At 49.8% G+C, this 57671-nt stretch carries 49 protein-coding genes and 4 tRNA genes (1 of these 53 running past the window's edge); 18 read left to right on the forward strand and 35 right to left on the reverse strand.

Going from position 1 to position 57671, the window contains the following annotated elements; translation table 11 throughout:
• Positions 1 to 274 precede the first annotated feature (274 nt).
• Positions 275 to 670 carry a DUF1801 domain-containing protein gene (locus tag ACJJJA_RS15730; RefSeq protein WP_444902713.1) on the forward strand — a complete coding sequence of 132 codons (396 nt, stop codon included), beginning with the start codon at positions 275 to 277 and terminating at the stop codon, positions 668 to 670.
• 719 nt (positions 671 to 1389) lie between these two features.
• Here ACJJJA_RS15730 and ACJJJA_RS15735 read toward each other — a convergent pair.
• Positions 1390 to 2451 (reverse strand): manganese-dependent inorganic pyrophosphatase, encoded by a 1062-nt coding sequence (locus ACJJJA_RS15735; RefSeq protein WP_444902714.1) that lies wholly within the window; start codon positions 2449 to 2451, stop codon positions 1390 to 1392.
• A 1352-nt stretch (positions 2452 to 3803) separates the two neighbouring features.
• Between ACJJJA_RS15735 and ACJJJA_RS15740 the strand changes: the two genes are divergently transcribed.
• Positions 3804 to 4391: a hypothetical protein gene (locus tag ACJJJA_RS15740; protein WP_252082349.1), complete on the forward strand. Its 588-nt coding sequence runs from the start codon at positions 3804 to 3806 to the stop codon at positions 4389 to 4391.
• A 992-nt stretch (positions 4392 to 5383) separates the two neighbouring features.
• On the opposite strand, the gene ACJJJA_RS15745 is transcribed toward ACJJJA_RS15740, so the two are convergent.
• Complete coding sequence (locus ACJJJA_RS15745; protein ID WP_444902715.1) at positions 5384 to 5521, reverse strand: hypothetical protein; 138 nt, start codon at positions 5519 to 5521, stop codon at positions 5384 to 5386.
• Positions 5522 to 5810: 289 nt separating this feature from the next.
• Between ACJJJA_RS15745 and ACJJJA_RS15750 the strand changes: the two genes are divergently transcribed.
• The 3 genes from ACJJJA_RS15750 (at position 5811) to ACJJJA_RS15760 (ending at position 6911) form a co-directional block, all read left to right on the forward strand.
• Complete coding sequence (locus ACJJJA_RS15750) at positions 5811 to 6266, forward strand: nuclear transport factor 2 family protein (RefSeq protein ID WP_444902716.1); 456 nt, start codon at positions 5811 to 5813, stop codon at positions 6264 to 6266.
• A gap of 214 nt (positions 6267 to 6480) precedes the next feature.
• On the forward strand, positions 6481 to 6528 hold the full coding sequence (locus tag ACJJJA_RS15755; RefSeq protein WP_444905254.1) for a hypothetical protein: 48 nt from the start codon (positions 6481 to 6483) through the stop codon (positions 6526 to 6528).
• 200 nt (positions 6529 to 6728) lie between these two features.
• A complete protein-coding gene (locus ACJJJA_RS15760) occupies positions 6729 to 6911 on the forward strand; it encodes a YtoQ family protein (protein ID WP_444902717.1) in 183 nt (60 codons plus the stop codon).
• 568 nt (positions 6912 to 7479) lie between these two features.
• Here the strand turns inward: ACJJJA_RS15760 and csrA are convergent.
• The gene (csrA, locus tag ACJJJA_RS15765; protein WP_444902718.1) at positions 7480 to 7659 is read right to left on the reverse strand and encodes a carbon storage regulator CsrA; all 180 of its coding nucleotides are present in this window, start codon (positions 7657 to 7659) and stop codon (positions 7480 to 7482) included.
• A 1485-nt stretch (positions 7660 to 9144) separates the two neighbouring features.
• Here csrA and ACJJJA_RS15770 point away from each other — a divergent pair.
• The gene (locus ACJJJA_RS15770) at positions 9145 to 10023 is read left to right on the forward strand and encodes a CPBP family intramembrane glutamic endopeptidase (protein ID WP_444902719.1); all 879 of its coding nucleotides are present in this window, start codon (positions 9145 to 9147) and stop codon (positions 10021 to 10023) included.
• Between the two features lie 972 nt (positions 10024 to 10995).
• Here ACJJJA_RS15770 and ACJJJA_RS15775 read toward each other — a convergent pair.
• From ACJJJA_RS15775 to uvrB, 14 genes are all read right to left on the reverse strand, one after another.
• Positions 10996 to 11640, reverse strand: coding sequence for an SLATT domain-containing protein (locus tag ACJJJA_RS15775; protein WP_444902720.1), 645 nt, complete (start codon positions 11638 to 11640; stop codon positions 10996 to 10998).
• Positions 11641 to 11704: 64 nt separating this feature from the next.
• The gene (locus ACJJJA_RS15780) at positions 11705 to 12649 is read right to left on the reverse strand and encodes a retron St85 family RNA-directed DNA polymerase (RefSeq protein WP_444902721.1); all 945 of its coding nucleotides are present in this window, start codon (positions 12647 to 12649) and stop codon (positions 11705 to 11707) included.
• 1 nt (position 12650) lies between these two features.
• Entirely contained in the window at positions 12651 to 13577 is a 927-nt protein-coding gene (locus ACJJJA_RS15785; protein ID WP_444902722.1) for a retron St85 family effector protein, read from the reverse strand.
• A gap of 343 nt (positions 13578 to 13920) precedes the next feature.
• Positions 13921 to 13997 (reverse strand) — tRNA-Pro (locus ACJJJA_RS15790).
• Between the two features lie 114 nt (positions 13998 to 14111).
• Complete coding sequence (locus tag ACJJJA_RS15795) at positions 14112 to 14480, reverse strand: MerR family transcriptional regulator (protein ID WP_152452791.1); 369 nt, start codon at positions 14478 to 14480, stop codon at positions 14112 to 14114.
• Positions 14461 to 14766, reverse strand: a complete 306-nt coding sequence (gene ihfA / locus ACJJJA_RS15800; RefSeq protein ID WP_108733837.1) for an integration host factor subunit alpha — start codon at positions 14764 to 14766, stop codon at positions 14461 to 14463. Before ihfA ends, ACJJJA_RS15795 begins: the two co-directional genes overlap by 20 nt.
• A gap of 130 nt (positions 14767 to 14896) precedes the next feature.
• Positions 14897 to 17272: a phenylalanine--tRNA ligase subunit beta gene (gene pheT / locus ACJJJA_RS15805; protein WP_444902723.1), complete on the reverse strand. Its 2376-nt coding sequence runs from the start codon at positions 17270 to 17272 to the stop codon at positions 14897 to 14899.
• Positions 17273 to 17403: 131 nt separating this feature from the next.
• Positions 17404 to 18417: a phenylalanine--tRNA ligase subunit alpha gene (gene pheS / locus ACJJJA_RS15810; protein WP_252082361.1), complete on the reverse strand. Its 1014-nt coding sequence runs from the start codon at positions 18415 to 18417 to the stop codon at positions 17404 to 17406.
• 204 nt (positions 18418 to 18621) lie between these two features.
• Positions 18622 to 18981, reverse strand: a complete 360-nt coding sequence (gene rplT, locus ACJJJA_RS15815; RefSeq protein WP_252082363.1) for a 50S ribosomal protein L20 — start codon at positions 18979 to 18981, stop codon at positions 18622 to 18624.
• 36 nt (positions 18982 to 19017) lie between these two features.
• Entirely contained in the window at positions 19018 to 19212 is a 195-nt protein-coding gene (gene rpmI, locus ACJJJA_RS15820; protein ID WP_020413351.1) for a 50S ribosomal protein L35, read from the reverse strand.
• Positions 19213 to 19358: 146 nt separating this feature from the next.
• Positions 19359 to 19904 (reverse strand): translation initiation factor IF-3, encoded by a 546-nt coding sequence (gene infC / locus ACJJJA_RS15825; RefSeq protein WP_435583647.1) that lies wholly within the window; start codon positions 19902 to 19904, stop codon positions 19359 to 19361.
• A gap of 21 nt (positions 19905 to 19925) precedes the next feature.
• On the reverse strand, positions 19926 to 21854 hold the full coding sequence (thrS, locus tag ACJJJA_RS15830; protein ID WP_444902724.1) for a threonine--tRNA ligase: 1929 nt from the start codon (positions 21852 to 21854) through the stop codon (positions 19926 to 19928).
• A gap of 107 nt (positions 21855 to 21961) precedes the next feature.
• Positions 21962 to 22038 (reverse strand) — tRNA-Val (locus ACJJJA_RS15835).
• Positions 22039 to 22190: 152 nt separating this feature from the next.
• Complete coding sequence (uvrB, locus tag ACJJJA_RS15840) at positions 22191 to 24197, reverse strand: excinuclease ABC subunit UvrB (RefSeq protein WP_444902725.1); 2007 nt, start codon at positions 24195 to 24197, stop codon at positions 22191 to 22193.
• A gap of 241 nt (positions 24198 to 24438) precedes the next feature.
• Between uvrB and ACJJJA_RS15845 the strand changes: the two genes are divergently transcribed.
• A tRNA-Asn gene (locus tag ACJJJA_RS15845) sits at positions 24439 to 24514 on the forward strand.
• A gap of 46 nt (positions 24515 to 24560) precedes the next feature.
• Positions 24561 to 24636 (forward strand) — tRNA-Asn (locus ACJJJA_RS15850).
• 167 nt (positions 24637 to 24803) lie between these two features.
• Here the strand turns inward: ACJJJA_RS15850 and ACJJJA_RS15855 are convergent.
• The 13 genes from ACJJJA_RS15855 to gyrA all read right to left on the reverse strand — a co-directional run bounded on the left by ACJJJA_RS15855 (position 24804) and on the right by gyrA (position 40961).
• Positions 24804 to 26753, reverse strand: coding sequence for a polysaccharide biosynthesis protein (locus ACJJJA_RS15855; RefSeq protein WP_444900300.1), 1950 nt, complete (start codon positions 26751 to 26753; stop codon positions 24804 to 24806).
• Positions 26754 to 26818: 65 nt separating this feature from the next.
• Positions 26819 to 27697, reverse strand: coding sequence for an MraY family glycosyltransferase (locus tag ACJJJA_RS15860; protein ID WP_444905255.1), 879 nt, complete (start codon positions 27695 to 27697; stop codon positions 26819 to 26821).
• Positions 27698 to 27901: 204 nt separating this feature from the next.
• Complete coding sequence (locus ACJJJA_RS15865; RefSeq protein ID WP_444902726.1) at positions 27902 to 28204, reverse strand: ComEA family DNA-binding protein; 303 nt, start codon at positions 28202 to 28204, stop codon at positions 27902 to 27904.
• A gap of 141 nt (positions 28205 to 28345) precedes the next feature.
• Entirely contained in the window at positions 28346 to 29056 is a 711-nt protein-coding gene (gene pyrF / locus ACJJJA_RS15870) for an orotidine-5'-phosphate decarboxylase (protein WP_252082369.1), read from the reverse strand.
• A gap of 47 nt (positions 29057 to 29103) precedes the next feature.
• On the reverse strand, positions 29104 to 30294 hold the full coding sequence (gene lapB / locus ACJJJA_RS15875) for a lipopolysaccharide assembly protein LapB (RefSeq protein ID WP_444886744.1): 1191 nt from the start codon (positions 30292 to 30294) through the stop codon (positions 29104 to 29106).
• 1 nt (position 30295) lies between these two features.
• Positions 30296 to 30604, reverse strand: coding sequence for a lipopolysaccharide assembly protein LapA domain-containing protein (locus tag ACJJJA_RS15880; RefSeq protein ID WP_252082373.1), 309 nt, complete (start codon positions 30602 to 30604; stop codon positions 30296 to 30298).
• A gap of 115 nt (positions 30605 to 30719) precedes the next feature.
• The gene (gene ihfB / locus ACJJJA_RS15885; protein WP_252082375.1) at positions 30720 to 31028 is read right to left on the reverse strand and encodes an integration host factor subunit beta; all 309 of its coding nucleotides are present in this window, start codon (positions 31026 to 31028) and stop codon (positions 30720 to 30722) included.
• A gap of 140 nt (positions 31029 to 31168) precedes the next feature.
• Positions 31169 to 32848 carry a 30S ribosomal protein S1 gene (gene rpsA / locus ACJJJA_RS15890; RefSeq protein ID WP_444902727.1) on the reverse strand — a complete coding sequence of 560 codons (1680 nt, stop codon included), beginning with the start codon at positions 32846 to 32848 and terminating at the stop codon, positions 31169 to 31171.
• A 173-nt stretch (positions 32849 to 33021) separates the two neighbouring features.
• Positions 33022 to 33711, reverse strand: coding sequence for a (d)CMP kinase (gene cmk, locus ACJJJA_RS15895; protein ID WP_444884295.1), 690 nt, complete (start codon positions 33709 to 33711; stop codon positions 33022 to 33024).
• A gap of 66 nt (positions 33712 to 33777) precedes the next feature.
• On the reverse strand, positions 33778 to 36009 hold the full coding sequence (locus tag ACJJJA_RS15900; RefSeq protein ID WP_444902728.1) for a bifunctional prephenate dehydrogenase/3-phosphoshikimate 1-carboxyvinyltransferase: 2232 nt from the start codon (positions 36007 to 36009) through the stop codon (positions 33778 to 33780).
• On the reverse strand, positions 36009 to 37112 hold the full coding sequence (gene pheA, locus ACJJJA_RS15905; protein WP_252082383.1) for a prephenate dehydratase: 1104 nt from the start codon (positions 37110 to 37112) through the stop codon (positions 36009 to 36011). The genes ACJJJA_RS15900 and pheA overlap by 1 nt, the downstream gene beginning before the upstream one ends.
• Before the next feature lie 41 nt (positions 37113 to 37153).
• A complete protein-coding gene (gene serC, locus ACJJJA_RS15910; protein ID WP_444902729.1) occupies positions 37154 to 38233 on the reverse strand; it encodes a 3-phosphoserine/phosphohydroxythreonine transaminase in 1080 nt (359 codons plus the stop codon).
• A 166-nt stretch (positions 38234 to 38399) separates the two neighbouring features.
• Positions 38400 to 40961: a DNA gyrase subunit A gene (gene gyrA, locus ACJJJA_RS15915; RefSeq protein ID WP_252082387.1), complete on the reverse strand. Its 2562-nt coding sequence runs from the start codon at positions 40959 to 40961 to the stop codon at positions 38400 to 38402.
• Between the two features lie 187 nt (positions 40962 to 41148).
• Between gyrA and ACJJJA_RS15920 the strand changes: the two genes are divergently transcribed.
• The 4 genes from ACJJJA_RS15920 (at position 41149) to ACJJJA_RS15935 (ending at position 44897) form a co-directional block, all read left to right on the forward strand.
• Positions 41149 to 42474, forward strand: coding sequence for a TRZ/ATZ family hydrolase (locus ACJJJA_RS15920; RefSeq protein ID WP_444905256.1), 1326 nt, complete (start codon positions 41149 to 41151; stop codon positions 42472 to 42474).
• Between the two features lie 239 nt (positions 42475 to 42713).
• Complete coding sequence (gene ubiG / locus ACJJJA_RS15925; RefSeq protein ID WP_444900295.1) at positions 42714 to 43415, forward strand: bifunctional 2-polyprenyl-6-hydroxyphenol methylase/3-demethylubiquinol 3-O-methyltransferase UbiG; 702 nt, start codon at positions 42714 to 42716, stop codon at positions 43413 to 43415.
• A 12-nt stretch (positions 43416 to 43427) separates the two neighbouring features.
• Positions 43428 to 44087, forward strand: a complete 660-nt coding sequence (locus tag ACJJJA_RS15930; RefSeq protein ID WP_444902730.1) for an HAD family hydrolase — start codon at positions 43428 to 43430, stop codon at positions 44085 to 44087.
• A gap of 51 nt (positions 44088 to 44138) precedes the next feature.
• A complete protein-coding gene (locus ACJJJA_RS15935; protein ID WP_444902731.1) occupies positions 44139 to 44897 on the forward strand; it encodes a YciK family oxidoreductase in 759 nt (252 codons plus the stop codon).
• 72 nt (positions 44898 to 44969) lie between these two features.
• Here the strand turns inward: ACJJJA_RS15935 and ACJJJA_RS15940 are convergent, their stop codons facing one another.
• Entirely contained in the window at positions 44970 to 45278 is a 309-nt protein-coding gene (locus tag ACJJJA_RS15940; RefSeq protein ID WP_444902732.1) for a hypothetical protein, read from the reverse strand.
• A 795-nt stretch (positions 45279 to 46073) separates the two neighbouring features.
• Here ACJJJA_RS15940 and ACJJJA_RS15945 point away from each other — a divergent pair.
• Positions 46074 to 47222, forward strand: a complete 1149-nt coding sequence (locus tag ACJJJA_RS15945; protein ID WP_252082396.1) for a sigma-70 family RNA polymerase sigma factor — start codon at positions 46074 to 46076, stop codon at positions 47220 to 47222.
• Between the two features lie 147 nt (positions 47223 to 47369).
• A complete protein-coding gene (locus ACJJJA_RS15950) occupies positions 47370 to 47954 on the forward strand; it encodes an acyloxyacyl hydrolase (RefSeq protein ID WP_252082397.1) in 585 nt (194 codons plus the stop codon).
• 6 nt (positions 47955 to 47960) lie between these two features.
• Here the strand turns inward: ACJJJA_RS15950 and ACJJJA_RS15955 are convergent, their stop codons facing one another.
• Entirely contained in the window at positions 47961 to 49088 is a 1128-nt protein-coding gene (locus tag ACJJJA_RS15955) for a glycosyltransferase (RefSeq protein WP_444902733.1), read from the reverse strand.
• A 186-nt stretch (positions 49089 to 49274) separates the two neighbouring features.
• Here ACJJJA_RS15955 and ACJJJA_RS15960 point away from each other — a divergent pair, with 186 nt between their 5' ends.
• Positions 49275 to 50165: a TraB/GumN family protein gene (locus ACJJJA_RS15960; RefSeq protein WP_444902734.1), complete on the forward strand. Its 891-nt coding sequence runs from the start codon at positions 49275 to 49277 to the stop codon at positions 50163 to 50165.
• 250 nt (positions 50166 to 50415) lie between these two features.
• On the forward strand, positions 50416 to 51726 hold the full coding sequence (locus tag ACJJJA_RS15965) for an OprO/OprP family phosphate-selective porin (protein ID WP_444902735.1): 1311 nt from the start codon (positions 50416 to 50418) through the stop codon (positions 51724 to 51726).
• Positions 51727 to 51777: 51 nt separating this feature from the next.
• On the opposite strand, the gene ACJJJA_RS15970 is transcribed toward ACJJJA_RS15965, so the two are convergent.
• Positions 51778 to 55335 carry an indolepyruvate ferredoxin oxidoreductase family protein gene (locus tag ACJJJA_RS15970; protein ID WP_444902736.1) on the reverse strand — a complete coding sequence of 1186 codons (3558 nt, stop codon included), beginning with the start codon at positions 55333 to 55335 and terminating at the stop codon, positions 51778 to 51780.
• Between the two features lie 277 nt (positions 55336 to 55612).
• On the opposite strand from ACJJJA_RS15970, the gene ACJJJA_RS15975 reads away from it, so the two are divergent.
• Positions 55613 to 56083, forward strand: a complete 471-nt coding sequence (locus ACJJJA_RS15975; RefSeq protein WP_152452743.1) for an Lrp/AsnC family transcriptional regulator — start codon at positions 55613 to 55615, stop codon at positions 56081 to 56083.
• A 72-nt stretch (positions 56084 to 56155) separates the two neighbouring features.
• On the opposite strand, the gene ACJJJA_RS15980 is transcribed toward ACJJJA_RS15975, so the two are convergent.
• Both ACJJJA_RS15980 and ACJJJA_RS15985 read right to left on the reverse strand, forming a co-directional pair.
• Complete coding sequence (locus ACJJJA_RS15980; protein WP_444884282.1) at positions 56156 to 56668, reverse strand: shikimate kinase; 513 nt, start codon at positions 56666 to 56668, stop codon at positions 56156 to 56158.
• 44 nt (positions 56669 to 56712) lie between these two features.
• Positions 56713 to 57435, reverse strand: a complete 723-nt coding sequence (locus ACJJJA_RS15985) for an acyltransferase (protein ID WP_444884281.1) — start codon at positions 57433 to 57435, stop codon at positions 56713 to 56715.
• Between the two features lie 107 nt (positions 57436 to 57542).
• Between ACJJJA_RS15985 and ACJJJA_RS15990 the strand changes: the two genes are divergently transcribed.
• A protein-coding gene (locus tag ACJJJA_RS15990; RefSeq protein WP_252082408.1) for a class I SAM-dependent methyltransferase crosses the window boundary here: on the forward strand, positions 57543 to 57671 show its 5' end (the start). 489 nt of this gene lie beyond the right edge of the window; the window shows 129 of its 618 coding nt (coding positions 1-129); the start codon lies at positions 57543 to 57545; the stop codon falls past the right edge of the window.

Genomic DNA, 57671 nt, shown 5'->3' on the forward strand with positions numbered 1-57671 from the left:
TAGCGATCTGTTTTGGGACTTAAGACACCAAGAATCAGGTGATACAGGGACCGAATAATTTTACCCTTGACAGATGATAGATAACGACTGCTCAATCTTGGTTCAGATTTCACCCTCTAAACCAAGCTCTAGATGCTAGAATAGATACTTAAGGATGATACCATCTAACATTTTTTAATATGTTTATTCCACTTAAAAAAATAACTCAACACCGCCACTCTAGACATACCTGAAACTAGCGTTAAAGCTCGACGAGACTGAAAGATTGATAACCATGAAATATGAAACGATCGATGATTTTAATTCAGCACAGGTCGGTGAAGAGCTGCTGATATGCGATACTTTACGACAGCTTATTGATAAAGGCTTGACAAAAGCTGAAAGTAAGATCTGGCACGGCCACCCTGTATGGTTTTTAGAGGGCAATCCAATTGTAGGATACAGTAAACTAAAAGACTGCATTCGCCTGATGTTCTGGAGCGGTATAGACTTTGACGAGCCTAAGCTCGAACCAGGGACAGGAAAATTTAAAGATGCTTCTATTCGTTATACAGAGGCAATGCAGATAAATACAACTGATCTAAAACGCTGGCTAAAAAAATCAAAGGTAATTCAGTGGGATTACAAGAATATTGTCAAACGAAAAGGGAAGTTATTACGCATAATATGAGTAAGGGTACGCATGTTGCTAAACATAGTATAGCTTGAGATTAATACTCGATTTTATGGTTTTGTTGCCAACTTGAAATTCCAACACCTAAAAATACCGAAGTTCAACCCCAGCCTTTTTGGCTTAAACTGAATAATAGCCTACTAAAGAACACCAAAAGTAATTAACAATTTTTTATTTACTCGTGCAGCTTTTGAACAATGGAGATAACGCTCGGATAGTATTCATATAGAATCTCACCTTTACTTTTACGAAAGCTTTATAAAACAAGTTCTTAATGACGTAATGGGGATGATTACCCTGAGGCAAGTAAAAATTTATTGACGCTTTAAATTTTTCATTAATCTTGTCCTCTACCCCTTTATTTAAAGGCGAAACGGTAAAAATTTATTGCAATATTTTATCGACTGCAACAGATGAAGTATCATCTCTCACACAGCTTATTTTATCTAGTTGAGTACGGCTCAAAAGACTCTCGCTGTATTCGCTAGCCTGAAACTATTTCAATCACGATCATCGTTTATGATCAAGTCATCGTTTCGTCAGTGAAATCAAAGGCGTTCCATTATTTGAATCGTAGTAAAGCCTCACATTTGGTATAGGCCAGATTTATTCCGACTTTCTTGGTATCTATTTTTCTTGATAATGATTACACCTAATTTGATTCTCGCCCAAAAGGGGCATCGCAGGAATATAATCTTTTCAGAGAATTCAATAAATCAGTCAATGTTTCGATTCTCTAAAGCTCTTTGAATTGCTGGGCCAATTTGGCGTTTTCGCGAGATCACCCTTTTAGCAACAACCATATCATCTACTACCTGGTCCCCAAAAGCGGAGATAATAAGATCTTTGTCTGAGGTGTCACTCCAAAGTAGATAAGATTTATTTTCACGAGTGTCGACAATTGCGAAGATCAAGTGATCGATACCTTTCTCTTTTTTTATCTCGCCCATGGCAGACTTCAGTTCATACCTTCTGTTGATTAACTGCTGAGCTGTCAGCGTTTCAGCAACACCAATGCCAACTTTTTTTCCTCCGAACTCAAAATCCTTAAAATCAAGTAAAACAATATCCTTGGCGGAAAACCCACCCAGATCTGATTTCTCTAGCAACATCCGCTCTGCAAACTTATCTACATCATCTATACCAGCTCTCTTTGCCAATTTTTTTACATAGACTTTGTCGTACTCGGTTGTGGTAGGTGATGTCAGGTTAACCGTATCCGAAAGAATTGCAGCCAACCCCATACACGCCAGATGAACTGGTAATTCAATAGCAAACTTCTGAGCATGATCAATTAAAATTGTCGCGCTCGATCCCCATGGCCTAGTCTCTATACTGATTACATTTGGAATATTAATTGGCGATCCACCAATCGCATGATGGTCGATTATTGCTACGATTAAGTCCGGATCAATGCCAGTTGGCAATTGAGTGCCTTGGTTAAAATCCACCAATCCAACAGTCTTTCCTGAGAAATTCTCAATTATTTCGGGCTCCTCAGCACCACATTGTTCAATGGCGAAGCGAGTCTCCGGATTGATTTTACTGGGAATTGCTGGCTTACCGCCATAAATGAAGGCTGAGAGCAAGCTCCCGCTAACGGAATCAGTATCGGGTATTTTATGTCCGGTCCAAACCAAATTCTGGGTGCCTTTTAACTCCTTCCTCAGATAATCAGCAGCAACATCTGTAGTAGGCGTATCTTGCCCCAGGTCTGAGGAACTGATTTCCTGCGCACCTAATGAAGCGCCAACAACCCAACTGAGTGAAAAAAACAAGGCTCTCGAAAGCAGACCGGGGAAGTCTATTGGGCGGTGATCACTTAGTATTGACAGGCATGAGATTAGAAATCTCACCGGCATCCTCCACAGTCATTTGCTAACAGATTAATAGAAACCTTAAATTAACTGATGGCATGACTAACATCCGTCCATCACATTCATTCACTCATTATATCTTAAGCGGATCGATAAACTATCGAAGCCCTCTGAGTAAAGAGGTAAGCAGTTCGTACTATAGACAAGGTATAGTCACTTAGCGGACAAACCAACTACAGCTTAACTTTACTGGCTCTATTTGTCGCATGTGGATACAAATAAACGTATTCCCTCGAAACTCTAGCTACTTCATTAACTTTCATTATTGACGCCAAATAACCTAAGGACACTTCTCAACACTCACCAAATATAAAGCCTAAACCGCCAACCCTACTGATGAAATTTAATAAAATACCTGCTATTTATCCATACCAATATGAGAGCAATCAAGGACTCAGCCCAGAATCATCCAAATATTTCTTGGTGTAATACCCTCTTATCAGTGCATTTACCCCTACGCCTAGTACCAGTGAATTGAAAAGCCTATGAATAGGTTGGCATCAGATTTTACACTTAATAACGTAGCCTATACCGTAATGAGTAATCATTACCATATCGTAATTTATATCGGCTAAAAGGCTGGCCTGACCAGATAACGAAGTGATTCTTCGCTATCTGGAGCTATTTAAGGCCTCAAACTTGGCACAACGATAACCCAGGGCAGCGTACTCGATAACTGTGAATCGCTAAAGCTACAAAGCGTTGTCCTTCTATGGCAGGAAAATTTAATCAATGTCAGCTGTTTTATATATCTCTTAAATGAATCCCAGCTAATCCTGAAGACAGCGTTACAGGCCGCTTATTTAAATCCTGGGCTTTATTGGATAATAAACGTTAACGCGGCCAGTATGAGCTATGTAGACCTAAACACAATCAGGGCCAATATCACAAATACGCCTAAACACCCTGATTACACTTTGATTCAACTATGCATTCGTGCAGCAAGCTCAATAAACATAGGGTACATGGTTTGATCCACTACCGGAGTTTCCTCTTTGCCAATTTAACCCTGCTCCAATCTATCAACACTACGATTTCTGACTTATTACCACAAAGTGAAGTTTTCTAAAGCCTAAATACAAGTTCTTAACATTTCACCTACCCTTATTTCCAAATCAGATATGAATAGCCACGAGAACCGATACTTGTCGCAAAACTGAGACTTGTCTCCAATTTTTGGGTGCCCTGAATAATTCACTCTGCAAGGCTTGGTGTTATAATTTTAGTATTGTAATAATAACAAGGTGTAAAAAATGGCAAAGTACATTTACCTCCCGGTAAACAGTGATGAAATGCTAGAGTTCGCGGAGAATATGGCGAGTGCATGGGATATTCCGAAGAATCAAATTCTTGCCAACAAGGTAACATCTGGTATTGGTAAGTCTATGTACCGCTGGATAGATAAGTGTCTTAGTAGCCTCAAATCTGGAGACACTCTTTATATTGTTGCTCATGGTACCGGCGGTGGCGATGGCAAGCAAATTGGTGCACAACGCAATAGTGGCAAGAATAAACAAGCAAAAGTTTTCGATAGAGGAGTAGAGTCGTGGCAGGGTGGAGTATGGAAAACCTATACACCCACGCAGCTAGCGGGCACGCTGGTTAAAGAGGGTTTGCCTGGCAATTTTGTCGATCTGCATCTCTGCGCTTGCGGGTCAGGTTATGATGGTGAGAAGTTAAGGCCCTGGGCCCAGCGTTTACGTGAGGCGATGGCCACTACCCATAAAAGCCTAGAGGTTACCGGGTACCTCGGCTGGTTTGATGCTACCGGTAGCTCTGTAAAGATTAAGGTTAATACTCAGTATTATGATTTGAATGAGCGTGCAGTCACCTTTTCTTAATAGTTATCGACTAAAAGGCGAAGTGGGCATCTGCAAGGATTTTCAAAATTCTGCGTGAGCTAGTCAGCTATAGGCAGATTATTTCTCTCGGCGATCTGGAGAACAGATCGCCAGCTGTAATAGTGCCGCGTTCCGGCTTTGAATTGGGCATGCCTAGCATTAGGCAGTTTTAGTTGTATTAATTCAGGACAAATCTGACACACCTTATTTTAATTGAGAGCTGTAATGCGGACCACAATTATAAATTTCATGAATCAAATTCTCCCTAAAAGAATCATACTTTGAAGAATATTGCTTATCACAAGAATAAACCTCCAGCCCCCATTTTCAATTAAGACTCGCAATTTAAAACACACTACTCACCCAAATTTTACTTTTGAAATTAAGTTCATCACTATTACGCGCCTCTAGAACGGCCTACAATATTTGATAAGATTCAGCTTCAATCAATTAATCAGCCGGCAAAGATATTAGTTCTACGTTATGCTTCCCCAGGACTGGCCCTATGGAGCCCATCCAAATCCATTGTGGTCAGACGGCTTACAGGGGCAAACGAACCAAACATTCCTACTCACGGTAAGCCAGGAGCTATTACTTCTACGTATCAATTCACAATACAGCAGTGCTCTAGATTTAAACCGACAAGCAGAGACCTACCTCCTTGTGAGTTCAAGTAGTGCCGGGCTATACGCTCCTTTAGTTTACAGTGCCCCAGCATATCAATACCAAGTTACCCGCTTTGTGAAGTGCACCTTGGAATGGAAGTGATGCCAATGCTCCGGAACAGGTTGCCAATTTACTTAATGAAATCCACAGCCTCCCCGAAATTGATGCCCACTTGGATATATCCTTTAAAGCTGATCATTATTGGAGCTCGATTAATGAACAAGCAAATTTCTACCCCACACTAGTACAGCTTTACCAAACAATTTCTTCCCATATTGCTGCCGCGGAACAGCTAAGTAGTAGGTTCTTTCTTTGCCATAATGATTTTAAGCACTGGAAATCTCATCACTGAAAAGACCGGGCGGCTTTATGCCATTGATTGGGAATACGCGGCTATGGGCGATCACTTCTATGATCTCGCCGTAATCATTGAGGAACATCAGCTCAACAGAATTCAGTAACAATCCTTGCTCGAGCTGTATCTTAGGTGTAATCCGGCCGGAGAACATTGGCGCAGAGTGTACAAATATCTAAACTTACTCTGGTATGCCGTATAATGGGCTCTGAGATCCCAAAAACAAATTTTTTGCTTAAAAAATAGACAGCATCAGCGAAAACCTGCTCCGATCGGAACTCGCCTAACATTTATAGCTTCCCTCACCTTAAGGAGTTTAGACACTTGATGAAGTAAATGTTGTAAAATCAACACTTCCTTTACTAATAATTAACCTCTAAAAACCAGGAAAATAACTTATGCGAAATATTGTTTTTACATTGATGTTGTTTGTTTTGACAATCGGTAACGCACAGGCGCAAGAGAAGCCTGAAGCATTCAAAACTATCGAGAACCTTCTAAATTACATATCCGATGTAGACCATGAGCGTATGAGAGGCACCGTAACTGAATCTTTTCTCTTGCTCGAACATGGTGAAGTATGGACGATTGAAGATCTAATTAAGGTAGCAAAGCCATCAGATACTGTTAGAACCAATTACTTTAGCATTATTGACTTTGATGAGAGGCCAGACCTAGTCACAATCAACTATTGGAATAAGGCCAATTTTGCTAAAAAGAATGAGAGCCAGGATGTTTATTGGCTCGAAAGCGCTATTCTACAGAAAGTGAAAGGAAAGTGGCTCATCTCACAATTGCACTCTACAAGACTGCCATCTGGAAAAGTGCCAGAAAATGTGGTGTTTAAGCCATAAGGCTACCTTAACCACCAATAAGTAAGAGCCAAAAGGGATTTTGCTCTTATACTTCAGCGCTAATGACGCATTGATATATCCTAACTGACTCAATCAATAGCCCCCTCCTCTCAAGTCAAAATCGTACTGTAAGTCATTTCCTAAGTATCAAACTCTATTGTTTACCACTATTAAGTAACTAAACTAAAAACTGAAAGTATATCTCTCAGGAAAAATACACTCTGACTGGAGAGCCCAGATAATTGAAGGCTGCAATAAGTAGTGACTGGAAATCTCTTTCTTCTTTGCGGTGACCAATCACGATGCGAGTGATACAGCTGGCGATGGTCATGGCGTGGAAGCTAACTCCTTCTGTCGAGATCATAAGTCTGCCTAGGTCAACGCGATGCAGATTAAACACCACATTGAAAATTGTGGCCTGGCTATTATTCTCTTTGGTGAAAATATAATAAATGGAATGCAGTGTTCGATGCTGGATGCTGCGTAGCGCTTGGTAAATCCTATATCACTCTACATGATCAATCCCTGGTACCTGCGTTAAAAGAGGTTGATGGTGCCGCTCAAACCTGGGCACAAACACCTGACCAGGTTGACTCACAACAGGGTATCAACTTCAGCTTTATGCCATTAGAGAATCCAATATAACCAGATTTCCCGTAATGACTGTGGGGAACTTGATATTCATGGGAACAAAGTCAGGGTAATAGTCACCGAAGTTTGTTCAGATAGCTTGCGGTACCAGTAGAGGAACTGGCCGTAGTTTAGATTGTGATTACGAACATTAGCGCACTTGGATTGAGAGCTTTTCTCCGAAGTTGATCGAGGGGGCATCGTGCCAGCCTACCAGGACAAATTAAACAATGTGGCTCATGTACCGCTTACAATAGTGACAACTCGTTGCAAATCAAGCTCACCAAATTTGATGAGGAAATATAGACTTCCTACAATGCGTTCAGGGTCACCCATAACCAGCTTAATCTTTCATTGTGGAAATTTAATATCTCAAACAAGCGTACGCAGTAGCATGCTGGATCGATTCGGCTTTTTACTACTGGGTTCATCGGTTATTTTTCTCTAGTAATCTGGACCCAATTTGGCTACTAGTTCCCTCCGCTAAATAACAAGGGACGATTGCCGGTATAACTCCTCTAGTCTTTTCAATGCGGATACACCAGAGAGGCAAGATCCCTCCTGAATGCCGCTTTAAGCGCTTTCAGGCCTTCGCTTTCAGCTGCTGTTTGATCCGCACATAGATTTCTTCACGATGGATAGGCAGTGACCTGGGTGCACTTATGCCTATCTTCACTTGATTACCTTTAACCTCCAGCACTGTGACGGAGACATTTGCTCCAATCCTTAAGTTTTCACCTATCCGTCGCTTTAAAATCAACATACACATTTCCTTCAATGGTCAAAGTCTGGGTACTTCTGGGGTAGGGAAGCCTGGGCTTAGCGTTTGGAGGAAATATGGGGTGGTGCGCGGGGGCGGTAGGTAGAGAAGAGGAAAAGGCGGGCGCTAGGCTTCCAGAGCTTGGGAACAGGCCCCAAGCTGCTGAATGTACTCCACTTTATTGAAGGCGAGCGGGTTTCTAGCGTATTATCCATATAGCCATTTTGATACTTAGGTTATCAATTTGGTTAGCTGGCCCCGGGTGTTCCTAGCACCTTGGGTCAGCGCCTTTTACTTACTCTTACGTCACGCTACCGTTCTCCTTTGAGGGGATGGGTCTTTTAGAAAACTCTCGGCTCTCTCGAAGCTTTCAAAATCTTTTAAACTTCTGAAGCCTTTTTAAGCGGCTCACTCAATTACTGCAAAAATACCAAAAGTATCAATCGATTTTACGCAGCTTTGGGGTTGAAACAAACTTAATAAATTCCAATAAGATTATTTCTGCGCCTATATTTCTCATACTTTCGCCTAAGGAAATCTCAGCCAACTATTGGTAAATTTAATTTACATTGGAATTTTTCTTATGCTCTTCTGAAAATATTAAAGAGCTATTTCCGTTTGTCGTCAGTGACTATTTGAATATGTCGAAAGACCTATCCTTCTATTTCGATCGCTATTTGGAGCTAATGAGCTGGTGAAGCCGACATTTAGCGACCCAGGAAATGAGTCCGTATCGAAGAAAAACGCCTCCTACCCTCAAGTGACTTGGTATCTCACCCAAGCAGGGGCTATATATCAACCGGACACTTTAGAGACTTGCTAGCGCCAGTAGACTTCAGGCGAGCTTAATATACCTTGGGCACACCGCATAGGTAACTACCTGCGCTGCATTTCAGCTATTCCCTGCTAATCTAGCCTTCCCCCAATTACTCATCGACATGATCGCCGACTTTCAGTCTATAAACAAATTTTCCGGGACTTGATTGCAAATTCTCTGCATTTCACGTCCTTTACTACTAAATGAGAGTTAGAGAGCCTGAAAAATAGATATTTGTCATATCTCTCTCCAATCTTTAGATGCTCAGTATTGCCTACTAAACATCTCACGCAGAATTCCATTGACCGAATTTACATAAAAACACAATGTTCTTCCTGATAAGCTCAGTTGCTCATTGCAACTCAGGTTAAAGCAAAGAGTGATTAATCAAATTAAGGAGATCCCCATAACTCAGCATACAAGCAAAGCCAATGAAAGACTCAGTAAACATTGAGCGTAAGGACAGTTGAGAGATTTTGCTCTCTGCATTTGTAATATTGATTTAGGGAATATGAATTTCACCTAACCCTATAGCAAGGTTTTACAAGCCAACACCTTGAGTTGAGTCTTTCGTGATTTTGAATCAATGGCAGCATAAAATGTGCTCTATTTTACATAAAGGCGTACTACAGATTAGTGTTTTTTAAAATAACATGGAGTTAACTATCCAGATGAAACAATCTCTGAGTTCACTCAAGATTATCGCGGTTTTTTTAACCCTCACAGCATGCCTTTATCCCATCGGATACTGGCTTATTTTCCATATGGAGAGTGCAGTACCATTAATGCTTTCAGTTGGACTTGCTACGATCATAACCTGCCTGAGCTTCAAGAAAAGCCTGGGCTCCCTGGGCTGGCCTTGGGGAAGCTGGAAGCATCAATGGTTCAGCTATTTAGCACCATTAGCTTATGTAGCAGTTGCCTACCTCATTATATGGGGCTTAGGTTTTGGAGAGTGGTACAACTCAGAATACGTTACAGCACTTAGAGATGGGTATAAGGTAGACAACTGGAGTGACTCCAGTGTGATTATTTTCCGATTCTTAATTACTGCAAGTATCAGCTTTATATTATTACTACCTGGAGTTCTAGGAGAAGAGATTGGATGGCGAGGATTACTTGTACCTGAACTTTCGAAACTTATGTCCTTTTCTGGGGTTGCACTAATTTCTGGATTTATATGGGCAGCTTGGCATTGGCTCATGATGATAGCAGGCGTTTATGGGAATGAAACGGTACCTCTCGGCTACCAATTATTTTTCTTTACACTAGGCTTAATGTCTATGTCAGTCATCATGACCTACATAAGATTAAGAAGTAATAGTGTTTGGCCGGCCGTAATCTTTCACATGAGCCACAATGTATTTATTCAAAAATTTTTCAATCCCTTGACCATGCAAAACACAGATTCAGGTTGGTATATCAATGAGTTTGGAGTGGTTCTGCCTGTAGTAATTTTTTGTACAAGCATCTATTTCTGGAGAAAAGGTCAACAAGAGTTCGGCTCTATTCAGCCTAAGAGTACCTTATTGTCTCCACAAAGCTCTTGACATGATAGCGGAGATATATGTAGTGGTCTGATCCTTCTGGACACTACGCTAAGATGGTAAAACTACCAAGCGAACAACAAAAGATACATGTAGGTATTTTAAGCCGTAATTCAAGAAAAACGCTCTGACCCTAGTCTCTGAGTAAGAATATTCAATTTCTAGGGTAGCAGAGGGTGTTAGCTTGATGCGGACCGGAACTCTATATCTTCGCCAAAATGCTTGAAGACTCTACTTGAGCTTCTATTCAACAGCGCGTTTACGTAGCAGTCTCAGGTGAGCAGCCCAAAGATCTACTTCTGTTTGTCAGCGGTGAGTATTTGAATGTGCCGAAAGGGCTACCCTTTCAGCTGGATCACTATCTCAAACTAGTTGACTGGAGTGGCCGACAACTCAACCTACAGAAACGGAGAGCTATTGATGAAAATATCCCCCCAATTCTTCAACGCTTGGGGATACCTGCAAAGCACTAGCTCTATCTAAACCACAACTTTGAGAGCCGCTTTAAGTGCTTGGTGGGCTCGGCGGAATTGGTACAAAAGGTCTGTACCCAGCAGAATAAGCGCTGGATACATGGACTGTGAGACTGCCAACTCTTCCTTAGCTCCGCCCCAAGTTAAATAGCCGAAAATCCTCTCGACTATCACTAAAGCAGTTGCGCGACTGGCTGCACTCCACATCTATTTCTCAATTATTCACAAACCAAACTTATCGGCGCCGAATCTCCATCTGTATTGGAGTTGATATGCCACCTACCGAATGGTGACGTACAAATTTTGCCTATTTCTTAGCGCTTCTACTCTATAGGCTAATCTGCGAGTACTTAATGGGCTGCCTGTCACGCACCTGACCCCATTCTCTAATCTTTGGGGGTCTAGGATTGCTCCAAACACTAAAACTTCATCCCACCAAAGAACAAAATTTAAGACACCTCATCTATTGACAAAATTTCCTATCTAGCTGATCTTTGGGCCCTCAGACCCCTACTTTTAAAAAAGCAGAAAAACTGATGCCAAACCAAAGCCATATCATGACAAAAAATAAAACCATTAAGACTAAAGGATAAGACAGAAAATTCAAAAAATGCATACGATAAATATCAAGCTTTACAACAAACCAATCCATCCCTTTAATGCTGTAATCTTCTGGCATATCTAATCTAGCCTTAAGATTATCAGCCTTGAAATCATTATTGGAATGGGTTTCATACAACTCTAATATATTCCAATATTCTTGTTGAAACTCTGCATATTTCTCTCCTGGTGGCTGATCCATCAACTTAAAGGGATACAGTCGTAATTTTAAATCACCCAACTTTGATGCACATGCATACATTTTCTCAGAAAGGTTTGGATATTCATTCTTGTCAATTAATAGAGAATATACCAATACAGCTGTAGCAGCAAAAACTTGTATCAGGCCAGTATACTTGCTGGATATATTTTCACCTAAACCAAACGACTGCAATAAAGAAACTAATATCAGCGATAATGAAAGTATAACTACAGTATACGTCGAAAACTTTGCATGCAGCCTTAACCTTCGAGATGCATAAAAACGTGTTTTAGATGTTGCATCGATTTTTTTATATAAGCCCTTGAAGCTGTCAGTGTAATTCAAGCTTCCCCCCTAGAGTACTTTATCTTTTAAAAAGTTTGCCACTGTCTTTTAATCGAGAATACAACTAGAGTCTTGGCTTTCTATATTTAAATATATTTTTAATACACTCTTCGCCATATTTTTCAGATAGCCTATCAATAAAATCACTTTCTATATCTTTTGCAAAACCCAACAACCCCTGCAACCTGCCAACATCCTCCCTATCCAGATGCCCCAAGGTCCAACGATGAACTAATGCTCGAATCTCCCTTTTCCTTGCGCGCCCTAGTGAAAGTTCACCATTATTAGATAAGACAATTCCCGTAACTCTACGCTGACTCTTTTTGGAAAGAGATATTGTTTTCTGGTTATTAAACCTTAAATTAACTAATGAAAACTTCCGAACACTATCCCGAAGAGAAGACTCCACAATGCTAGACATCCCCCTTTCATTTGTAGAGAAAGTCAAATCATCAGCATACCGTGTGTAAACTATATCATTAGCTAAACACCACTTTTTAATTTCTTCATCCAGCGGATAAAGAATCGCATTTGAAAGCAAAGGCGAACTAGGTGCTCCTATACTCAAACACTTTTCATCTAAATGTTTATAATTAATGCAGCTAACTCGCGCGATCCTATCGATATCCTCCTCACCAAATTCATTCCATAAAAAACTTGCAGATAGATATTGCTTCAAATCTTTTTCTTTGATTGATGTAAAAAAATTCTGAAAATCAAACTTCATTAAGTAAGTATTTTTTACATGAGCAAGGGCATTCGATTTTATTTTTGAACCCTTTTTATAAGCAGTTGCAGAGTCATGCACGGGAAACCTAGAAAATTTATTCTCAATCAACCACTGCTGGATGAGCTTGGTTTCTCTAGCAGGCTGTGCTATCAGCCGCTCACCTCCAGACCGCTTAGGAATAGTATATTTCTTGTATGAGTGCGGCGCTCGAATAAAAATGCGATTCAATTGTTGCTCAGACATAAAGAGTTCATTAGCGAGCAATTTTAATAAATTCATATCACTCTTTCCCCGCACTTTTAGCTCGAAGCTTGAGAAAACCTTTCCTATGCCTCTCTTCTTCACTTAAAGCATAGTAAGTACTGCAACTTGCAGTAACGCGCAGCATGTCAACTTTCTTTCCTTTTTTATGCTCATACCGCATTGAATGAAATTTTTCTAATTTTGAACAACAATAGAATGCTGTATCACTGTAGGTATCTTTAATAATCAATTTGAATTTTTGGAGAAGGAATAGCTTCCTCTTTAATTCATCGTCTGCCAGTTGAACCTCAAAATACCTAAGGTAGCGTTTTATCTCACTAAATTTTAGAGCAATGAAAGCCTCTATAAGAGAGCGAATTAATGCCATAATATGTGCGGTATTATCTGCACGAAAACGCTTAGTTTTCTGCATACGACCCAGCTGCTCTTTAGCATCTTGAAGCATATCATTTATTATGTCTCTCCCAACAGAGATGCTCTCCCCTTCCGCTGGAAGAGCCCAAGGATAAGACCGAACACTACCTTCGCTCCTATCTCTTATATGTCTTAGTATCCCCAATTCAATAAAGGAATTCGTACTAAACTCAGCAGATACAAACACCAATAGCCGTTCTTTTAATTCATCTAGTTGGGAAAAGGCTCCCAGCTCTGCAATAGAGCCTGGACTTTCTAAAGCAATTACGACCAAAGAGCAGACCCCTACAAGATCTCGCTCAAAGTCAATTAAGTTTTTATAAATGCCGTCTGACTGCCAGTCAGTTATTTCTTCTGGACGAAATAATTCAAAATCAGGGGTTTCACTAGATAAGGCGTGACGTACAGAAGCGTACAGGGAAGAATTTTCACCGCTAGAAAAGCTTTCAGGAACATAACCACCGCATAATAAAACAATGGGATTATCTGAAAGCTCGAATCTCATACCCTCGAGCGTCAGGCTGCTCAAGAACTCATCCCGAGGGTCCTTCATTTGAACTAAATAAAATCCATTTTATACGGTCATAAGAAAGCTTTTACCTAAGTCGACCGCAGAAAGCATCTGTGGATCGTAATGAGCTTGCGATTGGAGAGCCACAGATGATTTCTGCGGAATAAATCCAAACAATCTCGTTGAGTCCGGCTAAACACCAGACTAAGCCAAAGGCTCTACTCGCGTAAAAGCGAACTCAGTATTTCTCAGAGCAAAGAAGTAGTCAACCCACTCAAAATAAATTCTTCTGAGCTGTTTAGAAAAATAAAAAACCCGCTAAAAAGCGGGTTTCTTGGCCGTTGCTATGCAACGAAATATATGGTCGGAGCGGCCGGATTTGAACCGACGACCACCACACCCCCAGTGTGGTGCGCTACCAGGCTGCGCTACGCTCCGATTTTGAAAAATCGCTCACTTCGCTAAGTGATTGATTTTTAAAGACATCGTGTCTCGATGTGGCGTGAATCATACCTGAGTGCGGCTGGATTGCAAGCCCAGGTTTACAGTTTTTTAGAAATTCTTTCTCCCATCCAGCAGGGCTACCACATCTTTGAGTTCCGCAATTACTTCCGGCAGTACCTGTTGCAGCTGCACCACTTCTGCCCGCTCACTACCGGTCTCTATCTGCTGGCGGGCTCCTCCAATGGTATAGCCCTCTTCATAGAGTAGCGCACGAATCTGGCGCACCATAATAACGTCCTGGTGCTGGTAGTAGCGGCGATTGCCGCGGCGTTTAACGGGCTTCAGCTGTGGGAATTCCTGCTCCCAGTAGCGCAGTACATGGGGCTTCACGGCACACAGCTCGCTCACTTCACCAATAGTGAAATAGCGCTTACCGGGGATTGCAGGTAGCTGAGCATTATTGCTCGGTTCCAGCATGTTCCTCTACTCGTGTCTTGAGTTTTTGCCCTGGTTTGAAGGTGACTACCCTGCGGGCTGAGATGGGGATTTCCTCGCCGGTCTTGGGGTTACGACCGGGGCGCTGGCTTTTGTCTCGCAAGTCGAAATTGCCAAAGCCCGAGAGCTTGACCTGCTCGTTGCTTTCCAGCGCATTGCGGATTTCCTCGAAGAAATACTCGACGATCTCTTTTGCTTCGCGCTTATTAAAGCCCAGCTCCTCGTACAACTTCTCGGCGAGCCCGGCCTTGGTCAGTGCCTCTGTCATTGGATCCTACCAATTGATTCAGAGGCGTCGACTCCAGATCGGAAGCGGCCCAAACCGCGGCGGCTTTCAACCCGGAAGCAGACGCTCTCGGGGTGCAATTCAGTCTGCACACCGAGAGCATCATGCCCTGTTAGCGCAGACTAGCGTTATATTTTTCTTCTAATTTACCGACCACCGCATCTACAGCGGCATTGATTTCTTCGTCATTAAGGGTGCGCGACGAATGCTGAAACGTCAACCCCAAAGCGACACTTTTTCTATTTAAATCAATACCTTTGCCCTGGTAGACGTCAAATATCTTGAGGTCCGTCAAGGTTTCACCGGCGGCCTCGGTGGCAGCTTCCACCAAACTGGCGGCGGGAACATCCGCGTCGATCAGCAGGGCCAGATCGCGGCGCACTTCCGGGAACTTGGACAGCGGGCGGAATGCCGGGGCTTTACCCTGACCGATCGCTTCCAGGCTGAGCTCGAATACGAAGGCCGGCTTGGCCAGATCCAGCTTCTTCTGCAGCTGCGGGTGCAGGGCACCGATAACCCCTACTTCGCGGTCGCCGCGCATAATCTTGGCGGTTTGGCCGGGGTGCAGTGCGGAGTGTTGACCGGCAACAAAGCGGAATTCATCGGCGACACCGGTGCGAGCCAGCAGGGCTTCCACGTCGGCTTTCACGTCGTAGAAATCTACGCTGTCTTTGCTGCCAGTCCAGTTTTCCGCAAAGCGGTTACCGTAGGCGAGACCAGCGATCATCTGCTCCTGGTGCAGCTCCGCGCCAGGTACAAAGCGCAGGCCGGTTTCAAAAAGGCGCACGCGGTTTTGCTGGCGATTGAGATTGTACTGCAAGGCTTTGCACAGGCCCGGTAATAAGGTGGTACGCATCACCGCCAGCTCTGCGCTGATCGGGTTTTGCAGGGCCACTGGGTCAGCTTCCGGGTCAAACAGGGCAGCGCTGTCGCTATCGATAAAGCTGAAAGTGATCGCTTCGTAGTAGCCGCGGCTCAGTAGGGTCTGCTCCAGATTGTCCTGGGCAATGGTGCTCTCCGGGCGCGGGGCGATTTCTAGTTCGGCAGTAAAGCTTTCGCTAGGGATACGGTTGTAGCCGTAAACACGGGCCAGCTCTTCCAGCAGGTCTGCTTCGATGGCGATATCGAAACGGAAGCTGGGGGCAAGGAAGGTCCAGCCTTCGTCATTCTGGTCGATTTTTTCCAGACCCAGGCGGGTAAGAATATCGACGATTTCGTCATCGGCCAGCTTGATACCCAGGCCCAACTCTACCTTGGCACGGCGCAGAGTAATATGGCGCTCGGCGGGCATGGTTTCAGTCAGCTCACGCACGTGTACCGGGCCTGGCTCACCGCCAACGATATCCAGCAACAGCTGGGTGGCACGCTCAACCGCTTTCTCTTGCAGGTGGTAATCCACGCCGCGCTCAAAGCGATGAGAGGAATCGGTGTGCAGGCCGTAGGAGCGGGCTTTACCGGCTATCGCCAGCGGGCTGAAGAAGGCGCTCTCTAGGAAGATATGTTGGGTGCCTTCGGTAACGGAAGAATCCAGGCCGCCCATAATACCGGCCATGGCCAGAGGCTTCTCTTCGTCGGCGATCACCAGGGTGCCTTCCTGTAGCTTCACTTCCTGGCCGTCCAGCAGGGTCAGCTCTTCACCGGCTTCGGCCATACGCACCTTGATACCGCCGGAGAGTTTCTCCAGGTCGAAGGCATGCATGGGTTGGCCCAGTTCCAGCAGAACGTAGTTGGTCACGTCTACTACCGGATCGATACTGCGCAGGCCGCTGCGACGCAGGCGCTCTTGCATCCACAGAGGTGTTACGGCTTTGATATCGATATTGCGAATGACACGACCTACGTAGCGCGGGCAGGCCGCTTCCGCCAGCAGGGATACGGGCAGGCTCTCCTCGATTTGCTGGGGTACCGAGGCAACTTCCGGGCCCTGAACGGCGCAACGATTCAGTACGCCCACTTCGCGAGCGATACCGGCAACACCGAGGCAGTCGGAACGGTTCGGGGTGAGATCTACTTCGATGGTTTCGTCATCGAGCTGCAGGTATTCGCGCAGATCGGTGCCGGTGGGTGCGTCTTCCGGCAGTTCCCAGATACCGTCGTTGTCTTCGCCCAGTTCCAGTTCGGTCTGTGCGCAGAGCATACCGAAGCTCTCTACACCACGGAGCTTGGCTTTTTTGATTTTGAAATCGCCCGGCAATTTGGCGCCTACCAGGGCAAAAGGAATTTTGATTCCGATGCGCGCATTGGGAGCACCGCACACCACTTGCATTTCACCGTCAGGGTGGCCGGCCACTTTACACACGCGTAGTTTGTCCGCATCCGGGTGCTGTTCACAGGCGACAATCTCACCCACAACCACTCCGGAAAAATCACCCGCTACTTTTTCTATGCCATCCACTTCCAGACCGGCCATGGTGATTTGATCGGCCAGTTCCTGCGTGGTGAGTTTCGGGTTTACCCATTCCCGCAACCAGGAGTTGCTGATTTTCATAGTTGATCTCTTTCTGTATTCCGTCAGCGCAACTCTGTGCGCGTTTCGCCCGGGATATTTATTTCGCCACCCGGGCCTCCACAATTCGATTGCTACTGCGAACCGCCTCGGCCATTCGCGCTCTCACTGGGCTAGAACTGTTTCAAGAAGCGCAGATCGTTATCGAAGAACAAGCGCAGATCGTTAACGCCGTAACGCAGCATGGCGAGGCGCTCGATACCAATACCGAAGGCAAAGCCGGAGTATTTTTCACTGTCGATATCACAGGCGGCAAACACGTTCGGGTGCACCATGCCGCAGCCGAGAATTTCCAGCCAGCCGGTGCCGGAACATACGCGGCAACCTTCACCACCACAGGCGGTGCACTGGATATCCGCTTCTGCAGACGGCTCGGTGAATGGGAAATAAGACGGACGGAAACGCACCGGCACTTCCGCTTCGAAGAAGGCGCGCAGGAATTGGTCGATGGTGCCTTTCAGATGCGCAAAGCTGATGTTCTCGCCGATTACCAGGCCTTCTACCTGGTGGAACATGGGCGAGTGGGTCACATCGGAGTCGCAACGGTATACGCGGCCCGGGCAGATAATGCGCAGCGGCGGAGACTTTTTCTCCATGGTGCGGATCTGCACGGAAGAGGTGTGTGTTCTCAGTACGGTGGTGGGGTCCACGTAGAAAGTGTCGTGCATCGCGCGCGCTGGGTGGTGCGCGGGAATATTCAGGGCTTCGAAGTTGTAGTAGTCCTGTTCGACTTCCGGGCCGTTCTCAACTGTAAATCCGATGCCCGCAAAGAAATCTTCTACACGCTTTAAGGTGCGGGTGATGGGGTGAGCATTGCCCTGCTCTTCCCCACGCCCTGGCAGGGTGACATCAATGGTCTCTTCAGCCAGCTTGGCATTGATGGCTGCCTGCTCCAGCATAGTGCGGCGCGCATTAATTTTTTCCTGCACCTGCTGCTTGGCTTCATTGATCTTGGCACCCGCAGCCGGGCGCTCCTCAGCAGACAGCTTGCCCAGGCCTTTCAGCAGTGCCGTCAGCTGGCCCTTTTTGCCCAGGTAATCAACACGCACCTGATCCAGTGCGGCGAGGCCATCGGCCTTCTCCACCAGCTCCATTGCCTGCTCGGTGAGGGACTGCAAATCTTGCATCGAACTGTTCCCGTTTGAATCCAACTTCGATTGAGGCCGATTGGCCCTAGTTTTGTGCTTGTTTTAACCGGTGCATTTGCACCGCGGGGGTTCCCCTGGCACCGCCACCGGTAAAAAATAGCGGAAACCCCATAAAAAAATAGGGAAGGGCCGCTACAGCCCTTCCCTATTTTAAGTATTCAGTTTTACAACTGAAGTGACAACTTACGCTGCCAGGGCTGCCTTAGCTTTTTCAACTACGGCAGCAAAAGCGGCTTTATCGTAAACAGCCAGATCAGCCAGTACACGGCGATCCAGTGCGATTTCCGCTTTCTTAAGACCTGCGATCAGGCGGCTGTAGCTCAGGCCTTCTGCACGGGACTGGGCGTTAATACGGGTAATCCACAGAGCGCGGAAGTTACGCTTCTTAACGCGACGGTCACGGTATGCGTACTGACCAGCTTTAATAACTGCCTGCTTGGCAACGCGGAATACGCGCGAACGCGCACCGTAGTAACCTTTAGCCTGCTTCAGAATCTTCTTGTGACGACGACGCGCCTCTACACCACGTTTTACACGGGCCATAACTCTATCCTCTTAAACCTTTGCGATTTGGGCCAATTACTTGGCGCGCAGCATACGATCGACCAGACCGGCATCAGACTTGTTCATAGTCTGGGTGCCACGCAGCTGACGCTTACGCTTGGTGGTCATCTTGGTGAGGATGTGGCTCTTGTTAGCGTGCTTGTGCTTATAGCCCGCAGCCGTCTTCTTGAAGCGCTTGGCAGCGCCACTGTGAGTCTTTGCTTTCGGCATTTTGTACTCCAAAGTGAATATTCGCCTGCATAACAGGCACCTTTAGTATCTGCCGACAACCTGAGCCATCGGCACTGTGAGAGTGAGGAGGCAGCCGTCGCCCAATCACTTCTCAAAGGAGGTTCCGGGAATCGCTTCCCCAAACCTCACTTTTTCTTTTTGCTGGGAGCGAGAACCATCAGCATCTGGCGACCTTCCATTTTGGGTCGCTGCTCTACAATGGCCAGCTCTTCCAGGTCTTTTTCGATGCGCTGCATCATTTCCATACCCAGCTCCTGGTGAGCCATTTCACGACCACGGAAGCGCAGGGATACTTTGGCCTTGTCACCCGCCTCCAGGAAGCGGATGAGGTTGCGCAGCTTGATCTGGTAGTCACCGATATCGGTGCCCGGGCGGAATTTCATTTCCTTGATCTGCTGCTGCTTCTGCTTCTTCTTGGCGGCATTCTTAGCTTTCTTAGCTTCGAATACGTGCTTGCCGTAGTCCATGATCTTACAGACTATCGGCGTGGAGTCCGGGGCAATTTCAACGAGATCCAAGCTAGCCTGCTGTGCAGCTTCCAGCGCTTCATTCAGGGAGACAATGCCTACCTGTTCGCCATCAGCGCCAATCAGGCGGATTTCTGACGCTTCAATCTGATCGTTTATGCGGGCCTTTTTGGACCGTCCCTTAGTGTCTCGTTTAATAGCTATGGTCTCCCAGTTGCCAAGTTGTTATGCATTATCTTCGGACAAACGGCCGCGGCGACTGACGTCCTGCTCGAGAATCTCAAGGAAAGACTCATAAGTCATGCTTCCCAGATCCTCACCGCTACGGGTGCGCACGGCAACCGTCTGGCTCTCTACTTCCTTATCGCCAATGACCAGCAGATAAGGGACACGCTGGAGCGTGTGCTCGCGGATTTTAAAGCCGATCTTCTCGTTTCTCAAGTCAGCACTGGCGCGGTATTGCAGCGAACCAAGGCGGGCCTCCAAGTCACGACAGTAATCGGCCTGACGATCGGTAATATTCATGATCGCCACCTGCTGTGGTGCCAGCCAGGTGGGGAACGCGCCTTCGTAATGCTCGATCAGGATTCCGATAAAGCGCTCGAAGGAACCCAGGGCTGCACGGTGCAACATCACCGGGGACTGACGCGAACCATCTTCGGCAACATATTGCGCATCCAGACGGCCCGGCATAGAGAAGTCCACCTGAATGGTACCGCACTGCCATACCCGGCCGAGACAGTCTTTCAGGGAGAATTCGATCTTCGGTCCGTAGAAGGCACCTTCACCTGGCAGCTCTTCCCACGGCAGGCCCGCGGCATCCAGCGCATCGGCCAGGGCTTTCTCTGCTTTGTCCCAGCTCTCATCGGAACCTACACGCTTCTCCGGGCGAGTGGAGAGACGGTAAATAACATCATTAAAGCCGAAGTCTTTGTACACGGAGTGCAGCAGATCCATAAAGTCAGAAACCTCTGACTGAATCTGATCTTCGCTACAGAAGATATGGCCATCATCCTGTACGAAGCCGCGCACGCGCATCAGACCGTGCAGGGAACCAGAAGGTTCACTGCGGTGGCAGGAGCCAAACTCCGCCAAACGCAGCGGCAGGTCGCGATAACTGCGCAGACCTTGATTGAACACCTGCACGTGACAGGGGCAGTTCATCGGCTTGATGGCAAACTGGCGCTCTTCACTGGTGAGCGTAAACATGTCATCGGCAAACTTATCCGCATGACCAGACTTCTGCCATAGACTGAAATCCACCAGCTGTGGGGTTTTGATTTCTTTGTAACCAAACTCGCGCTGACGGCGGCGCATGTACTGCTCGACAGCACTGTAAATAGTCCAGCCATTTGGGTGCCAGAACACCATACCGGGTGCCTCTTCCTGGATATGGAAGAGATCGTATTTCTTGGCCAGCTTGCGGTGGTCGCGCTTCTCTGCCTCCTCAATACGACGCAGGTAAGCTTTTAATTCTTTCTTGTTGGCCCAGGCGGTGCCGTAAACACGGGTCAACATCTCGTTGCTGGAATCACCGCGCCAGTAAGCACCAGCCACCTTGGTCAGCTTGAACGCCTTCAGTCTGCCAGTGGAGGGCACGTGGGGGCCGCGACACAGATCTTCGAAATCGCCCTGGCGGTACAAAGAAATATCTTCGTCACTGGGGATGCTGTCGATAATCTCAGCTTTGTACTCTTCACCCATATCGCGGAAGTACTGCACCGCTTCTTTACGGGGCATCAGTCGGCGGCTGACTGTAATATCTTCCTTGGCCAGCACTTCCATACGCTCTTCGATCTTTTCCAGGTCTTCCGGCGTAAATTGGCGCTCGTAAGCAAAGTCATAATAGAAGCCATCTTCGATAACCGGGCCAATAGTGACCTGGGCCGTCGGGTACAGCTGCTTAACGGCTTGTGCCAGTAAGTGTGCAGCGGAGTGGCGAATGACTTCCAGGCCTTCGGGCTGGCGGTCGGTGATAATGGCCAGGTTGACATCGCGATCGATGACATAGCTGGTATCAACCTCTTTGCCGTCGACTACGCCAGCAAGTGCAGCCTTGGCCAAGCCAGGACCGATATCTGCGGCAACGTCATGCACGGAAACCGGAGCGGAAAATTCTCGACGAGAACCATCGGGGAGAGTAACAACGAGCATTGTTTGTCCTTTCTCTCAGTGGCGATCCCTACCAAAGACCGCATGAAACTATCCATGAAGTGGTTCATGGAGCTATTGATTCAGATGGGTAACCATCCTTTTGAAGATGGTAGACCCGAGCGGATTTGAACCGCTGACCTCTGCCATGTCAAGGCAGCGCTCTAACCAACTGAGCTACGGGTCTAGAACTCTGCAGCGGGGGAACCCAGTGCTGCGAAGAGCGCGAACTTTAGCACCGCTTTTCAGTGTTTTCAACAACTTACTGAACTTTTTGCAGAGTTTTTTTTAAGTTGCTCTGGTGGTGAGGGCAGCCGAAAAAGCCGCCCCCAACTAATACTATTCCACCTCCTTCAGGTGAGCGATCTCATCCCGCAGCTTCGCTGCAGATTCAAACTCCAGATTTTTGGCATGCTCATACATCTGGTTCTCCAGCTCAGCAACTCGCGCCCAGCGCTGCTTATCGGACATCGGTTTGTCATCAACCTTATAGGCACCCTTCCCTTCTGCCACCTTACGCTTACTTTTGGGCACACCGGGCGCCACAGCGCCCTCAAGAATATCCGCAACGCTTTTGCGAATCCCCTTCGGTGTAATGCCATGCTCTTTATTGAAAGCAATCTGTTTTTCCCGGCGGCGACGGGTCTCTTCCAGCGCACGCTCCATGGAGCCGGTTACTTTGTCCGCATATAAAATAGCCCGCCCCTCAAGGTTGCGCGCCGCACGCCCAATAGTCTGGATCAGGGAGCGATCAGAGCGCAGGAAACCCTCCTTGTCAGCATCGAAGATAGCCACCAGGGCAACCTCAGGCATATCCAGACCTTCACGCAGCAAGTTAATACCCACCAACACATCAAACTCACCAATACGAAGATCACGGATAATCTCCACCCGCTCAACGGTATCAATATCGGAATGCAGGTAGCGTACCCGCACCCCATTCTCCGCTAAGTATTCAGTCAGATCCTCTGCCATCCGCTTTGTCAGCACGGTAATCAGCACTCGCTGATCCGCTTCAGCGCAGCGGTGAATTTCAGAGAGCGCATCGTCAACCTGGGTCTGAGCCGGACGTATTTCCACTTCCGGATCAACAAGCCCTGTGGGCCGCACCACCTGCTCGACCACCTGCCCCGCGTGATCAGCTTCATAGGGTCCAGGCGTTGCCGAAACAAATACCGTTTGCGGGGCCAGGTGCTCCCACTCCTCAAACTTAAGGGGGCGATTGTCCAGGGCGGAAGGCAGGCGAAAACCATACTCCACCAAAGTTTCTTTGCGCGATCTATCCCCGCGATACATGCCGCCGATTTGTGGCACGGTTACGTGGCTTTCATCGATAAATAGCAGTGCATCGTTTGGCAGGTAGTCGAATAGTGTGGGGGGCGGCTGACCAGCATTGCGGCCGGAGAGGTAGCGGGAATAGTTCTCCACGCCATTGCAGTACCCTAACTCCTGCATCATCTCCAGGTCGTAGCGGGTGCGCTGCTCCAACCTTTGCGCCTCCAATAACTTGTTATTACCGCGCAACTGCTCCAGACGTACTCGCAGCTCATCTTTGATTTCATCAATAGCGCTGACAATGGTCTCACGTGGGGTAACGTAGTGGCTCTTGGGGAAGATGGTAACCCGGGGAACTTTCTTAAACTGCTCACCAGTAAGCGGGTCAAACAGGGTGATCTCTTCAATCTCTTTATCAAACAGAGACAGGCGTACCGCCTCCAAATCGGAGTCGGCCGGGTAGATATCAATAATATCGCCGCGCACACGATAGGTTGCACGGCGGAAGTCAGCGTCATTGCGTGTATACTGCAACTCCGCCAACCTGCGTAAAATTGTGCGCTGATCCACCAGGTCACCGCGATCCAGGTGCAATACCATTTTTAAGTATTTATCGGGATCACCCAGACCGTAAATAGCCGATACCGTGGCAACGACCACAACATCACGCCGCTCTATCAGTGCCTTAGTCGCGGAAAGGCGCATCTGCTCAATGTGCTCATTTACCGATGCATCTTTCTCAATAAAAGTATCCGAAGAGGGAACATAGGCCTCGGGCTGATAGTAGTCATAATAAGAAACAAAGTATTCGACGGCATTCTTGGGGAAAAACTCTTTGAACTCTCCATAGAGCTGAGCTGCCAACGTTTTGTTGTGAGCCATCACTATCGCCGGGCGCTGCAAGCGCTCGATAATATTCGCCATCGTGAAGGTCTTACCTGAGCCGGTAACCCCTAGCAGTGTTTGATGACTCAAGCCGTCATCTATGCCCTCGGATAACTGCTTGATCGCCAGCGGCTGATCCCCGGCCGGCTGATACTTAGATTCCACCTTAAAAGGTCGCGACTCCATACACTTCCCTCAACCACTCATTCGTTCATGCAACAGCGGATTGTAGGCTGTCGTCATGCCACCCTCAAATACAAGAGAATAGCGTCCTACCCCACCCTACCCAGGCCTGAGGCGTTTTGCGCACAGGCCAAATAAATAATTTCCTGACAAATCAATTAGTTAAAGATCAAAAAAGGGGTTGACCTCGCCAGGAGTGCTCTATAATATACGCGCCATCTCAACGGCACAGCCGAAAAGATATTCCGCCTTAGCTCAGTTGGTAGAGCAAATGACTGTTAATCATTGGGTCGCTGGTTCGAGCCCAGCAGGCGGAGCCAAATTTCAAAGCGCAGCTTAATTTGCGCTCTATAAATTAGATTAAATTCCGCCTTAGCTCAGTTGGTAGAGCAAATGACTGTTAATCATTGGGTCGCTGGTTCGAGCCCAGCAGGCGGAGCCAAACAAAAACCCCGCATAGCATGCTATGCGGGGTTTTTTCTTATTCACTTTCTTCATACTTCACCGCACTTCCCTCACCCCATGGGCAGAATGACCCTTGCCTATATTCCACCCTAGGAATTACAAGCCCCCAAAATCAGGAGCTCATGTAACAGCTTACCTGGCAAGCTAGTGCAAGCCACCCTCACTGGTAACAGGAAGACGCTCCACCGTGGCCATTTTTATCTGGGGCTTCACAGTGCGAGACCGGGACCAAACAGCATCGACCAAACCTTGCTTTGAGGTGTAACCACTTACCGCCTCAGACAAAATCTGATGAACCCTTTCACAATGATGCTCTACGCAAGCCTGCCTCAACCCTGCAATCAATCGCTGCAAGACCCCAGACTCCAAAAACTCTTCTTCCGCACGCATTATCATTGAGTGATCAGTGCCCAATACATTGTCACCGAGTAGCAGCTCTTCATAGAGCTTTTCCCCAGGACGCAAACCTGTCACTTGAATCTCAATATCCCCATCAGGATTTTTATCATCCTTCACAGAGTGCCCCATAACCCTAATTAGCCGCTCAGCAAGGTCATATATAAGGACTGGTTCCCCCATATCCAGAACGAATACATCGCCATTGCGCCCCATATTGCCTGCCTGCAATACAAGCTGAGCCGCCTCAGGAATGGTCATAAAGTAACGTGTCACTTTTGGATGGGTTACAGTGACAGGACCGCCCGCATTAATCTGATCCGTAAACAGGGGTATCACCGAACCCGAAGACCCCAACACATTACCAAAGCGCACCATGCAAACCCGCATTTGAGTAGAGCGACGCCCATAATCCTGGCACACCAACTCCGCGAAACGCTTGGTAGCCCCCATTACGTTCGTAGGGCGTACAGCCTTATCGGTGGAGATCAGCACAAACTGCTCCACCTTAGAGCCCTCCGTAGCCTCCAGAACCGACAACGTGCCCAGCACATTATTGTCCGCCCCCAGAACAACATTTTGCTCAACCAGGGGAACATGCTTATAAGCAGCGGCATGATAAATGGTATTAACCGAGAAACCCTTGATGATATCCGCCATCCGGACTCTATCCCGAACATCGCCAAGCAGCGCGGTCACCCGAAGTTGATACCCCTCATCCTGCTGCTGCTGACGAAGCTCGCGCTCCATTTGATAAAGCGCATACTCTGAAGATTCCACCAGCACCAAATGAGCCGGGCCCCACTGGGCAATCTGCCTGCAAAGCTCCGATCCAATAGAGCCGCCAGCGCCCGTCACCAGCACTACTTTGCCGCTAATGGAACCAGCTATCAAAGCCTTCTCAGGCTCCACCGGGGCCCTGCCCAATACATTCTCATAGGTTTGGGACATATCTTCGGTACGGCCTGCTGCATCAACCAGCTCCTCTACGCCAGGAATAGCTTTGACTACCAACCCCTGATCACGGAGCCCTCTCGCTATTTCTCGGCGCCGGCGCTTTGGAACACCAGGCATCGCCAGCAATACTTCAGCAATATCATGCTCAGCGACCACATCAAGTATGCTTGAAGGGGAGTAGACCATAACACCATCTATCAGGGTCTTTTGCTTTGAGGTGTTATCATCAAAAAAGGCAACCGGCTTGTAGACCTCACCGTGAAGCAGGGCCTTGTAAACTTGCAGGCCAGCAGTACCAGCCCCATAAATTGCCACTCGCGTTTTATGAATTTCCAACGCCATTTGATAGTAAATTCGGACGAGCCACCGAGACCCCCCTACTGCTATCAACGCGAAACACCAGTAAATTACGGGAACCGAGCGAGGGACACCTGCGGTCGTCAAATAAGAGGCAACCGCAAGCAGAATTGAGGATGCGGTAACTCCCTGGAGCACAGCAATAACCGCTTTCTGCCCCATATAGCGGATAACTGTGCGGTAAAGGCCAAGCTTTAAAAATATTAAACTGCTAGAGCAGATCGTAATAATTAAGCAACCCAGCATTGGGAGTGTTACGGCTTCAGCTAATCCATTCAATCGAATTGCCATCGCCATAAAAAAGGCAGCACTCAGCATTGCCAAGTCAAACAGCAACATCAAAACCGGCTTCCTAGCCCTCTCCAGCTTTCGCCAAATTCCCATCACAGGATTACCCCATACATAAAAATCAACCAATCCGTGGCGCCAATTAAAAGCGACCGTTGAAATCAAGTTGCCGCGAAAGCAGAAAAAGTGAACGCCAGGACAGAGGCTGCGATCATCAGAATCAGCTGCAGGTAAAGCGCTTTTGCCACCCCGATACGAATAGCCAAGCGCTGATAAAAATGTTCTCGATGCGCCTCCCACCAACGCTGCCCGCTAGCCATTCGCCGCAACAATGTAATGCTGGCATCCACCCAAAAAGGGCTAAAAACAATGATTGGAAACCATAACTCAAAGGCCCCTTTCTGCCATCCAAATAAGCTTAAGGTAAACGCCGCCAAGCCAATGCACGTCGACCCTGCATCTCCCAAGAAAATTTGCGCAGGAGGCCAGTTAAAGCGCAAGAAAATTAATGCGCACACAACGAATAAGACACACACCCCTGCCAACTCCCAGTCTTCCACCAAGAGGAATGCCAGACAAAGAGATGAGAAGCCAATCACGGTCATACTGCCAGCAAATCCATCTATACCATCCATAAAGTTGTATAGATTGATCATCCAGGCCCCGCCCAACACAAAAAGGGGAAGCCACCACCACTCCAGCCCTACAGGGAGCGCAAGGACAACCATCAAAGCAGCAATCAACTGGAAAGCCAAACGTACCTTCGCCGCCACATGCCTAATATCATCCATGGCAGATACGGCAAGGAGCAACACAAAAGACATATAAACAGGTAACGGGAGGGAAGCAGGCCCTACAGCTATGCCCAGTCCGCAGCCCGCCAACAGTGCCCATCCGCCTGTGCGCGGAATTGGAGCGCTGTGCATTGAACGGTGATTAGGAACATCTAAAGCCAAATTTCGCATGCGCAACAGCAAGACAAGCGTCACGCCATAACTCAGAGCCCCTCCAACTAGCAAGGGAAGCCACCAAGCTGACATCGGATCCACTAAACCTCTCTCCTCAATACTCTACGATTGGCGTGAGATAGCGCCAACACTAAAAATTCAAATAAGTGCTGACGCCAAATTCACAGCAGAGGGGGTGATAGAACCCTCTCTCTAACCCGATTAAGAAAATAGGTAGACATAGACCCCTTACCCACTCAGCAAAGAAGACCTTAATCCACCGCTAGTCAGAAGCAGCTACAACCGAATGCGCTTACGATTCTTATCCAGGGTGGCCGCCCCAATCCCTTTGACATTTAGAAGCTGATCCAAGGATGTAAAGGGTCCATATTGTTCCCGATACTCGATAATCAACTGCGCCTTAGCCTCACCAACTCCAAGAAGCTTGCCAGCAAGCTCCTCAGCAGATGCACTGTTTACATTGACCTCAAAGGCAACTTGCTGCTCACTCTCAGCCCCATCGGCAAATACTACTGATGAGGAAAGAAATGAAAGTGCAATAGCTAACAGCAAAGAAAGTAATGAATGAGTTTTAATCATGTTCGACTCCCAGTGAAAGTGTTCTAGTTTCACATTGGGACAGCTCTACCTCCCCAAGCCGGGACATGATACCAACAGGTCAAACAACACTTTGCCCAAGGGCTATTACACTACATCACACCCGGTCTAGGCAAACAAACCTTAATTTCCTGCAATTTCAGTCAATATATCTTGAAGGGCGACCATGGGGTTCTTTGCTGCAGTAATAGGTCGACCTATCACCAAGAGGTCAGCACCTTGATCCAGCGCCTCAGAAGGGGTGAGAGTCCGTCGCTGATCGCCGGCATCACTGCCCGCAGGACGAATTCCCGGAGTCACCAGCTCAAAGTCGGGGCCGCAAGCCGCTTTTAACGCTTCAGCCTCACGGGCAGAGCAGACCACGCCATCGAGACCACAAGACTGTGCTTGTGTTGCCAGATTTAGCACCTGCTCCTGAAGCGGTTTAGCAACCCCAGTGGCAGCCAGCTCTTCCGGGGTGGTACTGGTCAATACAGTAACTCCAATCAACAATGGCTTGCGAGCACCAAATTCACTCAGAGCATCTACAGCCGCCCTCATCATGCGCTCTCCACCACTAGCATGCACATTCACCATCCAGACCCCCATGCGCGCAGCCGCCTTAACCGCCGCAGCGACAGTGTTGGGAATATCATGAAATTTCAGGTCTAGAAACACCTCAAACCCACGGTCCACAAGGGCACGAACCAGATCGGGCCCAGCAATAGTGAAAAGCTCCTTGCCAACTTTTACCCGACAAAGCAACGGGTCTAACTGGTCAGCCATGGAGAGCGCGGCATCAGCGCTGTCATAGTCAAGAGCAACAATAACTGGGGAGGAGACTTGAGACTGCAAAGAAATACCTCTTAAGGATTAGGTTATACGGTGGCCGAGGGAGCTGATCACTCACCCTCGATCCCTTTGACTGACCGGACAGAATCCCAGTGCTTACAACTGGGGCACAACCAATGCAACTGGTTACCAGAAAAACCACAGTTGCTACACCGGTAGTGTGGGCGACTAGCGATCAACTGATCGATAAGCGCTTTTAGTAGGGAGAGATTTTCCCTCGATCTACCCTGCGCAGTACCTATATATAAGTCCAGAAAGCGGCCAAGCCCTCGCAAAGAAGGACGCAGAGCAAGCTGCTTTCCCATAAAAGCTGCAGCGGCAGCTTCGCTATCCTGCTCCTGAATCCTGCTAGTCAGGGCAATCAGCACACTATTTGAAGGATGCTCCTTGAGAAGCGACTCAAGATAGCGGTCCAACCCCTTCCCATCATTAAGTTCCACGTAGCAGGTGACTAACAGCTCTAGAATCTCTGGGATATAGTCTGGACTTTGCTTGGGGATCCGCTGCAATACTTTAATGGCATCTCGCTGCTTGCCGAGCAAATATTCGAGTCGTGCCCACAACAGGCAAGCCCTGACCGAACTTCGATCATACCCTAAAGCCGCGTCAAGATGCTTTCGCGCACTCAAGTAGTCTTTGCCGGTAATAGCCTCCTCAGCCAACTCACAGCAAAAGTGTGCCTGCACAGGAGCCCAGTCCGCTGACAGCCGCTTAAAGCGGCGGCCATGCAGTAGATTTACTGCATGAATAGCCTTAGCCCACTCTCTCTCATCCCTATAAACTTCTATCAAGTGCTCGAGGCTGGTTGCACGCAGCTCCTGTGAAGTCTCAACCAGCTCTTGTAATAGTCGCTCGGCTCTATCCAACCAACCAGCAGCAATATAGTCGCAAGCCAGCTCAAATTGGGCCTTGTGCTGGCTCTGCCTTGATAGACTAGGGCGCGCCAGCAGGTTCTGATGCACTCTAATAGCCTGGTCGTACTCCCCTCGCCTACGCAAGAGGTTCCCCAAGGCCAGGTGTGTGTCGAAAGTGACCGGGCTTACCTCAAGAGAATCAATGAACTTCTCAATAGTGTCATCGGGATGCTCGCTGAGCAAATAGTTGAGTCCCTGAGCATAGGAGCGGGCGAGGGATTGCTCCTGCTCACTAAAGTCAGGTTTTTTCCTGGTACTGCCTCGACCCAGCACCCAACCGATTGCAACGGCAGCCAGTAAAAAGAAGAAATAGGCTAAGTCCAGCAAGTCAGTCTCCGGTAGCCTTATGATGAACAGCCTGGAGTTCGCGCTCCATCTTTTTCAGCTGCTTGTTAAGACCTCGCACGCGGCGACGCTGGGAAAAAATTGGCAAAAGGCTGGCGAGAAATCCGAGCAGGACACCCAGCAGCAACATGCAGATAAGCCAAACACCAACGCTGCCTGACTGCAATGAGTAGCCTGCAATAACCGGGGAGATTACCTGGGAGTTTTCCACCGCGAAATAGATTCCGAGAGCAACGCATACCAGGGCCAGAAGGCCGAAAATAAAGTGCATCAGCCAGCGCAGAAATGACAAGGGAACCTCCACGTTCCACTAAAGGGTGACTCTAATAGCCAATAGAATTTTCTGGCGAACGGTACTGCCACTCGAGGAGCCCTGCCCCTCTGATCCCGCAAGCCCTAAGATGCAATCATACTTCGATCCCAACCACATCATGCATACTGCGATTGACTCTGTCGCGCAACTCTTTCCCCGGTTTGAAATGGGGCACATACTTACCCGCTAACGCCACAGCATCCCCCGTCTTGGGGTTACGCCCAGTGCGCGGCGCTCGGTAGTGTAGGGAAAAACTACCAAAACCACGTATCTCAATACGCTCACCCTGCGACAGGGAGTCAGACATAGTATCCAACATCACCTTCACCGCCAGCTCTACATCCTTAACTGGCAGCTGATCCAACCTCAACGCAATCCTTTCGATCAGTTCGGACTTGGTCATGCGCTCCGCAACCTTTGTAAGTCATTGATTTTCTGGAGTAGAGCGCCAATCATCTAATAGAAAGCCGGACTGGGCAACCCCAGTCCGGCTTTCGGGTCACTCCAAGCACTGAACTTGGAGCAATGAACACTTAAAGACTATTAATCTTTGCTGCTCATCTGCGCCTTAATCAGGTCACCAATAGTAGCGGGCTGAACCTGCTCAGACTGCTTCTTGCTGTGATCCTTGATGGCTTGCTTTTCGTCGTCCTGATCTTTGGCTTTGATAGACAGGCTGATCACGCGGTTCTTGCGATCCACACTGGTGATCTTAGCCTCTACCTCTTCACCTTCTTTCAGAACGTTGCGAGCGTCTTCAACCTTGTCGCGGCTGATTTCAGAAGCGCGCAGCACGCCTTCTACTTCGTCCGCCAGGGTGATTACCGCTTGCTTAGCGTCCACTTCCTTCACAACACCATTGACGATGCTGCCGCGATCGCTAGTGGATACGTAGTCGGAGAACGGATCGGACTCCAGCTGCTTGATACCCAGGGAGATACGCTCGCGCTCGGAATCGATGCCCAGGATAACAGTCTCGATTTCGTCGCCTTTCTTGAACTTGCGAACAGCTTCTTCGCCAGCTTCGTTCCAGGAAATATCGGACAGGTGAACCAGACCGTCGATGCTGCCGTCGAGACCGATGAAGATACCGAAGTCAGTGATGGACTTGATCTTACCGGAGATCTTATCGCCCTTAGCGAATTTACGCGCGAAGGCATCCCACGGATTTTCCTGGCACTGCTTGATACCCAGGGAGATACGACGACGCTCTTCGTCGATATCCAGGATCATCACCTCTACCTCGTCGCCAACCTGGACAACTTTGGACGGGTGGATGTTCTTGTTGGTCCAATCCATTTCGGAAACGTGTACCAGACCCTCGACACCTTCTTCCAGCTCGGCGAAGCAGCCGTAGTCGGTCAGGTTGGTTACAACCGCCTTCACGCGGCTGTTCTCTGGGTAACGCTGCTTGATGGATACCCAAGGATCTTCGCCCAGTTGCTTCAGGCCCAGGGATACACGGCTGCGCTCGCGGTCGAACTTCAGTACTTTTACTTCGATCTCGTCGCCAACGTTCACGATCTCGCTTGGATGCTTGATGCGCTTCCAAGCCATATCGGTGATGTGCAGCAGGCCGTCGATACCGCCCAGATCTACGAAAGCACCGTAGTCGGTCAGATTCTTAACGATACCCTTAATGCTCATGCCTTCTTGCAGGCTTTCCAGCAGCGCTTCACGCTCTTCAGAGGTTGCAGCTTCCATCACAGCGCGACGGGAAACCACTACGTTGTTACGCTTGGCATCCAGCTTGATAACCTTGAACTCGAGTTCTTTACCTTCCAGGTGCGCGGTGTCGCGAACCGGGCGAACATCAACCAGAGAGCCGGGCAGGAATGCGCGGATATTGGCAACGTCGACAGTAAAGCCACCCTTAACCTTGCCGCTGATAACGCCTTTAACCACTTCGTCAGCTGCGTGAGCTGCGTCGAGGATTTTCCAGGCTTCAGCGCGCTTGGCTTTTTCACGGGACAGACGGGTTTCACCGAAACCGTCTTCTACAGCTTCCAGGGCAACCTGTACTTCGTCGCCCACCTGCAGCTCAACTTCGCCTTTATCGTTGGCGAACTGGGCAGCAGGGATAACGCCTTCAGACTTCAGGCCCGCGTGAACGGTTACCCAGTCTTTATCTACGTCAATTACAACACCAGTAACAATAGCGCCCGGTGCCATTTCAACGCTTTTCAGGCTCTCTTCAAATAGATCAGCAAAGCTCTCGCTCATTACATTACCTATAGTGCTGGGTCCAGCCGTTGGTAACTGTTGAGTTTAGTCAACCGCCAGCCAAGACCCCAACCGCGATGCCAGAACGCGGGTCGGATTACAACAACGGCCGGGCAATTCTGGCAAAACCCGGCCGTTATCGTTAAAAACTATCTGCTGCTGACTTCTGTGGTTCAGGGCGCAATTCGCTTCTGCACCAGTGCCAGCACTTCGTTGAGAACCTCTTCAATCGTCACCCCAGTACTATCGAGCTCTACCGCATCTTTCGCAGGAGCCAGGGGTGAGGCTTTTCGGTTCATATCCTGTGCATCACGGGCACGGATGTCCTCCAGCAGGTCGCGGAGGCTAACAGAAACCCCCTTCTCCCGCAACTGAGCCTCGCGCCTTCTGGCGCGCTCTTCTGCACTGGCGGTCAAATAGACTTTGACTGGAGCATCGGGAAATACGGTCGTGCCCATATCGCGGCCATCAGCAACCAATCCAGGCTGTAGTCGAAAATCACGCTGGCGCTGCAACAATGCGGCGCGTACCCCAGGAATGGCAGCGACAGTAGAGGCCGCCATACTCACCCGCTCCATACGAATTTCATGGCTGACTTCGCGCCCCTCCAGCAGGACCTGCAGACAACCATCACTGATCAGAAAGCGAACATCCAGATCTCTGGCAACCTGGGTCAGCGAATCCTCATCGGCCAGATCCACCTCTTTTTCCAGGGCCGCCAAAGCTGCAGCCCGATAGAGAGCACCAGAATCCAAAAGAACAAAGCCCAGCCTATCCGCCAGCAACTTTGCGATAGTCCCCTTACCAGAACCACTGGGGCCATCAATTGTGACGACCGGTGGCAGCTTGTTCGTTTCATTCATATTTTTGTACAACTCAACTTCATTGTAAGCCGCGCAAACCGGCCCCTCCTTAACTCATGCCTTAGGTCATGCCAACTGCAGATTTAGACCTGCACCGACGGCCAGCTCGGCAAAATTTGGAAAGGAGGTCGCCACATTAGCGCAGTGGAGGATGCGAATTGTATCCTTTGCGCGCAACGATGCCACCGCAAAAGCCATCGCAATACGATGATCCCCCAAACTATCCACAGTGCCGCCTGAAAATACAGCATCTTCAATAGAACCATCGATTACAATTCCATCCGCGGTAGGCTCCGCGCTCACCCCCAAGGCAGAAAGGCCGTTAGCCATCGCCTGAATACGATCACTCTCCTTCACACGCAACTCTTCGGCGCCGGTCAATACCGTCTGCCCCTGGGCACAAGCGGCAGCAATAAAAAGTGCGGGAAATTCATCGATAGCCAGTGGCACCTGATCCTCTGGAATGGCAATCCCCTTTAAAGGTGCATAGCGAACCCAAATATCCGCAACCGGCTCCCCCCCTACAGTACGCTTATTTAAAAGCTCAATATCGCCACCCATGGCTCGCAGGATATTAATAATCCCGTCGCGGGTGGGATTGATGCCCACATGCTCCAGCATCACATCGGCTCCCGGGGAAATAGCCGCAGCCACCATAAAGAAAGCCGCAGAGGAAATATCCGCCGGCACATCAATACGGCAAGCCTTAAGCCCCCCGCTACCACGCAAGGTCGCACAGGCGCCATTTCGCTCTACCGCATAACCAAAGCCCTGCAGCATACGCTCGGTATGATCTCGAGTGGGGGCCGGCTCTTCGGTACTGGTCTTACCTTCTGCATAAAGGCCTGCAAGTAGTACCGCAGACTTCACCTGGGCACTTGCCATTGGCAACCGGTAATTGATCCCTGACAGAGGCTTGCCGCCTTTGATCAATAACGGCGGACGCCCCTCAGGGCCAGTCTCAATAGCCGCGCCCATCTCTCGCAATGGGTTGGCAACTCGATTCATAGGGCGCTTAGAGAGGGACTCATCGCCGGTCAGGGTAACGTCGAAGCCTTGCCCCGCCAGCAAACCAGCAAGCAGGCGCATGGAGGTTCCGGAATTGCCCAGATATAGGGGGCCGGGCGGTGCCTGCAAGCCATGAAGTCCCACCCCGTGTATTGTCACTCGGCCCTTGTCCGGCCCCTCAATCACCACCCCCATATCACGGAAAGCCTGCAGAGTAGCGAGGGCATCTTCCCCCTCGAGGAATCCCTCCACCTCTGTCACACCTTCAGCCAGGGAGCCCAGCATAATTGAACGGTGAGACATGGATTTATCTCCAGGAACACGGAGTTTGCCACTCACTGTGCCACCCGGCTGGGCAATAAAAGTTACTTCCTTAGCTTGCATAGGTTCTGAATACGCTTGTTTTGCCAACATTTTTGTAAAGTGATCCCGCGCCGCTTTAGCGCGGGTAAAAACCCCCATCAGCGCCGAGCTATCACCGGAGGCAATGGCACTGCGCAGGGAGGAGAGGTTGAGACTGTAGAGGTCGATCGCCTGTAAAATGGCATCCCGGTTGGCCAACATAATGTCCCGCCACATCACCGGATCGCTGGAGGCAATACGGGTAAAATCGCGAAAACCTCCAGCAGCATAGCGAAAGATATTTTCATTCTCGGCGTCGTGGGCCAAAGTATCCACTAGGCTGAAGGCGATTACATGGGGTAGATGACTGGTTGCAGCCAGCACCTCATCATGCTCTTCTACCGACATTGTCAGCACCTCAGATCCTGCAGCCCGCCAAGCCTGAACCACCAAGCGCAGGCGATCGACATCGGTATCAGGAGCTGGAGTGAGGATGACACGGTGATCGCGATAAAGGTCATCTCGTGCGGCACTAACCCCGCTCTTCTCAGAGCCAGCAATCGGGTGCCCCAGCACCAGGAAGTTCGGCAACCTGCCCCAGACCTTTTCCGCCGAGCGTTGCACACTTCCCTTAACACTGGCAGCATCGGTAACCGTTACACCTTCGGGCAGATTGTCCTTCAACTGCGCAAACACCGACTCCACCGCCAAGGTTGGCACAGCGATAAAAACCAGGTCTCCCTCCTCCAACAAGTCGAGCGCTTCCGGCAGACTGGTATAGGCACGATCGACCACGCCCAGCTTCTTTGCCTCTTCACAGACTTCCTCTTGGAGTGCGACACCGATCACCTCACGGCAGGCACCCGCCGCCTTTAGGGACAATGCGAAGCTACCACCAATAAGGCCGACACCAACCACCAATAAGCGACCTATATGAGACTTCTCCATCACAGAACACCGCGCGGGTAGGACCCGAGCACTTTCAGGTCCGAGGCACAGGCGCCAACCTCTTTGAGTGCCTCTGCAATATCATCTGTATTCCGGTGCCCCTTGAAATCTACGAAAAATACATAGGTCCAATTTCCAGACTGGGATGGGCGGGTTTCCACCCTGGTGAGATCGATTCCATAACGGCGAAATGGCTCTAGCAAATCGTGCAGCGCACCCGGCTCATTGCGCATAGAAACCATCAGGGAGGTTTTGTCATCGCCGCTGGCGGGCACCCGCTGGGTACCAATGATCAAGAAGCGCGTAGAGTTATCCGGACGGTCCTCGATTTTCTCTGAGAGCACTTTGAGACCATATAATTCGGCAGCCATATCGCCAGCGATTGCTGCAGCGTTCCACTCCCCTTTAACACGCCTGGCCGCATCCGCATTACTGGAAACTGCCACCCGCTCCACGTTGGGGTAATGTGCATCCAGCCATTTTCGGCACTGGGCCAGACTCTGGGCATGGGAGTAAATCCGCGTGATCGATTCAGGGCGGGTCACGTCAGAAATCATTAGATGATGGTGAATTCGCAGCTCCACCTCACCACAGATACTGAGATTGGAGTTCATAAAGTTGTCCAGGGTATGATTAATCACACCCTCGGTGGAATTTTCCACGGGCACTACACCGTAATTTACAGCGCCGGCTTCCACCTCGCGAAAGACCTCATCAATGGCCGCCAGCGGACGACTCTGCGCAGAATTGCCAAAATGCTTCAGGGCCGCCTGCTGGGTAAAGGTACCTTCTGGCCCGAGATAAGCCACTTTGACCGGCTCCTCCAAAGCAAGGCAGGCAGACATAATCTCACGAAACAGCCTTGCCATTTCTTCATCCGTCAGGGGGCCGTCATTGCGCTCCATGGCGCGACGCAGTACCTGCGCCTCACGCTCAGGACGATAGTAGAGCGCATCCTCACCTGTCGCTTTCTTTACTTCAGCCACTTCCAGTGCACAACTGGCTCGCTCGCTGATTAATCGCGCGATCTCTGAATCAATACTATCAATACGATTGCGCAGCTCCAGCAGGCGCTGGTCGCCTCCCACGGTTTCCTCTGTCATCCGCTTTCTACTTTCTCCTGAAGTTAATAATTGTCTGCTCTCTAGCCTTTGCGGGCCTCAAAGTCTGCCATAAAGGCCACTAATGCCATCACCGCCTCAAAAGGCACCGCGTTGTAAAGGGATGCGCGCATGCCACCCACAGAGCGATGCCCCTTCAAACTCAGCAGCCCAGCTGCTTCAGCCTCTTGTAAAAACGGTTTATCGAGGCGCTCATCGGCCAGCACAAATGGGACATTCATCCGCGAGCGACTGGACTTTTCTACCGGACTGGAAAAGAAATCGCTGCCATCGAGAAACTCATAGAGTAACGAGGATTTTTTAGCGGCCTGTTGGGCCATAGCTTCAACCCCGCCCTGCGCCTTAAGCCACTGGAAAACCAGACCGGAAAGGTACCAGGCAAATGTGGGCGGGGTGTTATCCATTGAACCGGCATCGGCTGCCACTTTCCAGCTCAAACTGCGCGGAATATCTTTCATCGCCCGATCCAGGAGATCATCGCGCACTAAGGCGACCGCAATTCCCGAGGGCCCGATATTTTTTTGCGCGCCGGCATAAATTACACCGAACTTCTCCACGTCGATCGGGCAGGAAAGGATATTTGATGACATATCCGCAACCAGAGGGCAGTCCACTTCTGGAACATAATCAAACTCGATACCGCCAATAGTCTCGTTGGGCGTGTAATGAAGATAGGCCGCACCCTCGCTCTGCTGCCAGCTATTCTGCGCTGGCACATAACTGAAATTGCGGTCCTCGCTAGAGGCAACCACATTCACATCACCATAGCGCCGGGCCTCTTTAATCGCTTTTGCGGCCCATTGTCCCGAGTGGATAAAATCTGCCTGCTTAGAGCCGGCGCCAAACAAGTTCCAGGGTATCGCGCTAAATTGCCCGGTAGCGCCCCCCTGCAGAAACAGCACCTTATAGTTATCTGGCACCTGGAGCAGATCGCGCAAGTCCTGCTCCGCGCGCTCAGCCACCTCAACAAATTCCGGCGAGCGGTGGCTAACTTCCATTACTGAACAACCCAGACCCCGCCAGTCCATCAGCTCCAGCTGTGCCTGCTGTAAGACCGGTTCCGGCAGAGCCGCTGGACCAGCGCAGAAATTGTATTTCCTCATGACCTGATTTCCACAAACTAAAAATGGTTTCAAATTCAACTAGATATGCCGACGCACAAAACACCATCTTGGGAGATGGATATCACGCTTTTAAGCATTTCTTAGGGTGCCAGAGGCAAGAAAGGCCGCGATAATCGCAGCCTTTCTGTTGGTAGTTTGGGGTGGGTCACTCGGCCCCACCGTTATCTTCACCCTCTTCTTCCGTCTCCTCGATGCGCCCGAGGCCCACGAGTTTTTCACCGCTCTTGAGTCGAATGACACGCACACCCTGGGTATTGCGCCCCAGCACCGAAACCTCATCGACTCGGGTGCGCACCAGAGTACCCTGATCAGAAATTAACATCATTTCCTCACCCGGGTGGACCTGACAGGCTCCGACCAGAGCGCCGTTACGCTCGCTTTCGGCGATTGCGATAACCCCCTGGGTACCTCGACCCTTGGTGGGGAACTCGCTGATCGCAGTGCGCTTACCGTAGCCGTTTTCAGTCGCCATCATCACGGAGCCTCCCTCTTCAGGGATTACCATGGCGATCACTTCCTGCCCCTCCTGCATGCGGATACCACGCACACCGCGAGACACGCGTCCCATAGAGCGCACATTGGCTTCGGAGAAGCGGGCTGCTTTACCAGCACTGGTGAGCAGCAACACATCGCGCTCACCATCGGTTACCGCTGTAGCGACGAGACGATCGCCCTCCTCCAGCTCAATTGCGCGCAAACCAACGCTGCGCGGACGGGCAAAGGCCGTCAGTGGAGTCTTCTTCACGGTGCCATTGGCGGTGGTGAAGAAAATAAAGTGATCCTCATCGTATTCAGACACTGGCATCAGACTACTAATGCGCTCACCCTCTTCGAGGGGCAGCATATTGACCACCGGGCGGCCACGGGAGGCGCGGCCAGCAGTCGGCACTTCATAGACTTTGAGCCAATACACCTTACCCTTGTTAGAGAAGCACAAAATAGTGTCATGGGAGTTGGCGATCAGCAGGTGCTCGACGAAGTCTTCATCTTTCACCTGGGTGGCCGACTTACCCATACCACCACGACGCTGAGCTTGGTAATCGGTCAGAGGCTGGCTCTTGGCATAGCCACCGTGGGAAATGGTCACCACCTTGTCTTCCGGGGTGATCAGATCTTCTACGGTCAAATCCTGACGGGAGGCAACAATATCGGTGCGACGCTCATCACCAAAGTCTTTTGACAGCTGCTCCAGCTCCTCGCGAATCACTTCCATCAAGCGCTCAAAACTGCCGAGGATATGCAGATACTCGGCGATCTGCTCCAATCGGTCCTGGTATTCCGCCAGCAGTTTGTCGTGCTCCATACCAGTGAGGCGGTGCAGGCGCAGTTCGAGAATGGCCTGAGCCTGAGCTGGGGACAGATAGTAAGCATTATCGCGCAGGCCAAATTCTTTAGGCAGGTCATCTGGGCGGCAGGCATCGGCGCCAGCGCGCTCCAGGAACTGCTGTACGTTACCCACCGGCCAACCCTTGGCTAGCAGCGCCTCACGGGCTTCCGCCGGCGTTGCGGAGGATTTAATCAGTTCAATGACCGGATCAATATTGGCAATAGCAATAGCCAAGCCTTCTAGAATGTGGCCGCGCTCGCGTGCTTTACGCAGCAGGTAAACGGTACGGCGGGTAACCACTTCCTGGCGGTGACGTACAAAGTGCTCAAGCAACTCTTTCAGGTTCAGCACCTTGGGCTGGCCATCAACCAGAGCTACCATATTGATGCCGAACACGCTCTCCAGCTGGGTCTGGGAATAGAGGTTATTCAAGACCACATCACCCAGCTCACCGCGCTTAAGCTCAATCACTACACGCAAGCCGTCTTTATCGGATTCATCGCGCAGCTCAGAGATACCCTCAATCTTCTTCTCTTTCACCAGCTCGGCAATTCGCTCGATCAGGCGCGCTTTGTTCAGCTGGAAGGGAATCTCAGTAATGATGATCGTTTCGCGATTGCTCTTGTCATCGCGAACAACGTCTGCCTTGGCGCGCACATAGATGCGTCCGCGACCAGTGCGGTAGGCTAGCAAGATACCGGCACGGCCATTAATGGTTGCGCCAGTGGGGAAGTCCGGCCCGGGAATATGCTCCATCAAGTCGTCAACAGACAGCTCAGGGTTAGCAATCAGCGCCAGGCAGGCATTAACAACTTCCCCCAAATTGTGAGGAGGAATATTGGTGGCCATGCCCACAGCAATACCGGAGGAACCGTTTACCAGCAGGTTCGGTACTCGGGAAGGCAGTACCTCCGGCATCTGCTCGGAGCCATCGTAGTTGTCGACAAAATTGACCGTTTCTTTATCGAGGTCGGATAGCAGCTCGTGGGCAAGCTTATCCATGCGAATTTCGGTATAACGCATGGCGGCCGGGCTATCACCGTCGATAGAACCGAAGTTACCCTGGCCATCCACCAGTGTGTAGCGCATAGAGAACGGCTGAGCCATACGCACAATGGTGTCGTAGACCGCGGTATCTCCGTGCGGGTGATATTTACCAATCACATCGCCAACGACACGCGCTGACTTTTTATAAGGTTTGTTCCAGTCGTTTTTAAGCTCGCTCATAGCGAAGAGCACACGACGGTGTACCGGCTTGAGGCCATCGCGTACATCCGGCAGTGCGCGCCCGACGATCACGCTCATGGCGTAGTCGAGATAAGACTGCTTTAGTTCTTCTTCGATATTAATCGGAGAGATTTCTTTGGCTAATTCGCCCATGGCTTACGGCGTTCCTTTTATAGCGCGGGCATGGATACTGAGCCCGGATAAGCGGGCGATTCTAGCACAGTTTGACGCCTTTGGATGGCAGTCCCCACGCACTTCCGAGCCTCACCTACAGCTGTTGCTGTGGGCAGACTCTGCCGCTAAAGTAAATCCCTATCTTAACCGTCGCCACTTACCTCCCATGCCCCAAGCAATAGATACCCTGATTCATGCGCGCTGGATTATTCCGGTAGTCCCCGAACAAAAAGTGTACGAGAACTGCTCACTCGCTGTTGAAGGCGGACAAATTACCGCTCTGCTGCCATCGGCAGAAGCCAAGATACGCTTTAAAGCAAAGCGGGAAGTAGAACTTGGACATCACGCCCTGATTCCCGGACTGATCAATACTCACAATCACGCGCCCATGACACTATTGCGGGGTTATGCTGATGACCGCCCCCTCAAGGAGTGGCTGGAGAAACATATTTGGCCAGCGGAACAACGCTGGGTGGGGCCGGAGTTTGTCGCAGATGGCAGCCGCCACGCTATTGCTGAAATGTTGCGCTCGGGCACTACCACCTTCTCAGATCAGTACTTCTACCCAGAAGCCGTAGCAATCGCCGCTCGGGAAACCGGCATCCGCGCTCATATCGCCTTCCCGATATTAGACGCACCCACCCCCTGGAGCCGCCACGCCGAAGAGGCCTTGCACAAAGGCTTGGCACTGCGCGACGACTACCGCGCCCATGAACGCATTGAAGTGATGTTTGCACCACACGCCCCTTATACAGTTGGCGATCAGACCCTGGAAAAAATCGCCGTGTGTTCCGCCGAGGCGCAAATTCCCGTACAGATCCATCTGCATGAGACTTACCAAGAAGTGGAAACTGCGTTGAAACAAAATGGTGAACGCCCCACCGAACGACTACAGCGGCTAGGCCTAATGAGCCCACAAACGCTCTGTGTGCACATGGTAGCAACCAATGAACGGGACATAGAGTTGTTAAAAACCAGTGGTGCGCATGTAGCCCATTGCCCATCCTCCAACCTCAAACTGGCCTCCGGCTTCTGCCCCACGGTCGAGATGCTCGACGCCGGTATCAATGTATCACTGGGCACCGATGGAGCCGCGAGTAACAATAGTCAGGACCTTTTTGCCGAGGCCAGTACCGCCGCCCTGCTCGCCAAAGCCGTAAGCGGCAAGGCCACTGCGCTTCCCGCTCACCAGGCACTGGCGATGGCCACCATCAATGGTGCCCGCGCCCTGGGAATTGAAGAGAAGACTGGCAGCCTGGAAATCGGCAAGAGCGCCGATATTGCCGCGATCGATCTATCCGGCCTCGAACAGCAACCAGTGCATGACCCTGTATCACAGTTAATTTATGCCAGCGGTGGGCACAATGTCAGCGATGTCTGGGTTGCCGGCAAACAACTGCTGGAGGAACGCCAGCTGTTGACCTTGAATGAAGCAGAGGTAATCCAGCGGGCGCAATTATGGCGTGATAGAATCGCCGGCCATTCACGCTAGGCGTAATTGGTTACGGTAATTCAACTGCTATAAGCAGCCAGCAATTAACGATTAACCGGGCAATTAAATTGACTCTCTTCGTCATTTATTGCCGCCCGTGAAGTACGGAAGTAGTCATTCGACCTCCTCGTATTCGCGGACTAGGACCGGCTAATAGCCGGCGACAGCACCTCAGTGCTGAACTAACCCGGCACAAATTTATTTGCGGGTTGATAGCGACGGAGTATGCAGAGAATTTCATGAGTAATGTAGATCCCGCGGAAATCGCCAAATTCGAACAACTCGCCAGCCGCTGGTGGGACAAAGAAGGTGAATTTAAACCCCTTCACGAAATTAACCCATTGCGTGCTAATTATATCGATAGATACGCCTCGGTGGCTGGTAAAAAACTGTTGGATGTCGGTTGTGGCGGTGGCATTCTAGCCGAGGCAATGGCTCAGCGAGGCGCGACGGTAACCGGTATTGATATGGGCGAAGCCCCTCTCAATGTCGCCAAGCTACACGCCCTGGAAAGTGGCGTATCGGTAGATTATCGACGTATTACAGTGGAAGCACTTGCCGAGGAAGCCCCTGGAAGTTACGACGTTGTCACCTGCCTGGAAATGCTCGAGCATGTACCCGATCCTGCCTCGGTAATCCGCGCCTGTGCCAACTTGGTCAAACCCGGCGGGCACCTGTTTTTTTCGACGATCAACCGCACCCCTAAAGGCTGGCTTTTCGGGGTGGTGGGAGCGGAATATATCCTACGCTTACTACCCAAAGGCACCCACGAATACAGCAAATTTATCCGACCTTCGGAAATGGGTGCCTGGCTGCGCGAGGCGGATCTGGAGTTACGCGATATCACCGGCATGACCTACAACCCGGTATCTCGCACCTATAAACTGAACCCCCGCGACGTCGACGTCAATTACCTGATGTATGCCAGCAAACCCGAATAAGCGAACCATAGAATGAAAGCAGTTTTATTTGATCTGGATGGCACACTCCTCGACACCGCACCAGACTTTATTGTCGTGCTCAATCAGTTGCGCCACCAGGAGCAACTCCCTCCCCTGCCCGATCAGGTTATCCGTGGCACCGTCTCTAGCGGCTCGCGAGCACTGGTCACCCTGGGGTTTGGCAAGCAGGAAGGCGATCCTGAATTTTCCAGCCTTTTGCAGCGCCTACTGGATCTTTACCTGGCACACCTCGCAGAGCAGACCGTACCTTTTCCCGGCATAGAGCCACTGCTTGATACGCTGGCACAAAATGAAATCCCCTGGGGTATCGTTACCAACAAGCCCGAAGCGTTTACTGTGCCCCTTATGCGAGCATTCGAACACCTGCCGCCAGCCTCCACTGTGATTTGCCCGGATCATGTGAGCAAGTCCAAGCCGGACCCTGAAGCCATACTGCTCGCCTGCAGCAAAATAGGCTGCACTCCAGCGGATGCCGTTTATATAGGGGATCATCAGCGAGATATCATTGCTGGCCAGCGTGCGGGCATGCCCACCATTGCTTGCGCATACGGATATATTGATGCCTCCGACGATCCCGCTAACTGGGGTGCCGATCACCTGGTCAGCTCAGTGGATGAAATCTGGCCCCTACTCCAGCAACATTATATTTAACCTTCGAAACCATGCCCGGCCCGATGCTGGGCGCCAGCATCAGGATGCTTCATGTCTGAATATGCCGGCGACTATGTCGCTCCATCAAACCTACTAAAAGATAAAATCATACTTGTTACCGGCGCTGGTGACGGTATTGGCAAAGTTGCAGCAAAGACTTTCGCCGCACACGGAGCCACTGTAATCTTACTGGGACGCACCACTCCAAAACTCGAAATGGTCTATGACGAGATTGAGGCCGCAGGAGGACCGCAGCCGGCCATTTTCCCAATGGACCTCAATGAAGCCAAAATAGAGCACTTTGAAAGTTTTGCCGAGGCCATTGAACAGGAGTTTGGCCGTCTCGATGGGCTACTTCACAATGCCAGCCTCCTCGGGCAGCGCACCCCTCTGGCAAATTACAATTTCTCCGCCTGGCAACAGGTTATGCAGGTCAATGTTAATGCCGTATTTGGACTCACTAAAACACTACTGCCATTACTAGAAAAATCCGAAGCCGGATCAGTGGTATTCACCAGTTCCAGCGTAGGCCTAAAGGGAAGGGCTTATTGGGGTGCCTACTCTGTATCAAAGTTCGCAACGGAAGGCCTTATGCAGGTGTTGGCCGATGAGTTGGATGGCGTATCCAATGTACGGGTGAATAGCCTCAACCCAGGCGCAACTCGCACCCCAATGCGCGCAACAGCCTATCCGGCAGAAAACCCCAAGTCTGTGGCGGCACCAGAAGAAATTATGCCCACCTACCTCTTCTTAATGGGCGATGACAGCCGTAGTCAAAGCGGCAAACACTTTAGCGCTCAAAAACGCTGAGCCCATGTAAACAGTAAAAAACCGGGTAAAACCCGGTTTTTTACTAAGGCATCAACAAAGAATGCCCTTGTGTCATTTACTTGGGGATTTCTCTCCCAATGAATCTCTCTGCCCGACACCCTTATCGGTTGCCGCATGCTCAGGTACATCCGCAAAGATGTCCCCTTCAAATTCCAACATCTCACTATCATCGAGCATTTCACCCTTCCGAGCACCATTTCCAGAAAAGTTTTGCTCTATGTTTTTACCCTGCTGTTCCTGAGACAGAGTAACCACGCTCGTCGCGGCAAAGGCCTCCCCTGCAAAAGAGAATCGCACCCCTTCCAAGCTGAGACAAGCTAGTGTCGCCAATATAACTGCGGGAGTGATAAGACTTTTCATTTTTCCGCCCCTGGATAGTTTTTGCCTATATTTTTAACCCAACGAATAGCTAAGCACTCGAAAAATCCCCTAAGACAAGGCTGCTATTACAGACGAGCCCACCTAAACACTGAAGAACGTCAGGATGACCCATCTTAATCGAGGGTATTTTTCCATGTAGGTTCCACTAAAAGCGTGCTGAGACGCACAAATCCAATTGTCCATTGCCAGGTGCTCAGGCAAATTAAAGCCAACAACCGGCAAAAACGTAATAAATAGTCTTGACTCAAATTTTTCTAACCTCCCTTTTAACGATTCTTACCCCGGTGTTTATACAGATTCACTAGGAAAGCAGCTCCATTGAGAAGCAAGCCGAACAAGATTTTGGCCAGGAGTTAAAGCAAATCAAAGAAGCTCCAGAGCCTGTAGAGGCGAGAATCGCTGAGATTCAAGAGGGCACCCATAATAGAAGGATTCTCATTCTGGAGAACAGCCAGATCTGGAAGCAAAATGATACAGGACGCATTTTCTGGAAGGCCGGCGATCTAATTATTGTAGAGCGTGCAATGTTTGGTTCCTTCTTTATGAAACCCGCCAATGGCGGAAAGAAAATGCGAGTTAAGCGCCTAAAATAATTTATCTTTTATTAACTGGGCGTTTGCTGCGCCCAGCCCCTCCCACAAAAACTCATCAGTCAACCTTTAATGGACGCAAAATTCAACTTTCATCTATCGTTAAGGTGAAAAGGGCGCCAAGAGCGCCTGGAGAGACTGAACAAAGCATATCGTTCACGCAGTCAACAGAAGGTTTAAGCACTTGTCCCGAGAAAACTTTTACTCAAGGGATGAAGACTGGCTGAAGGATACAGACAACGCCCTCTCCGATTCCTGCTCCAATGCGGAAAATCGCGGTCAGGCAGAAGATGCCGAACCCGATATCGAAGAGATCCATTCAGTTGGGGAATCGCTCAGCGAAAGTGGCAGCACCCCAATGCAAAGCTATCTCAAGCACCTATACAGACTTGAGCTGCTTACCCCAGAGGAGGAACACAGTACCACCTGCCTACTGCGGGATCTCGAAGATACCCTGATTGAGAAATTACAGCAGTGCGGAACCGAGCTTGTGCAATTGCGTAGTGAAGGCGTGGAGCAGCGGGGCAGTACCGGTGCCTATGACCACGGCCTGATAATTGCTCGCACAGAGATGTTACTGTCACTCGAAGAACTCACCCGACGAGAAAGAAGCAAACTCGGTGGGCTTCTGAGACGCTTTCAGGAGCAAAGAAAAAAGCTGATTCAGTGCAATTTACGCCTGGTAATCGCTATTGCCAAGCGCTTTCGCAATCCCTCGGTCCCTTTTATTGATCTGATTCAGGAGGGGAACGTCGGCTTGATGAAAGCAATAGAGCGCTTCAAGCCGCAAATGGGCTACCGATTTTCAACCTACGCCTACTGGTGGATTCAGCAGGAAATACAACTGGCCATGCGGCGCAATGAAGATTTGGTTCGCCAGCCAGCCAATGTGCAGGATGACTTACGCACAATTTACCGTGCCATCGGCGAGGTACGCGCATTAGGCCAGCCCGCGTCCGATGAAAATCTGGCCAGGCACACGGGGCTTGACCTGGAACGAATTCAAAGCTTGCTCAAGCTACCCGGCCCAACAGGCTCACTGGACGACCCTGTCGCAGACGACCAGAGCAGTACCCGCTTGGATTACGCTCCCGCCGACGAACTTTACAATACCGATGAATTGGTCACCAACCAAGAGCTGGCAGAGCGACTACGCGAAGCTGTCGACCGCCTGCCAGCTAGGCAAAGGACGGTATTGAACCTGCGCTATGGACTTATTTCAGACAAGGATTGCTCTTTCAGAGTTATCGGCGAACAGCTTGGGCTCAGTCAGGAACGCGCCCGCCAACTGCACTCCGATGCCATTCGTCAACTGAAACGTCAGTGGCGATAACCGTCCAAAAACTCCGCGGCCTGGGGCTGATCTCAGCCCTAGCCAAACTTGAGGAAGCCGGTGGCGGTCGATAGGTAGCGTGCTTGCCTTCAATCACTTTCCCACTAGTCTTAGTTACAGCTCTTGCAACTATGATCCTCACAACCCATGCGTAAATATTCCAAAAATGGTGTAAGCGGCAACACAGCATTGGGCTGTACACTTTTGCTCGCCTGGATTCTCCCCGGAGCCCCTGCCACTATCGCCGAGCAGGAAATTATTATCAGCGCAGGAAAGGGGCTAGGAAATGTCCTGATGCAGAGAGACTCGATTTCAGCCGCCAAAGTAGGCGGTATCAACTATTCCTACCTGTTCACCTCTTTCAACAATGCCAATAATTCCTGGCAGTGGTGGGGACAAGGCAGTTATTCCTATATCCGCCTGGAACACCTCAATAAAACCCAACAGCAAAATATTCTTGAAATCAAACCGGTGCTGCGTTGGTATCCGCGCAGTGAACCCCTCGGTAGCTTTGGCGAGGCGGGTGTCGGCGCTTCTTATTTAAGCCAGCAGGAGTTTGGTGATATTCGACTCAGCACCAAGGTAAATTTTGCCTTACATTTTGCTCTGGGCTATCGCTTCAGTAGCGGCCATACACTATCGCTGCGCTATAGCCACTTTTCCAATGCCTATACGAATATCCCCAATCCCGGTTTTGATTTTGCCTCATTTAATGGGCACTTTAATTTTTAATCAACCTCAAACATAATCAGCCTCTGCCCGGATGGAAGAGCCAACTAAATCCCGATAGATATTTATGGTCTTTTTAACGATTTCTTCATGAAAAAAACCATTTAACTCCACTTTATCCTGCTGCTCCATTAAAGCCAGACCCACATCACATAAAGCTTGCGAATCTCCCCGCTCAACGACTCCCTTTGGGAAGCAGCCTTCCAGCACCTCTCCAGCACAAGTGTCTTTATAGGCAACCACAGAGCACCCCATCGCCAAAGCCTGCATAGCACTTTGGCCGCTAGGCTCACCAGGGCTGGCCAAACTGAAAGTCAATTGAGAGGAGGCATAGAGCTCCCGTAAATCCTTTCTCTCTCCCAGAAAAAGTACTTTCCCTTCCAGCCCCAACTCTTGAGCCAGTTGCTCCAATTTGCGGATATGGTGTAAATCACCACCCTTTGATGCCCCTACCACCAACCCCAATAAATCCTCCCGGCTAGTTACGGCCCGCGCCAGAGCGTGCAAAAACACCTTCAGCTCACCCTTTTCAGACAAGGGGCCCAAATACAGCCACCAATTTTTTCCCTCCAGTTGCGGATAGCTATTCAGGAAACGCAGATGCCATTGGCCTGATACAGGTTTACTGCGATCGAACTCCCGAGAGCTAATGCCCCAGTGCACGATATGGGTAGGATTAACCAATTTTTCCCCAAGATGCGCTTTCAGGTGGCTGGCAATTCCATCGGATGATGCGATCACACATGGCCCGGAAACCAACCCTACATCCCTTCGACTGGGCGAATAATAACCATCGACATGAGTGACCAAACTGGGGCGTGTATTGACATCCATACCATCCCAAGCTCGCCAGACCACCTGGGCGGTTAAACGCCCATGGACATGGACCACATCGGCATTTAAATTCTGTAGGACACTGCGTAAGCGGCGCACAAGGGCCATAGCCCAAAAAGGCTTCTTGTTCAAAGGCAATGGGATATGTTGGACATCATGCAGTTCGAGTCGCGCCACCAAGGCCCCCCCGGCTGAGATCACAATTGGTTTTACGTCCTGCCGAGCCAACTCCTGAATGAAATCCAGCGCAGCCTTACCTCTATCTCCAGGCTCCAATTCAGGCCAGATTTGTACAATTCTCAAAACATCTACCGCAAAAGTGGAACAAAGAGAGTATTTTGACCCTCACAGAAGTAATTTCCCAGTAGATTCCACACAGATTTGCAACAAACCCCTCTGGCAAGGCCAATTTACCTGCACAGTCACTTGGTATCAGACGGGCTTATCGAGTGCTAACATGATTCGCCTCAACACATTCAGGGAAAAGTAATGTTCCAACGCTACTTCACACGGTCAATCGCTCTTGTTCTTATATTATTTGTTGGCACAGCCTCTGCAGCCGAAACAGATCAAGGTATTTTCTGGAAAGCCACCAAGGAGGATAAAACTGTCTACTTGCTGGGATCTATCCACCTGGCCACAGAAGACTATTACCCAATGCGCTCCCAGATAGAGCGTGCCTATGCCCAAAGTGATGCCGTTGCTGTTGAAGCTGATATCCTCGCCGCCGAAAGCGATATGTTGATACAGCAGAAAATTATGATGGAGTCTGTTTATCAGGGAGAACGCAGCCTGCGTGATGACCTCCCCGCAGATTTGTACAAGAAATTACAAGCCTGGATGCACAAACGCAACATGCCGGAGGCTATGTTTATTCGCCAGCGCCCAGCCATCGCCATGATTTCCATGAGTATGATCGAAATGCAGGCCCAGGGGCTCAACCCGGAACTGGGTATCGATCGCCACTTCCTAAGTAAGGCTAAAAAGGACGGCAAACCGGTATTGGAGCTGGAGGGAGTTCTACAGCAATTTCAGCTATTAAATGGCCTGGATAATCCCGCCCTTTTACTCCAGCAGACGCTTGAGCAGCTGGAAGATATCTCTACCTTTTTGCCAAAGCTCACCAGTGCATGGAAAGCCGGAGACGACAAAGCTCTCAATCACCTGATTATTCTCGATGGCCTTGAAGAAAGTCCCGAGTATCAGCCGCTTTATGAAAAATTGTTTTTTCAGCGCAATGAGAAAATGGCGAACAAAATAATCTTAAAAGCGCCGAAGTATCAGAAACTCTTTGTGGTTGTCGGCGCCGGCCATTTAGTCGGCCAAGGCAGCATTGCTGAGCTGATGAAGCAAAAAGGCTATAAGCTGGAGCGCATCTAAACTTTCACTTATCAGGAAAACAATTGAGCTGTAACCTGCTTCATTTCCACCCAAGAAACACTTGCACAAGTATACACAGCTGCAGGTGTTTCACGGACTTACTTAAGTACACCCATCCCTTACTCGGCCATACCCCAAGACCTTCTATTTATAAGTAAGCCCTACCCCAGAAAACCGAAAAATCATCAAACCTACTTGCTAAACTGCAACAATACGCAGCTAAAGATACAGCCGCCTCTAAGGACACTGCATGAAATACTACGCCCTGTATTTCGCCCTAACCTGTGTACTTTCATCTCCCTTCGCCACTGCTGATAAGGCCAAAACTGAAGGGGGACTAAAAATTACGTCCAAGGATGAAAATTTTTCTGCAGAACTCGGCGGCCGCATTCACTTTGACACATATTTTTTTGACAAAGATAAAAACTATTATGACACCAGCTTGTTTGATATAGAACTTGAAGAACCCGTAAACACTACAGATTTTCGTCGAGTACGACTAAAAATGCGGGGAAAATTGTGGAAATGGGAATACGAACTGGAAAGAGACTTTGCCTCCTCTGGAACTGGAGGATTAAGGACTGTATACCTGGGCACTAAAGTCTTTGATGGTAGTCTCCGCATAGGAAACTTTAAACCCAGCCGCTCGATGAACCAACTCACTTCCTCCAATCAAATCACCATGATGGAGAGAGCCTTTGCCTCATCCGCTGGTATTTACGACAACCGCGGCAGGCAACAGGGAATTGGCTGGCATACCCATTGGTGCTGTCATACCTATGGGGTCACCCTTTTTAATCTGCGCAACCCCGGTGATCCACGCAACGAGGGTATTGGTGCCGCCACCCGATTTACCTGGGCCCCAATCAGTAACTTCGACAGTACTGTACATCTGGGCGCTTCATTCAGCTATGAAGATGCCAATGAAGACACGCCACCGCGCGAGGCGCTAGTCGAATACGCAGGGCGTCGCGGCCCAGAACAACTGGTTGCACTGAGCCCCGGTGGTGGTGAATTTTTCTTCGGTGATTTTGGCGATGATGAATTTTATCAGGGCGACCCCGGTGGAGATGTGTGGATTCTGGGATTAGAACTCGCTGGCGCCTATGGGCCTTTTTACGCCCAGTCTGAATACGCTTTTGGGAATTTTTCCGGAGATTTCTATTTGTCCGAATTTACATTTTTCGAGTTCTTTGGTGCGCCGCCTCGTTTTTTTTGTGACCCATATACCGGTTGTTTTATCGGAGAACAAGATGTACGCACTTGGTATATCGTGGGAAGTTGGGCCATCACTGGTCAGCACAAACCCTATGATGAGAAAAGTGGAGTTTTCAAATCTATCAAACCTACTCCACCAGAGAGCGCCTTCGAGATTACCGCACGCTACGACACCATCGAAAACCGGGATATTCCCGGCATGAAGGTAAGTAATTTTGTTTTTGGGTTTAATTATTATTTTAATCCCAAAGTGCGCCTGATGCTGAACGTGACTCTCGGGGATGATAAATTTACCGGCGATCAAACCAAGCAGCTTGCTATTCGTATGCAGGGATTCTGGTAAGCAAAACACCCCCCGGCGGAAACCCACCGGGGCTTTATTAGGAGCGGAGCGTTAGCCCACTTGCTGAGCTTTAGTGGGGTCGAAAATTTCAACCTCTCTAGCTTGGCCGGTTTTACCAACAGGATTTTCAAAACGACTTAGCGCCTGCTCTCTTTGGCGTTGCGCCTCCAATACATTAGCCTCTTTGATGTGCCCGTAACCTTTAATAACCTCAGGATAACTGAGCAATTCAATAGCCGCCTGATGGTTTTGTTCGTTCAACTGCCCCACCACTTTCTCAACCAATTGCTCATACTCAGTGATTAAAGACCGCTCCATACGTCGCTCAGCGGTATAGCCGAAAATATCCAGAGCAGTACCGCGTAGGAACTTTAATTTGGCCAAGATTCCGAATGCTTTGTGCATCCAACCACCAAACTTCATTTTGCGAGGACGCCCCAACACTTTGTCGAAACGGGCCAGTAATGGCGGCGCCAAGTTGAATTCGAGGACAAAGTCTCCGCTAAAATTCTCCTGCAAGGATTGAGTAAAGCGCCCGTCAGTGTAGAGGCGCGCAACCTCATACTCATCCTTGTAAGCAAGTAACTTGGCATAATTTTGCGCCACCACTTCGGCGACCGCTTGGCGCCCGGGTACCTTAAGGGTTTCCGCCGCTTTAACTTTATCCACCAAAACTTGGTAGCGCTTAGCCAACTCTACATTTTGATAGCCAGTCAGATGCTCAACCCGGTGAGCAACAATTTCATCCAAACCTTTGGGTAGCTGTACAGGCGCTCGATCGTGAGCAAGCAACCGGTTTAGAGCTTTGCGGTCTGCGGCAGCAAGACGCCCGGCAGCAAAGCCCTGCAGATTGCCCTCCACTGCCACGCCATTCAGCTCAATTGCCTGCAACAGCGACGCCTGGGAAAGTGGCAATAGGCCTTTTTGCCAAGCAAAGCCCAACATAAATATATTGGCCGCCAGAGTATCTCCAAGTGCAGATTTGGTCAGACGGTGGGCCTCAACAGAATCCAGCGCGTTAACCGCGTTACTTAGGGTATCGAGAACGGCTTGCGGAGAGTGAGCATCCTCACGCCCCAAAACGGTGGCAGCGGTGGGGCTCAGGTGGGTATTCACCACCGCACGACTGTGGGTTTCATCCAGCTTGGCCAAACAGGCGGCGAGATTTCCCGCAGCGATCAAATCACAGGCCATCAGTGCATCGGCGCGACCATCGGAGATTCGCACCGCTTGCAATGCTTCTGGGTGAGCTGCAAAACGAATATGGGAATACACCGCGCCGCCTTTTTGCGCGAGGCCGGTCTGATCCAGGGTACTGCAGGCTTTGCCTTCTATATGGGCCGCCATCGCCAACAGAGCACCAATAGTCACCACCCCGGTACCACCCACTCCTGTCACCAGGAAATTAAAGGGCTCATCCAGATCCGGCAGCTTTGGTGCAGGCAGCTTTTCTGCCTCTGTGCGCAAGACATCGCCAACGCCCGCACCTTTAGCCAAGCGCCCACCTTTTACCGTCACAAACGAGGGACAGAAGCCATTGATACAGGAGAGATCCTGATTACAACCGGTCTGGTTAACACGGCGCTTGTCCCCCAAAGCTGTAGAAACCTTTTCCACGGCAATACAGCTGGATTGCTGCACACAGTCGCCACAGCCTTCACACACCAACTCATTAATAAAGGGGCGCCCCTCAGCCTGGGGTAGTAAGCCGCGCTTGCGCTTACGGCGCAATTCAGTGGCACAGGTCTGGTCGTAAATAATGACCGTACACCCTTCCACCTCACGCAACTCCTCCATGACCGCCGGCATATAATCCCGATGGCGAATCTCTACCTCGGAAGGGAAGCTCAGGGCGCCCTGATATTTGTCTGGGTTGTCCATCACCAGAACAACCTTCTGCACACCCTCGGCCAGCACTTGGCGGCAAATCATATCCGGCGCCAACTCTCCATCATGGGGCTGGCCACCTGTCATGGCGACGGCATCGTTGAACAGAATTTTGTAGGTGATATTTACCTTAGCGGCGACAGAAGCGCGAATTGCGAGGACCCCCGAGTGGAAATAAGTACCATCCCCCAGGTTCACAAATACATGCTTTTCATCGGTGAAAGGCGCCTGCCCCACCCAGTTGACTCCTTCGGCGCCCATTTGAGTAAAGGTGAACGTCTCGCGGTCCAGCCACTGGGCCATATAGTGGCAGCCGATTCCGGCAAGGGCGCGACTGCCCTCAGGCACTTTGGTGGAACGGTTGTGCGGGCAGCCGGCACAAAACATGGGTAGGCGAGAAACATTGGAACCCGCCTGTTGCGCGATGCGCTGGGCCAGGGCATTAAGGCGCATCAAGCGATGTCGCCCGCGTTCACCCAGCTTATCCTGATCCAAAATCAGACCAAGCACCTGGGAAATAATGGCCGGAGATAGCTCACCATAGGCGGGCATCAGCGGTTGATCGTGTTCATCTACTTTCCCGAGAATACGCGGGAAATTGGGGTCTTTGAGGTGGACGTTGTACAGCTCCTCTTTCAGCTGCACCTCCATCAGACTACGCTTCTCCTCCAGCACCAGTAGAGTATCTAAGCCGCGGGCAAACTCCTGAATTCCAGGTACATCGAGGGGATAGGTCATCCCCACTTTGAGGATACGAATGCCCAATTGACGGGCTTTTTCCTCATTAATCCCCATGTCCTCGAAGGCCTGCATCAAGTCCAGGTGAGCCTTACCGGTAGTGACGATACCAAGAGTGGCATTGGAGTTTTCCAGCACAACCTTGTTCAGCTTGTTCGCCCGAGCAAATGCCAGAGCCGCCGGGCGCTTATAGCGCCACAGACGCTCTTCCTGTTCGAGGGGGTTATCCTGCTTGCGGATATTCAGGCCACCTGCGGGGCGCTCGATCTCAGGATAATTGAACTGCACCCGCTGGGGATCGACTTCCACGGTAGCGGAACTATCCATATTCTCTGCCAGAGTGATCATTGCCACCCAGCAGCCACTAAAACGGGACAACTCAAGGCCATAGTGGCCGTAATCCAAGACCTCCTGCACAGTTGCAGGATTCAAGACTGGAAGATGCATATCCACGAAAGCAAATTCCGACTGCCCCGGGTAGGAAGAGGACTTACAGCCGTGGTCATCCCCAGCGATAATAAGAGCACCACCCTTTGGCGAGGAACCCGCAGCATTGGCGTGACGGAAGGCATCACATGAGCGATCCACGCCCGGAGTCTTGCCATACCAGATACCACAAACGCCATCGACTTGAGCGCCATCGAATAGGCCAACCTGCTGGGAGCCCCACACGGCCGTCGCGGCCAGCTCCTCATTCACGCCCGGCTGGAATCGAATATTGTGCTGATCCAGTAACTTTTTGGCCCTTGAGAGCTGCAAGTCATAACCACCGAGGGGAGAGCCGCGGTAACCGGAGATAAAAGTTGCGGTATTTAAACCGCGAGCTTGGTCCATCCGCATCTGGTCAATGGGCAGACGCACCAGCGCCTGGATCCCCGAAAGAAGCACACGGCCTTTGAGGGTGGTAAAGCGGTCATCCAGTGAGATTTGTTTTTTCCCCTGGGAGTCCACCGCGCGCTGGGGACTGGCTACTTTTTCAGTCATACACCTAGTTTCCGGTCATTTATTCTTCTCGAAACCCAGTTCGAGCTATAAGTCATTATTCTTCCGAATTGCTCCGTCTCGGTAGTTAGCTGATCAATTTTTCGGCACCCTGCAAAACTCTCTGGCGGGTAATCACAAAAAGCGCTCAGGCTGAAACGGATTGGTCAGGTCATACTAGTGCGTTAAGCGCAACAGAGCATTGCTTTATTTACGTAAATGTGCGTAAATTTGTGATGAAAATCTCGATCGAGCAATTTTTTATAGGATAGGAGTCTTTATGAAGCGTTCGACAGACCTGGATGATTTCGACCGCAAGATTCTGCGAGCGCTGCAGGAGAACGCCGATTATTCCATGGCGGAGCTCGGAGACAAAGTCGGTCTTTCCCACACCCCCTGCTGGCGCCGTATCAAAAGGCTGGAGGCGGAGGGTATTATTCGCGGCCGAGTCACCCTGCTGGACCCGCGTAAATTGGACCTGGGAGTCACAGTATATTGTTACGTGACCATCCACAACCACGATGAAGAGTCCCTGAATAATTTCGAGACTGCGGTACAGGATGTTCAGGAAGTGGTCGAATGCTATTCAACCAGTGGCGACAAGGACTATGTTCTGCGTGTAGTAGTGGACAGTGTTGAACATTACGAGCAACTGTTAAAACGCTCACTGGTGCACCTGCCCAATGTCGCCTCGGTGAATTCCACCTTCGCCCTTAAACAAGTGAAATATACCACTCAGTTGCCGCTCTAGCAGAAAAAGAGGCTGAGGCAATACCAGAGCCTCATGAATGAGCCCCAAAGTTTGTGGGGCTCAAAAAACCTATCAAGCCAACGCCCGCAGCTTTTGCATTAATTGATCCAAAGCCTGTTGCAGATTCAAGCCATCACAGCGCAAAGTAATATCCGCATATTTGCGGTAGAGGATCTGGCGCTCCTCAAATAAACTTTCAAAACTTTGCTCCGGTGCTTTGGCTATCCCACGACTTTCATAATTGTGGATTCTCCGGCGAAGCTCATCTGCGGAACATTCCAAAAACACGACTGTGCCCTGCGCACGTAGATTAGCCATTCCCTCAGCACTGTAGACAGCGCTACCCCCAGTAGAAACCACATGCTTGGGCAGCTGCGCTGCGGCTATGACCTCCCCCTCTATAGCCCGTAAATTGAGGTAGTCACTCTCCGCCATAATTTCCTGTAGTGTTTTCCCCTCCCGCGCCTGAATCAAAACATCTGTATCAACAAAATCCAGGGCCAGCTCTTTGGCCAGCAACACACCCAAAGTACTTTTACCTGCACCCGGCATGCCAATCAGAACAATACTTTTTCTTTTTTTCATCTTTTTACCTGTTCGCAAAAATCAGAGCGAAGCAGTGATCAACGTTAATCGCCGCGGCGAGGGAAAAATACAGCGCGCAGCCAGCCAAATAGGCTATTACCTTGCAGCATATATTTATCCAGCTCATCCATATTGTGAGCCTGGCGGAAAGCATCGGCAAAAAGCGCCTCGCGGGTAATCATTCTCCGTTTGGGGTTAATGGTTTTTATCGGCTTGGCTGGATTCCCTGCTACCACTGTATTGGCTGGCACATCCTTGGTGACCACACTACCCGCGCCGACAACGGAATTATCACCAATGCTTACGCCTTTACAAATAGTCGCACTATCGCCAATCCAAACATTATTCCCAAGACGCACCGGCGCAGTGCAACGAAAAGGCCTGGTACGATTATAGAGGCCATGCCAATCGGAATCAGAAATATAAACATTAGCGGCGATCATACAGGCATCGCCAATTTCTATGGACTGCGCAGCCGATATCCGCACTCCGGGAGAAATCAGCACATAGTTCCCAATGGTAATAAAAGCCTCGCGCCCCTTGTGCCCAAAGGTAGTAAAGCGAATGCACTTTTCCGCATTAGAAATTAAATGGGGATAATTACCCAGGCGAACATTCCCTCCAAAAACATGTACTGAAGAAGGGTCCATCACCTCAGGGTCAACACCTACCGCATCAAATTGAGGAAGTAAAAAATAGTGCGTGCGCCAATTGCGCCAACGCAACTGCAGGCGCTTTAACCAATAAGGCCTATGATCCTTGCGCATAATTAAATATCTACTTGATGGGGCAAACTGCCCACAAAAAATCGCAATTGCTTTTGTGCAAGCGCCGGTTTAGTGTTTGGGCCAAGTAAAATAGCAAGCAGTAAAATATGTCCATTCATTTGCCCATCGATATCCGAGCCATCAAGGGGTTCCTCGCTGCCCACGAGGGCGAAGCGCTCTATCATCTTGCCGCTGAGACCAGCAGCCTCGGCCCCTGCCTCGAAGTAGGCAGCTAC

The sequence above is a fragment of the Microbulbifer mixtoriginis (SeqCode) genome (genome assembly GCF_052466865.1).

Coding starts and splice junctions, on each gene's coding strand:
- ACJJJA_RS15730 (WP_444902713.1), top strand. CDS start 275: ATGAAATATGAAACGATCGATGATTTTAATTCAGCACAGGTCGGTGAA.
- ACJJJA_RS15740 (WP_252082349.1), top strand. CDS start 3,804: ATGGCAAAGTACATTTACCTCCCGGTAAACAGTGATGAAATGCTAGAG.
- ACJJJA_RS15750 (WP_444902716.1), top strand. CDS start 5,811: ATGCGAAATATTGTTTTTACATTGATGTTGTTTGTTTTGACAATCGGT.
- csrA (WP_444902718.1), bottom strand. CDS start 7,659: ATGTTGATTTTAAAGCGACGGATAGGTGAAAACTTAAGGATTGGAGCA.
- ACJJJA_RS15770 (WP_444902719.1), top strand. CDS start 9,145: ATGAAACAATCTCTGAGTTCACTCAAGATTATCGCGGTTTTTTTAACC.
- ACJJJA_RS15780 (WP_444902721.1), bottom strand. CDS start 12,649: ATGAATTTATTAAAATTGCTCGCTAATGAACTCTTTATGTCTGAGCAA.
- ACJJJA_RS15795 (WP_152452791.1), bottom strand. CDS start 14,480: ATGCTGGAACCGAGCAATAATGCTCAGCTACCTGCAATCCCCGGTAAG.
- ihfA (WP_108733837.1), bottom strand. CDS start 14,766: ATGACAGAGGCACTGACCAAGGCCGGGCTCGCCGAGAAGTTGTACGAG.
- pheT (WP_444902723.1), bottom strand. CDS start 17,272: ATGAAAATCAGCAACTCCTGGTTGCGGGAATGGGTAAACCCGAAACTC.
- pheS (WP_252082361.1), bottom strand. CDS start 18,417: ATGCAAGATTTGCAGTCCCTCACCGAGCAGGCAATGGAGCTGGTGGAG.
- rplT (WP_252082363.1), bottom strand. CDS start 18,981: ATGGCCCGTGTAAAACGTGGTGTAGAGGCGCGTCGTCGTCACAAGAAG.
- rpmI (WP_020413351.1), bottom strand. CDS start 19,212: ATGCCGAAAGCAAAGACTCACAGTGGCGCTGCCAAGCGCTTCAAGAAG.
- thrS (WP_444902724.1), bottom strand. CDS start 21,854: ATGCTCGTTGTTACTCTCCCCGATGGTTCTCGTCGAGAATTTTCCGCT.
- uvrB (WP_444902725.1), bottom strand. CDS start 24,197: ATGGAGTCGCGACCTTTTAAGGTGGAATCTAAGTATCAGCCGGCCGGG.
- ACJJJA_RS15855 (WP_444900300.1), bottom strand. CDS start 26,753: ATGGGAATTTGGCGAAAGCTGGAGAGGGCTAGGAAGCCGGTTTTGATG.
- ACJJJA_RS15860 (WP_444905255.1), bottom strand. CDS start 27,697: ATGTCAGCTTGGTGGCTTCCCTTGCTAGTTGGAGGGGCTCTGAGTTAT.
- ACJJJA_RS15865 (WP_444902726.1), bottom strand. CDS start 28,204: ATGATTAAAACTCATTCATTACTTTCTTTGCTGTTAGCTATTGCACTT.
- ihfB (WP_252082375.1), bottom strand. CDS start 31,028: ATGACCAAGTCCGAACTGATCGAAAGGATTGCGTTGAGGTTGGATCAG.
- rpsA (WP_444902727.1), bottom strand. CDS start 32,848: ATGAGCGAGAGCTTTGCTGATCTATTTGAAGAGAGCCTGAAAAGCGTT.
- cmk (WP_444884295.1), bottom strand. CDS start 33,711: ATGAATGAAACGAACAAGCTGCCACCGGTCGTCACAATTGATGGCCCC.
- ACJJJA_RS15900 (WP_444902728.1), bottom strand. CDS start 36,009: ATGGAGAAGTCTCATATAGGTCGCTTATTGGTGGTTGGTGTCGGCCTT.
- pheA (WP_252082383.1), bottom strand. CDS start 37,112: ATGACAGAGGAAACCGTGGGAGGCGACCAGCGCCTGCTGGAGCTGCGC.
- serC (WP_444902729.1), bottom strand. CDS start 38,233: ATGAGGAAATACAATTTCTGCGCTGGTCCAGCGGCTCTGCCGGAACCG.
- gyrA (WP_252082387.1), bottom strand. CDS start 40,961: ATGGGCGAATTAGCCAAAGAAATCTCTCCGATTAATATCGAAGAAGAA.
- ACJJJA_RS15920 (WP_444905256.1), top strand. CDS start 41,149: ATGCCCCAAGCAATAGATACCCTGATTCATGCGCGCTGGATTATTCCG.
- ubiG (WP_444900295.1), top strand. CDS start 42,714: ATGAGTAATGTAGATCCCGCGGAAATCGCCAAATTCGAACAACTCGCC.
- ACJJJA_RS15930 (WP_444902730.1), top strand. CDS start 43,428: ATGAAAGCAGTTTTATTTGATCTGGATGGCACACTCCTCGACACCGCA.
- ACJJJA_RS15935 (WP_444902731.1), top strand. CDS start 44,139: ATGTCTGAATATGCCGGCGACTATGTCGCTCCATCAAACCTACTAAAA.
- ACJJJA_RS15940 (WP_444902732.1), bottom strand. CDS start 45,278: ATGAAAAGTCTTATCACTCCCGCAGTTATATTGGCGACACTAGCTTGT.
- ACJJJA_RS15950 (WP_252082397.1), top strand. CDS start 47,370: ATGCGTAAATATTCCAAAAATGGTGTAAGCGGCAACACAGCATTGGGC.
- ACJJJA_RS15960 (WP_444902734.1), top strand. CDS start 49,275: ATGTTCCAACGCTACTTCACACGGTCAATCGCTCTTGTTCTTATATTA.
- ACJJJA_RS15965 (WP_444902735.1), top strand. CDS start 50,416: ATGAAATACTACGCCCTGTATTTCGCCCTAACCTGTGTACTTTCATCT.
- ACJJJA_RS15970 (WP_444902736.1), bottom strand. CDS start 55,335: ATGACTGAAAAAGTAGCCAGTCCCCAGCGCGCGGTGGACTCCCAGGGG.
- ACJJJA_RS15975 (WP_152452743.1), top strand. CDS start 55,613: ATGAAGCGTTCGACAGACCTGGATGATTTCGACCGCAAGATTCTGCGA.
- ACJJJA_RS15980 (WP_444884282.1), bottom strand. CDS start 56,668: ATGAAAAAAAGAAAAAGTATTGTTCTGATTGGCATGCCGGGTGCAGGT.
- ACJJJA_RS15985 (WP_444884281.1), bottom strand. CDS start 57,435: ATGCGCAAGGATCATAGGCCTTATTGGTTAAAGCGCCTGCAGTTGCGT.